The sequence below is a fragment of the Bacillus cereus group sp. N24 genome (genome assembly GCF_016483345.1).
GTDB classification, from domain to species: Bacteria; Bacillota; Bacilli; order Bacillales; family Bacillaceae_G; genus Bacillus_A; species Bacillus_A toyonensis.
Genome location: NZ_JAEHCA010000015.1, coordinates 57672 through 115342, shown reverse-complemented (window position 1 = coordinate 115342; position 57671 = coordinate 57672). Strand labels below are relative to the sequence as shown.

Here is a 57671-nt window from a genome sequence, read left to right as displayed (position 1 = left end):
GATGCCGAACAAAAGGAACTAGAGAGCAAATTAAAAAAAGATGCAGTTAAATTTCCGAATATAGGGCTCAATCCAGCGTTAGGCGAAGGATCAGAATCACTAGAAGTGAAAAATAAAAAAAATCCAATATATATTTCAAATATTTTAGAGCATAATTATTATGTGAAAAAAGGCGATAAAGATGTTGAACTTGGTGGTATTGTAGTTGGTTTAGCAATGAATTCTGTTCAATATTTTAATGAAGAGCATGGTTATCCGCGTGAGGCTAAAATCGAGGACGAAAAAATGTTAGCTGAAGGGAAAAAAATGGCGCAAGAAATCTTGAAAGTTATGCACCAAAAAAAGCCCGACATAAAAAACGTTCCGATTACATTTGCGATTTATCGTCAATCTCCAAAGTCTGCACTTGTGCCAGGAAACTTTGTTTCTTATGCTAATGTGGAAAAAGGTAGTGAAACGGTTGAAGATTGGAAACAAATTAACGAGAAATACTATTTGTTCCCGTCTGAACAAGCAAAAACAGACAATAAGCGTGAAGATCTTGCAAGGGTATCTAACTTCAAAGCAAAACTAAGCGATTATTTCCAAGGCGATTATTCCGCTGTTATCGGTACTGGTATGTATAGAGACGAGGAATTAAAAGAAATGAAGCTGGATATTCCTGTCCAGTTTAATGGAAAAGCGGAAATAATTGGTTTTACACAATATGTAGCAGGGCTTGTTATGGAATACTTCCCAAATTATATGAGAGTACAAGTAACGATTAAATCTGTAGAACGTCCAGAAGCGATTATTATACGTGAAGCGAAGCAAGATGAGCCACTCGTAAAAATTTTAGATTAAAGATAAAAGCTGTTCCACAAAGGAACAGCTTTTTTTCTTGAGGAATTTTGTTATAATTTTAAATGTTATAAATAAGGGGATAAGGGGTAAAGGTCATGGACGAACTAAGTCTTCAAGTCATTATTTTATTAATTGCATTCGGATTTTTAGCAGCTTTTATTGATTCAGTTGTTGGAGGTGGAGGATTAATTTCGCTTCCTGCACTAATGTTTGTCGGTTTGTCACCAGCTTCGGCAATTGCAACGAATAAATTAGCTGCAACGATGGGGACGTTTACGAGTGCAATTTATTTTATTCGATCAGGAAAAGTCGATTTTAAAATTGTAGGAAAGTTAATCCCGTTAACTATTATTGGAGCGGTCGCAGGTGCTTTAGTGGTAAAATTTATTCCACCGGATATTTTACGTCCATTAGTACTTGTAATGTTGGTGTTTATTGCCATTTATATTATTGCAAAAAAGGATTGGGGAAGCGTATCTACCTATAAGAAGATGACGAAAAGGAAAACATTAATATTTTTCTTTGTTATTTTAATGATAGGGTTTTATGATGGTTTTTTTGGACCAGGGACAGGATCATTTTTAATTTTTGCATTTTTATTAATAGGTTTGGATTTTATTCAAGCAGCGGCATCTGGAAAACTTTTGAACTTTGTTAGTAATATCGTATCTTTAATTACTTTTTTATTTTTAGATATAATTCATTTTGAATACGGTATTATTATGGGATTATCAATGATTTTAGGTGCTTATTTTGGATCGAAGTTTGCAGTTCAAAAAGGCGTTGGATATGTAAGGACTTTATTTTTATTAGTTACTATATTATTGATCGGAAAAAATGTTTTGGAATATACTCATATTTTGTAGATTCATACGCATGTATGAATCTCTTTTTTTATTATATTTTAAAAATTTATTAATTTTTAAAATATAAGTCTAGGAATATTTGAATAAATCTAAATTATCGTGTAGAATAATGTTGTAAAATGTAAACGTTTTTCTAAGGGGAGGCTAAAAAGAATGGTAGTAGCATACAAACATGAGCCATTTACAGATTTTTCAGTAGAGGCTAACAAATTAGCGTTTGAAGAAGGTTTAAAGAAAGTAGAATCTTATCTTGGACAAGACTATCCATTAATTATTGGGGGAGAAAAAATCACTACAGAAGATAAAATTGTTTCTGTAAACCCTGCAAATAAAGAGGAACTTGTTGGTCGTGTTTCAAAAGCAAGCCGTGAATTAGCTGAAAAAGCAATGCAAGTAGCGGATGCAACATTCCAAACTTGGAGAAAGTCAAAACCAGAAATGCGTGCAGACATTTTATTCCGTGCTGCAGCAATTGTTCGTCGTAGAAAACATGAGTTCTCTGCTATCCTTGTAAAAGAAGCAGGTAAACCATGGAATGAGGCAGATGCTGATACAGCGGAAGCAATCGACTTTATGGAATATTATGCTCGTCAAATGTTGAAATTGAAAGACGGTATTCCAGTAGAAAGCCGTCCAATTGAATATAATCGTTTCTCTTACATTCCATTAGGAGTAGGTGTTATCATTTCTCCTTGGAACTTCCCATTCGCAATTATGGCAGGTATGACAACAGCTGCTTTAGTTTCTGGTAACACAGTATTACTAAAACCAGCTAGTACAACTCCTGTAGTAGCTGCGAAATTCATGGAAGTATTAGAAGAAGCTGGCTTACCAGCTGGCGTAGTAAACTTCGTGCCAGGTAATGGTTCTGAAGTTGGTGACTACTTAGTAGATCATCCTCGTACACGTTTCGTAAGCTTCACTGGATCTCGTGATGTAGGTATCCGCATTTATGAGCGTGCAGCGAAAGTAAATCCAGGTCAAATCTGGTTAAAACGTGTTATCGCTGAAATGGGCGGTAAAGATACAATCGTTGTTGATAAAGAAGCAGATCTTGAATTAGCAGCTAAATCTATCGTTGCATCAGCATTCGGATTCTCAGGACAAAAATGTTCTGCATGTTCTCGTGCTGTAATCCACGAAGATGTATATGATCACGTATTAAATCGTGCTGTTGAATTAACAAAAGAATTAACAGTTGATAACCCAGCTGTATTAGGTACAAATATGGGTCCTGTTAATGACCAAGCTGCATTCGATAAAGTAATGAGCTATGTTGCAATTGGTAAAGAAGAAGGTAGAATCCTAGCAGGTGGCGAAGGAGACGATTCTAAAGGCTGGTTCATCCAACCAACAATCGTTGCTGATGTTGCAGAAGATGCTCGCTTAATGAAAGAAGAAATCTTCGGACCAGTAGTAGCATTCTGTAAAGCAAAAGACTTCGATCATGCACTTGCAATTGCAAACAATACAGAATACGGTTTAACAGGAGCAGTTGTTTCTAATAACCGCGACCATATTGAAAAAGCACGTGAAGACTTCCACGTAGGTAACTTATACTTCAACCGTGGATGTACTGGTGCAATCGTAGGTTACCAACCATTCGGTGGCTTTAACATGTCTGGTACAGACTCTAAAGCTGGTGGCCCAGATTACTTAGCACTTCACATGCAAGCAAAAACTACTTCTGAAACTTTATAAGAAATAGTAGAGGAGCTTTTCACAGAATGTGAAGAGCTCCTTTTAAATTAGAATCCCATATATTACTATTATTCGAAGAGGACGAGCTAAACCCTATTAATAGCGGGATAAACATGTAAATAGAAATAAAGTGACGGGAAAAGTTGATTTATTAGTCACATTTTTTAGTATTCATTTTAAGAATTTCCTGTATAATACAATTTGAAAGAAAATCTATGGTTTGACAAGAAACACTCTTTTCGGTTTTGCTCACTGAATGGAGTGTTTTTTTGTAACCAAAAATTCCTCTGTACTCATTGCATTTGCATATACTCCATTTAAACTGGCCAAAATTGTATTGTGAATATAAACAGCTGGTATAGTAGCATTCTTAAAAGAAAGATCTTTTGTAGCACAAGCATCGTGTATAACGGTACAATGAAAGCCGAAATCAAAAGCAGCTCTTACGGTAGCATCAATACACATATGAGTCATCATCCCGCATATGACGATGTGTTCAATGTCTAAACGTTGTAATTGTTCTAAAAGATTAGTTTCTCGGAAGCTATTTGGATAATGTTTGAGTATAACAGTTTCTTCTCTAAGCGGACGGACATTCTCGTGAATATGGACACCTTCTGTATTAGGTAGGAAAAAAGTAGCATCATTTTTTATTGCTACATGCTGGATATGAAAAATAGGTCCGCCGTTCATTCTAAAGTGTTTTAGTAGCTCACTGGCATACTCACTTGCTTCTACCGGATTGCGCAATTCCATCTTTCCATTTGGAAAATAATCATTTTGGATATCAACGAGTAATAGAGCTGTTTTCATATATTCACCTTCCTCTGATTTCATATTCAAATAATAGTATTCAATTCATAGAAAAAATAATCCTTTTAAAAAATATGAGGGAGAAGAATTTTACATAACCTTCAAGATTACTATTTTATTATGAATTTTTATTTGAAAATTTTAATAAAGAAATAATTAATATTTTTCTAAAAAATGTATTGACTCTCACTATTCTGAGTTCTATAATGAGAATTAATTAAACGACAATTAAATCGATACATTCTTATCCAGAGAGGTGGAGGGACTGGCCCTACGATACCTCAGCAACGGGTTTTTTAATACCGTGCTAACTCCAGCAAGTCTTTATAGGCTTGGAAGATGAGAAGATGTGAACGAGTACATATAAGTGCTCTCCTTCTTATCTTTTATTACTGATAAGAAGGAGAGCACTTTTTATTTTACCTCGAAAGCTCTACTTCTAGTTTTTACAGCATATAGGAGGGAAGAAAATGATTTCTTTTAATAACGTAAGTAAAGTATATGAATCAGGTGGGCAATCTGTTCACGCTGTGGAGGATGTAACATTATCAGTTGAGAAGGGCGAAATTTTTGGCATTATCGGATTTAGTGGTGCTGGAAAGAGTACGTTATTACGCCTAGTAAACATGTTAGAGAGACCGACTGCAGGAACGATCTCAATAGATGATAAAGATATTACATCCTTATCAACGAAAGAATTACGGAAACTTAGACAAAGAATTGGGATGATTTTTCAAAGTTTTAATTTATTTAATTCAAGAACAGTGTTTGGGAATATTGCTTATCCATTAAAGTTAGCGAAAGTACCAAAGAATGAAATAAAAGAAAGAGTCAATGAACTGCTGAAGTTTGTAGGGCTAGAAGATAAAGCAAACTATTATCCGGAGCAGTTATCAGGCGGACAAAAGCAACGTGTTGGGATTGCTAGGGCACTTGCAACATCACCAGATATACTTATATGTGATGAGGCAACATCAGCCTTAGATCCAGAAACAACGACAGAGATTTTAAACTTATTAAAGAAAATCAATCGTGAATATAATTTAACAATTCTTCTTATTACACACGAAATGCATGTTGTGAAAGAAATTTGTCACCGTGTAGCTGTAATGGAGAAGGGAAAAGTTATTGAAGAAGGAAAACTGTTTGATGTTTTCACACAACCAAAAACAAAGACAACTCAAAACTTTGTACGTTCTGTTATTAATGACCACTTGCCAGAAAGTGTTCTAGCGAAAATTCAAAATGGTGGTCAGATTTATCGCTTAACTTTTACTGGTGAGGAGACAGGACAGCCGGTACTATCATATATCGCAAAAAACTATAACGTCGATGTAAATGTACTGTACGGAAATATTATTGAACTTCAAAATGTACTATTTGGAAATCTTCTTGTAGAATTGCAAGGTGAACAGAAGGAAATTCAAAAAGCATTACAACATCTAAGACTGCAAGTGAAGCTGAAGGAGGTAGAAGCTCATGCGAGTTGATTGGAGTATATTTTGGCCTCGCATATTAGATGCGACGGGGGACACCCTCTTAATGGTAATTGTAACCCTTATATTCGCTATAATTCTTGGTATACCTCTAGGTTTACTTTTATATGTAACGAGAAAAGGTAATTTTTTAGAAAATAAATGGGTTTTTTCTATTCTTAACGTCATCATTAATACAATTCGTCCAGTTCCATTCATTATCTTTTTAGTAGCTTTAAGCCCACTAACAAGAAGCGTGATCGGAACGACGATTGGAACAGCGGCAGCAATCTTCCCAATGACGTTAGTGGCATCTATTGGTATTGCTAGAATGGTTGAAACAAATCTTGTCTCAGTTCCGAAAGGAGTAATTGAAGCTGCACAAGCGATGGGCGCTTCACCACTTAGAATTGTTTTTGAAATTCTCGTGCCAGAAGCGTTAGCACCATTGATCTTAGGTGTTACGTTTATGACAGTTGGTTTAATTGAATTTTCTGCAGTTGCTGGGCTTGTCGGTGGTGGTGGTCTTGGTGACTTAGCAATGACATATGGTTATCAACGTTTTGATACATCAGTTATGTTCGTAACGGTCGTTTTACTTATTATTCTCGTACAGATAGCTCAAAATTTAGGAAACTACTTTGCGAAAGTGTTTTTACGCAGATCATAAAAAGGAAGAGGGGAAAAGAAAATGAAGAAAATTTTAGCATTTGCATTATCAGCGATTGTAGGAATTTCAGCACTAAGCGGCTGCTCGGGTGGAGACACAGGTGCAGGAGCAAAAGAGAAAGTAGTTCGCGTCGGTGTAACTGGAACGGATGGAGACGTTTGGGAAATTTTGAAGAAAAAAGCTGAAAAAGAAGGAATTAAAATTAAACTGGTTGAGTTCTCTGATTATACAACGCCAAATAAAGCGTTAGCTGATGGAGATATTGAATTAAACTCATTCCAGCATATTGCTTTCTTAGAGCAATTTAAAAAGGAGCATAAGTTAGATATTACAGCTGTCGGTACAACACAAATTGCACCAATGGGCTTATTCTCTGAAAAATATAAGAAAGCAAATGAAATCCCAGATGGTTCAGAAATTGCTATTCCAAATGATCCAACGAACCAAGCACGTGCATTAAAACTTCTTGATGCAGCGGGGTTATTGAAACTTAAAAAAGATTTTGGTCTATTTGGGGATCCAAGTGGTATCGCTGAAAATCCGAAGAAGTTAAAAATTACACCGGTTATTGCACAGCAAACACCTCGTGTATTAAAAGATGTAGCTGCTTCAGTTATTAATAACGGTGTGGCTGGTCAAGCTGGATTAGATCCAGCGAAGGATCCTATTTTCTTAGAAGATCCAAAGAATGAAAATGCGAAGCCTTATATTAATATTTTCGCAGCTCGTACGAAAGATAAAGACGATCCAACACTGAAAAAAGTAATTGAATTATATCATTCAAAAGAAGTAACAGATGCAGTTAAGAAAGAAACAAAGGATGGTTCAATTTCAGTAGATCTTTCATTTGAGGAGCTTGAAAAAATCGTAAAATAATCATTGGGTTTAATGAACTAATAGAAGGAACCCCTCCGCTGTTAGTTCGTTCAACATATAATCTACTTAACAAACAAAACCCTAATTTTGTACCTTCCAATTTTGTATAACGTAGAATCCAATGTTTGTTAAGTAGAGTGATGGACCGGGAGTTTTCCTGGTCTTTTTTTATTACTGAAAGCAGCTAGCGAATAGTAAGGTAATCCAAATTATAATGGGATAAGAAAGTAAGCTGAAAATGAGTGTAATTACGAATTGCTTTTTATGAATTAATTGTTTTTTGGATGAAAAAAAGAAAATAGAAAAGATAACAATGAAAACTGAGGATATTACGCCAGGATTATAGGAGCGATAAATCAAAAACAAAATAATATGTTGCACTGCGTTAAAGAAAATGGCCCCTTGTATAAAAATAATCCAGTATATAGAAGACAAGAAGTTTAGTTGATATAGAAAGACGATAAGTACGACGAAGATTGTTAATATGGAAATGGCAATGAAAAATTGTTGGCTAGTTATAAGATGAATTGAAAATTGATTAGCAAGATATTGTCGCATTTGGAAAGCTTCTTCAAGGTTATGAATGAAAAATAATAAAGGAATGATCCAAAGCGTAATAGTGGAATGTTTTTTTATCAACTTATATCACTCCAATAAAGTATAGAAAGCCTAAAAAGGCCCTCTATACAGAGATGATTATTCAATTATGATACTTTTTAAATTATCTTCATGATGCTCTCGTTCTTTCGGATAAGCAGCTAGCTCCTCTTGCAAAATACTTAGCATTTGCTTAGCTGATTGCTGGATTGGAGTAGGTAGCTCTTCTAATATACGCATACCGACTCTTACTTTTGTCCGAATTACTTTTCGTAGTAATTCCTCATGCATGCACCACACCTCCAAATCGAATGTTTAGTACATCCTCTTCAAACTTGGCTCCTTGAATAGAAAGGTGTGTTAATGTTTTTGGTAATGTGATGTTACGTTTAACAGAGCCGGCTCGAATAATAAGCTCATCACCTTTTTGATTTAATGAAAGTTCACTTTTGTTTGAGAAGGGGATGGACAGAACGAAAATATATTCATCGCCATCTTTTTTCACATATTGTGTGCGACCATTGAATTTCACTTCAGTAGGAGAGGGATCGGATTTAAATAAAGCATTGCCTATACGCTCTAACATAGGTAAACCAACAACTTCTTGTTCAAACATGGGAGCTTCGTAAATAGGAAGCGGCTGAAAACTATCTTGAATTAATGTTTTATATTTCTTTTGCGTATCTTTCCATGCTTGAAAATAAGGATCGGTGACAGTGTTAGGGATGACACGGTTAATCATGATGGCATCTACGTTATAATCGTATAAATTTAAATAAGTAAAACTACGCTGAGCTTCTTTAATGACCATTTTTTCGGGATTTACAACGATGCGGATACTTGTTATTTCTCGGTTCGATAAAATATCTCTCATTTCTCCAAGCTGTTCAAGTGTATTTGTTAATTCGTCCATAATATCATCGGTTGGAAGGGGGACACCAAGAAGTGGTTGAGCTACAGGACGAACGACTTTTAAAACTTTTCTTTTAATAGGAAATAATTTTTCCATCCACCAGCCGAGCATGTCTGGAAAACTAAGCATTGCTAATGTTTCTCCTGTTGGAGCGCAATCAATGATGATAACGTCGTATGTGTTTTTTTTATAATAATCGAGCACGCGAAGTAAGCTAATTAAATCTTCCATACCAGGAAACATCGTTAATTCTTCTGTTGTAATATCATCAGCTGCTTTGGAAGTGAATAACAAGGTAATGTATTTCTGTAACTTTCCCCAGCCTTTTTCCATTTCATAAATCGTATTAATCTCTTGTGCCCACAAGTTTTCGCGAATTTCTAATGGCTCAGAAGATAGCTTTATACCAAATGAATCTCCTAAACTATGAGCAGGATCTGTACTCATTACTAATGTTTTTAATCCTTGTTTTGCGCTTTGAAGTGCTGTTGCTGCTGAAATGCTAGTTTTTCCTACGCCGCCTTTACCTGTATACAAAATAATTCTCATCATTCTATCCCCTTTGTTTCGGTTATCGAATATTACGAACATCGAAGTATTTAAGTGAATAAAAACCCAGTTAGGGCTTTATCCCGCATTAACGGGCAGTAAGACTTCCGTCCAAAAATTCGGCTGGAGCAAAGAAATTAGGTGGGGGGTCAACTGTCCGTAAATGCCCGATTGGTTCAACTAATAATCAGTGAGGGATGAGAAAACCCCTCACTGATTAAAGTTTCACTTTATTCAATCGGAATGTTTTTCATTCTAGGTGTAGAAACCTTTTCTTCTATTTTTTGCTGTGACGTAGCAATGTGATTCATAATTTTTTGGAAGATTTGTAGTAAGAATGCTTTTTCTTCTTCTGACAATGCTTCTGTCACTAGGCTAAAGTAATGGGCTGCATTTTGTTTTACTTCTTGAACGAGCATTACGCCGTTTTCTGTTAAACGAATTAATACAATGCGTCGATCGTTTTCATCACGGTACCGTTCAATATACCCCTTTTTTACAAGGCGATTTACAACACCTGTCGTTGTACTCATCGGTATATCAAGAAGGTCAGCAATTTTTGTCATTGTAATATCTGTATTTCGCTCCATCCAAAGTAAACAAAATACTTCTGTCTTGGAAAGTGTTAAATCAAGGCTTACCCATTCTTCAGGATAGAAAAGTTTCTTGGCGTTATCTAGCAGTAAGTCTAAAAAGTGTTCATATTGCAACAATTAATTCCACTCCCGTATATTTCGAGGTTCGTAATATTTGTTTTTATTTTATGTAGAATAGAAATAAATGTCAATATTTTTAATTTATTTTTCAGATTAGACAGAAAACAATCTTTAAAATGGCATTTTTTTATGATAGATTAATAAATAGAAAAAGAATTTTACATAAAAATCCATAACGGTAAATATATTTATCTATAATGGATGTGCATCTAACAAGGGGGATAATGATGAGAAGAAGAAATACGCAAGCGTTCACGTTTTTAGCATGGACTTCATTTGTTTGTGCGCTTTCAGGGATGCTAATTGGGATTTACACGTTAGATGAAACGCTTAGTGTAAAAGGGTACTATTTAATTGGAACGTTATTTTTAACGATGTCTTGTTTTGTATTACAAAAAACAATTCGTGATAATGAAGAAGATAACGAGAGATTTCCAAAAAATAAACCGTTAGATAAAGAGTAAATTGTAAAGAAAGGCGTTTGCCTTTCTTTTTTTATGTAAAAATGCCGTAAGTGCCATGTGTTGACTTGCTTGAAGTACTGAAAATTTGGTATCATCAATAGTATTGTAGATTGAACGATATATTATGGAGGTGGCCTAGCCGTGTCAAGAATTTCCGTTGAGAATGTAAAGCACGTAGCACATTTAGCACGTCTTGCAATTACTGATCAAGAAGCAGAAAAATTTCAAAAACAACTAGATGCAATAGTTACATTTGCAGAACAGTTAAATGAATTAGATACAACAGATGTAAAACCAACAACTCATGTATTAACTATGAAAAATGTTATGCGTGAAGATGTGCCAGAAAAAGGTTTACCAGTAGAAGAAGTATTAAAAAATGCACCGGATCACAAAGATAATCAAATCCGTGTTCCAGCAGTATTAGAATAGAGGAGGGGAATTTCGATGTCATTATTTGATCATTCTGTATCAGAGTTACATAAGAAGTTAAACAACAAAGAAATTTCCGTTACGGATTTAGTAGAAGAATCTTACAAACGTATTGCGGATGTTGAAGATAACGTAAAAGCTTTTCTTACATTAGATGAAGAAAATGCACGCGCGAAAGCGAAAGAATTAGATGCTAAGATCGGCGCTGAAGATAATGGTTTATTATTCGGTATGCCAATCGGTGTAAAAGATAACATTGTAACTAACGGTCTTCGTACTACTTGTGCGAGCAAAATGTTAGCAAACTTTGATCCAATTTACGATGCGACAGTTGTGCAAAAGTTAAAAGCTGCTGACACAGTTACAATCGGTAAATTAAATATGGACGAGTTCGCAATGGGTTCTTCAAATGAAAACTCAGGTTTCTACGCTACAAAAAATCCATGGAACTTAGATTACGTTCCAGGCGGATCTAGTGGTGGTTCTGCAGCAGCTGTAGCAGCAGGAGAAGTATTATTCTCTCTAGGTTCTGATACGGGTGGTTCTATTCGTCAGCCAGCTGCATATTGCGGTGTTGTAGGTTTAAAACCAACTTACGGACGCGTATCTCGTTACGGATTAGTAGCATTCGCATCTTCACTTGACCAAATCGGACCGATTACACGTACAGTAGAAGACAATGCATACTTATTACAAGCTATTTCAGGTATTGACCGCATGGATGCAACTTCTGCAAATGTTGAAGTTGGAAACTACTTAGCTGGTTTAACAGGCGATGTTAAAGGTTTACGCATTGCTGTACCGAAAGAATACTTAGGCGAAGGTGTTGGCGAAGAAGCTCGTGAGTCAGTACTAGCTGCTTTAAAAGTATTAGAAGGTATGGGCGCAACTTGGGAGGAAGTATCTCTTCCACACTCTAAATACGCTCTAGCAACGTATTACTTATTATCTTCTTCTGAAGCATCTGCTAACCTTTCACGCTTTGATGGCGTACGTTACGGTGTTCGTTCTGATAATGTAAATAACTTATTAGATCTTTACAAAAACACACGTAGCGAAGGTTTCGGTGACGAAGTAAAACGCCGTATTATGCTTGGTACATTTGCACTTAGCTCTGGTTACTATGATGCATATTACAAAAAAGCACAACAAGTACGTACATTAATTAAAAACGACTTTGAAAATGTATTTGCTAACTACGATGTTATTATTGGACCAACAACGCCAACTCCAGCATTTAAAGTGGGCGAAAAAGTGGATGATCCAATGACAATGTATGCAAACGACATTTTAACAATCCCAGTAAACTTAGCAGGTGTTCCAGCGATTTCTGTTCCATGTGGATTCGGTGCTAATAGTATGCCACTTGGATTACAAATCATTGGTAAACACTTCGATGAAGCGACAATTTACCGCGTTGCACATGCGTTTGAGCAAGCAACAGACTATCATACAAAAAAAGCAAGTCTGTAAGGAGGCGAGCATAGATGAATTTAGAAACAATTATTGGTTTAGAGGTTCACGTTGAGTTAAAAACAAATTCGAAAATTTTCTCTGCGAGTCCAACAGAATTCGGAGCAGAGCCAAATACACAAACGAGTGTAATTGACTTAGGATACCCAGGGGTACTTCCAACTTTAAATAAAGAAGCAGTTAACTTTGCAATGAAAGCTGCAATGGCATTAAACTGTGAAATCGCAACGGAAACGAAGTTCGACCGTAAAAACTATTTCTATCCAGATAATCCGAAAGCTTACCAAATCTCTCAGTTTGATAAGCCAATTGGAGAAAATGGTTGGATTGAAATCGAAGTAGATGGCAAAAAGAAACGTATCGGTATTACACGTCTTCATTTAGAAGAAGATGCTGGTAAATCAACGCATACAGCTGACGGGTCATTAGTAGACTATAACCGTCAAGGTATGCCTTTAATCGAAATCGTGTCTGAGCCAGATATGCGTACGCCAGAAGAAGCATACGCATACTTAGAGAAGTTAAAATCAATCATTCAATACACTGGCGTATCTGATTGTAAGATGGAAGAAGGTTCTCTACGTTGTGATGCGAATATTTCCCTTCGTCCAGTTGGACAAGAGAAATTCGGTACAAAAGCAGAACTGAAAAACTTAAACTCATTCACTTACGTACAAAAAGGTCTTGAGCACGAACAAGTGCGTCAAGAAAAAGAATTGTTATCTGGTGGTATCATCCAACAAGAAACACGTCGTTATGATGAAGCAACGAAGAAAACAATCTTAATGCGTATAAAAGAAGGATCTGACGATTACCGTTACTTCCCAGAGCCAGATTTAGTTGAACTTTATATCGATGATGCGTGGAAAGAAGAAGTGCGTGCTTCTATTCCAGAACTTCCAGATGCACGTAAAGCTCGCTATGTTGCTGAAATTGGATTACCAGCTTATGATGCACACGTATTAACATTAACGAAAGAGATGTCTGATTTCTTTGAAGCAACAATTACAGATGGAGCAGATGCGAAATTAACATCAAACTGGTTAATGGGTGAAGTACTTGCATACTTAAACAAACAACAAAAAGAATTAAAAGATGTTGCATTAACGCCTGCTGGTTTATCTAAAATGGTTCAATTAATTGAAAAAGGTACAATTTCTTCTAAAATCGCGAAGAAAGTATTTAACGAGTTAATTGAAAAAGGTGGAGATCCAGAAGAAATCGTTAAAGCGAAAGGTCTTGTTCAAATTTCTGACGAAGGTACACTTCGTAAAGTCGTAACAGAAATCCTTGATAATAATGAACAATCTATTGAAGACTTCAAAAACGGTAAAGACCGTGCAATTGGCTTCTTAGTTGGTCAAATTATGAAAGCGACAAAAGGACAAGCAAACCCACCGCTTGTTAACAAAATCTTACTTGAAGAGATTAATAAGCGATAAAATAAGAGAGAGATTCTTATTTTTGAATGCTAAAATAGTATAGATTCTTAAAGATTAAACAGAAAAAACACCCTTATTTGGGTGTTTTTTCTGAGTTAATCAAACGTTTGTTTAAATGGTGAAAAATAATTTAAATAAACGTTTGATTAACTGTCAAAAGTGAAAAAATGTTTGTATAGCAACTATGGTATGATAGTTGCAAAAAGGTGGGAATAATGATAAATCTAGACATAGAGGTTTTTTTTCATCTCATGAAATAATAGATAATTATTATTCGTTATATGTAAATTTTTATGGAATAATGGATAGACATAAAGTGAAACTTTAATCAGTAGTGGGGGTGTTCATCCCCCGTTGATTATTAGCCTTCACCAATCGGGTTCTTACTGCCTGTTTGAGCGGGATAAAAGAAGGATAGGAAGATGAGAGGAGGTAGGCATAGGGATACTGAATAAGAATTCGGTGTATTCTTTTTTTCAATGAATAAGGAATTTCCTGTGCTAATAAATGATGAAACGAGCAAGGATTATTTATAACCCTACTTCTGGGCGTGAGCTATTTAAGAAGAGCTTACCAGAAGTATTACAAAAATTAGAACAAGCTGGATATGAAGCGTCTTGTCATGCGACGACTGGTCCTGGAGATGCAACTGTAGCGGCGAGACAAGCTGCGGATCGTAAGTTTGATGTTGTTATCGCCGCTGGTGGTGACGGTACGTTAAACGAAGTGGTAAATGGTTTAGTAGGACATGAGCATCGTCCGAAGTTTGGAATTATTCCAGTTGGAACGACAAATGACTTCGCACGTGCGATCGGTGTACCTCGCGCTATAGAAGAGGCAGCCGATATTATTTGTGAAGGGAAAACAGTTCCTTTAGATCTTGGTAGAGCGAATGATACATATTTCATTAATATTGCTGGTGGCGGCCGTATTACAGAATTAACATATGAAGTACCAAGCAAGCTAAAGACAGTATTAGGCCAACTTGCTTACTATTTAAAAGGAATAGAAATGTTACCATCATTACATCCAACATATGTTGAAATCGAGTATGATGGGAAGTTATTACAAGAAGAAATTACGATGTTTTTAATTACAAATACTCGTTCAGTTGGTGGATTTGAAAAAGTAGCACCGTATGCATCGATTAACGATGGATTATTTGACTTATTAGTGCTGAAAAAAGGTTCTATCGCTGATTTAATTAAAGCAGCAACACAAGCGCAGCGTGGGGAACATATTAACAATCCGAAAGTACTATACACACAAGCAAATCGAATTAAAGTGCATTCACCAGATAAACTAATGATTAATTTAGATGGTGAGTACGGTGGGGATGCCCCGATGGAATTCGAAAACATATATCATTGTCTGGAATTATTTGTTCCTGAACATCAAGAGGATGCCCTGTAAGGGCATCTTTTTTTATTAGAATTGTAAATTGGAAGTTAGTTTGATTTTTATGGTATTTTTACAATTCATTTATTTTATATCCATATTTTATTGATACACTGAAGAGGATAAGAAATGAGAGGTAGGGTGCTATGGAGAAGGTAAAAGCAATACTATTTGATAAAGATGGGACATTAATGGATTTTCACTCAATTTGGATAAAAGTAGCGGAAGAGCTTGTAGCGGAATGTATAAATTTATATCAATTACCAGAGTCAATGCAGCAAGCTTTATTAAAAGAGATTGGTGTGGATGGGGTATTTGTTCATCCAAGTAGCGCACTAGCGGCTGGAACAAGCCTCGATGTAGCAAAGGGGCTTTGTAAGTATATTAAGTCATCTAAGGAAGAGGAGATGCATGAATGGGTAAGTGAAAAATTATTTTCGCTTATGTACGAGCATCGTTCCTATATGAAAATGACGGCAGATCTACCAAGAATTTTACAAAGTTTAAAAGATAAAGGATTTATTTTAGGTGTTGTTACAGCTGATGATTTTGCGCCGACAGAATTATTTTTAAAACAATATCAATTAGAATCCTTTTTTGATTATATTGTAGCTTCTGATACGTTTCCGGCACAGAAACCTGATAAAAGAATTATAGAATCCTTTTGTGAAAGGTTTCATTTAGAGGCATGTGAGGTGGCAGTCGTTGGAGATACGCCAACCGATCTATATTTAGCTAAAAACGGTGGTGATTGTTATGCTATTGGAGTACTATCTGGTACGGGGGACCGTAAAACTTTAGAACCACTTGCGGACTTAGTCGTAGAATCTGTTGGTGAGTTTATTTCTCATTCAGGTGAGTTTATTTGGGAACAAGGAAAGTCTAGTATGCAAGGGAAATAAGTCTATAAAGACTCTTGATGAGTCTTTATAGACTTATTTTTTATGCCTGGATACAAAGAGTATAGGATGAATACTAGAACGGAAAGTTGGCATGTATTTTGCAATAAAAAGAGAAAACAATGTAAAGAAAAGGATGGGGTACGCAATGAACACAAAAAAATTTGCTAAAGTAAATGAACAAATTCCAGGACCAAAAGCAGCAACTTTATTAGAGCGCCGCCAAAATATAGTACCAAAAGGAGTAAGTAACGGCATATCAACGTTTGTACAATCTGCAAATGGAGCTCTTGTAACAGATGTTGATGGTAATCAGTATATTGATTTTGCTGGGGCAATAGGGACAATTAATGTAGGGCATTGTCATCCGGCTGTTAAAGAAGCACTTCATAAACAAGTAGATCAATACATTCATACGGGATTTAATGTCATGATGTATGAGCCATATATTGAATTAGCGGAAAAGCTTGCTGCATTAGCGCCAGGAAGTTTTGATAAACAAGTACTATTTTTAAACAGTGGTGCTGAAGCGGTAGAGAATGCAGTGAAAATCGCCCGTAAATATACGAAAAGATCAGGTATTATTGCGTTTTCTAAAGGTTTCCACGGGCGTACATTGATGACAATGACGATGACAAGTAAAGTAAAGCCATATAAATTTGGATTCGGTCCATTTGCTCCAGAAGTATATAAAGCGCCATTCCCATATGAATACCGTCGTCCAGAGGGGTTAACGGAAGAGCAGTACGATGATTTTATCATTGAAGAGTTTAAGAACTTCTTTATATCAGAAGTAGCACCAGAAACAATTGCAGCTGTTGTTATGGAGCCGGTTCAAGGGGAAGGCGGATTTATCGTCCCAAGTAAGAAATTTGTTCAAGAAGTACGCAATATTTGTTCAGAACATGGCATCTTATTTGTAGCGGATGAAATTCAAACTGGATTTAGCCGTACAGGAAAATACTTTGCAATTGATCATTATGATGTCGTTCCAGATTTAATTACAGTGTCTAAGTCATTAGGAGCTGGTGTACCGATAAGCGGTGTTATTGGACGTAAAGAAATTATGAATGAGTCTGCACCTGGAGAGCTTGGTGGAACGTATGCAGGAAGTCCATTAGGATGTGCGGCTGCATTAGCGGTTCTGGATGTAATAGAAAAAGAAAAATTAAATGATAGAGCGATAGAATTAGGAAAAGTCGTAATGGACCGATTCCAAGAGATGAAAAATAAATATAATTGCATCGGTGATGTGCGCGGATTAGGGGCAATGTGTGCATTTGAGATCGTTCAAGATCGTAAGACGAAAGTGCCTGACAAAATATTAACAGCTAATTTGTGTGCGGAAGCAAATAAACGAGGATTACTTTTGTTATCTGCGGGGACATATGGAAATGTTGTCCGTGTATTAATGCCATTGGTTATTACAGGTGAGCAACTTGAGGAAGGTTTAACGATTATTGAAGAATCATTACAAGCTTGTTATGAGCAAGCAAATATCGCCCGTGTATAAAAACTGAATGATAAATCGCAAACATTCTAGCTGACTCTATATAAAATGCAGAAAATTCACTTTATAATAAAGGTAGTGAAGTGAATCGATGGATTTGAAGTTAGGGGTGGCTAGGATGGTTGCAGAAAAGGAACGAGTGTTAATGGATTTAAAAGATGTATTTGAATATGCGTTTGACGAAATTTTTGTTACAGATGAGCAGGGAATCGTTGTACGTGTAAATAGTACATGCGAAAGGCACTATCAACTAGCTGCTGAAGAGTTAGTAGGTAAACATGTAAAGGAACTACAAAAGGATGGAATCTTTTATCCATCTGCAACATTAGAAGTAATTGAAAAAAAGAGACCGATTGAACTCGTTCAAACGACGAAATCGGGAGAGTATTTACATGTTCGGACGAGGCCAGTTTTTGATGATGAGGGAAATTTAAGAAGAGTGATTAGTTATTCTCGAGATCTTACTGAACTCTATCAATTACGACAAAAGGTAGAGGAAATGGATAATCAGTTAAAAACATACAAAAAAGAATTAAGAGAAACATATGAACATGAAGGACTTATTTTTAAAAGCATTGCTATGCAAAAAATAATAGAAACGATTAAAAAAGTATCTGTGGTAGATAGTACTGTTCTCGTTTTAGGTGAGACAGGCGTGGGAAAAAGCCGCTTAGTACGTCATCTACATGAAGTAAGTCACCGGAAGAATGAAAGTTTCTATGAAATTAATTGTGCGGCTTTGCCAACAAATTTAATTGAATCGGAGCTTTTTGGATATTCAGGTGGGTCTTTTACAGGTGCAAATCGTGAAGGGAAAAAGGGATTATTAGAGTCAGCACATAAAGGGACTCTTTTCTTAGATGAAATTGGTGAAATGCCGCTTGAAATTCAAGCGAAGCTTCTGCAAGTATTGCAAGAAAAAACATTTCGTCCTATAGGCGGAAGAGAATTAAAAAAGGTGGACGTTCGAATTGTAGCGGCAACAAATAGAGATTTAAGTGAGATGGTGAAACGAGGAACATTTCGGAAAGATTTATATTATCGTCTGAATGTCATTCCGATTTCAATTCCGCCACTTCGGGAAAGAACAGAAGACATTTTACCACTCGTTTATCATTATTTACAGCACTTTAATAAAAAGTACGGACGTGATGTAAAGTTAGCACCTAGTACGTTACAAATGTTTGTTGGATACCCGTGGGAAGGAAACAATAGAGAAATAGAGAATGTAATTGAAAGAATTGTTATTACTGCTGACGATATCGTTACGATAGAGGATTTACCAATAGCAATGCAGGAATCAACAGTTGAACAGTCAGGTCAAAGTCTCTATAAAATGTTGGAAGAAGTGGAACGAAATATTATTTTAAAAGCGTATAAAACATGTGGATCAAGCTATAAAGTAGCAGAGTTTTTAAAAATAAGTCAATCTGCTGCCACTAGGAAGATTAAGAAGTTCATAGAGGAGGAAGAAAATATTGGATAAAAAATCGACGTTTGTAAATGTAGAGAAAAAAGCGATGTATATAAATGGTGAGTGGATTACACTGCAAGAGCAAATCGAAGTAAACAATCCAGCAACGAAAGAAATATTTGCAACTGTACCAAAGGGCGGGATAACAGAGGCAAAGCAAGCCGTTGATGCGGCGCATGAGGCTTTTAAAACATGGTCAAAATTAACAGCCGCGGATCGTGCAACGAAATTAAAAAAGTGGTTCACACTTATTGATGAAAATAAAGAAGAAATCGCAGCGATTATGACGAAGGAGCAAGGAAAGCCGTTTGCAGAAGCGCTTGGTGAAGTGAATTATGCAAATAGCTTTGTTGAATGGTATGCAGAAGAAGGGAAGCGCGTATACGGTGAAATGATTCCTGCTTCTCATCCGAACAAACGTATTTTAGTTATGAAGCAACCAGTTGGGGTTATGGCAGCTATTACACCGTGGAACTTCCCAGCGGCTATGATTACGAGAAAGGTAGCTCCAGCGCTTGCAGCAGGTTGTACAGCAGTTGTAAAGCCTGCAAGTCAAACACCGTTAACTGCATTGAAGTTAGCTGAATTAGCACACGAAGCGGAAATTCCAAAAGGTGTAATAAACATTGTAACAGGTAGTGCAAAAGCAATTGCTGATACGTGGATGGAAGATGAGCGCGTTCGAAAAGTGTCCTTTACAGGATCAACGGAAATTGGGAAAGAGTTAATGGCTAGCGCTGCGCAAACGATGAAAAAAGTTTCATTAGAATTAGGTGGTCACGCTCCATTTATCGTAATGAATGATGCAGATTTAGATAAAGCGGTAGAAGCCGTTATTGGTTCGAAATTCCGTAATGCAGGACAAACGTGTATATGTACAAACCGAGTATTCGTTCAAGAAGAAGTATACGAAGTATTTGTAGAGAAGTTCCAAAAGGCAGTAGGGCAACTTAAAGTCGGAGAAGGATTCGGTGCGGGAACTACTGTAGGACCACTTATTGATGAGAATGCAGTTTCAAAAGTACAAGAACATATTGAAGATGCAGTTCAAAAAGGTGGAGAACTTTTATATGGAGGCCAACAGGTTACAGAGCTAGATGGACATTTCATTCAGCCGACTGTAATTGGATTGGCAAATGATACAATGCTTTGTATGACTGAAGAAACATTTGGACCAGTTGCACCAGTTGCGAAATTTAAAACAGTTGAAGAAGTAATTGAACGTGCAAATAATACACCATACGGTTTAGCTGCGTATATTTTTACGAAGGATATTAGCCAAGCGTTCCAAATTAGTGAAGCGCTAGAGTACGGTATTATCGGTTTAAATGATGGTCTTCCGTCAGTTGCACAAGCGCCGTTCGGTGGATTTAAAGAAAGTGGTATCGGGCGTGAAGGCGGTCATTTCGGCATCGAGGAATATTTAGAAATCAAATACATTTCATTAGGATTATAAGTAGTACACTAGAATCTCTATAAGGTAACAGAGAAGGAGATTCCAGTATGATATATTGGCTATTATTACTTGTTACAATTATTTTTGAAGTAGCTGGAACGATTGCGATGAAATTATCGAATGGCTTAACAAAGCTTGTTCCAAGTGTACTTATTTTCGTTTGTTATGGTATTTGTTTCAGTATCTTTGCTATCGTTGTAAAAAAGATTCACTTAAGTATTGCTTATGCGATCTGGTCTGGCCTAGGGACACTACTTATTACGATTATTAGTATATACTTCTTTAAAGAGCATATTAACTTATTCCAAGCGTGTTGTATTTTATTTATCGTTTTAGGTGTAATTGGACTTAAAGTATCATCGGCATCATGAGAGCTATCTTGTGTAGAAGATAGCTTTTTTCTATTTATGAAGTTAGCAATTAATACGACAAAATATGACAAGAAAGTGTAAAGGGTTTTGTTATGATACATATGAAATGTTGTCTTATGTGGAGGAAAAAGTATGTTAAAAAAGGTGAGTCAAATTGTTTTAATTTGTGGCATAGTTTTTAGTTTAAGTGCTTGTACCGAGACTGAAAATAGTAATGAAAGTAAACAAGAGAACGTTCAAGAAAAAATTTATAAAATAGGTGAGACAGTAGATGTAGATGGTTTGCAAGTAACTCTCGATTCAGTCCAATTAGGGTATCCAGATTACACCATAGATAAAAAGAAAGATGATATTTTAGGGATTGTTTTCACGGTGAAAAATAATAGTAAAAAAGAAATACCTTTTGCATTTTACGAATTTGAGATTACAAATAAGAAAGGTACAAAGTTTAAAGAATATAAATATGATAGCTTCATTAGTAAAAAGGTAGCACCAGATGAAAAAATCCAAGACATCATGCGATTTGATGTAGATAAAGAAAATACATATATCGCCACATACAGGCCGGAGTTTACACGTGAGAATAGAACGATAAAATTTGAATTGAAGCCGAACAAATAAAAACACATTGGATCATCCAATGTGTTTTTATTTTGGTTAATTTAAAATGCCCAGTTACCTTTACGGAAAATCGGCTCATGTCTTCCATCAGCTGTAATACCGTCGATATCAAGCTCAGCTGATCCGATCATGAAGTCGTTGTGTGTGATACTAGCGTTTGCGCCGTTTTCAGCAAGTTCTTCTTTAGACATTGTTTTTCCACCAACTAAGTTAAATGCGTAAGCATTTCCAATCGCAAGGTGGCAAGATGCATTTTCGTCAAATAGTGTATTGTAGAATAAAATATTTGTGTTTGAAATTGGTGAGTCATGAGGCACTAAAGCGACTTCTCCTAAGAAGTGAGAACCTTCATCTGTTTCTACTAAATGTTTTAAAGCTTCCTCACCAGATTCAGCTTTATAGTCTACGATACGCCCGTTTTCAAATGTTAACGTGAAATTATCGATAATGTTACCTGCAAATACTAACGGTTTTGTGCTAGAAACTTGGCCGTTTACACCCGTTTTAAGTGGCATTGTAAATACTTCTTCAGTTGGAATATTAGCCATAAATGGTACGTTCTTTTCATTTAAGCTACCGGCACCAGCCCATACATGTTTCTCCGGAAGTTCAATTGTTAAATCTGTTCCAGGACCTGTATAGTGAAGAGCTTTATAATGCTTTTCGTTTAAGTAATCTACTTTTGTATGTAATGTTTCATCATGTTCTTTCCATGCTTCTACAGGGTTTTCTAAATCAGCGCGAGTAGCTTTGAAAATAGCATCCCATAGTTTTGCTTCTTGTTCTTCTGGTGCTACGTTAGGGAATACTTTCGCAGCCCATTCTTTCGTAGGAACAGAAATTACACACCAACTTACTTTATCGGCTTGTACGTAATCACGGTATACTTTCATCGCTTCTCCAGCCACTTTATGAGCTGTTGCGATACGTGTTGCTTCTACCCCTTTTAATAAATCAGGGTTTTCTGCATAAATAGACATAAATGCAGCGCCTTCTTTTGCTAATTCTTCACGAGCATGTGCTTTCCAAGAAGGGAATTCAGCAAATGCTTCTTCAGGAGCTAGATCGAACTTTAAGCGTGTTAACGTCTCATCATTCCAATCAACATATACGTGTTTTGCACCAGATTTATATGCTTTTTCTGTAACGAGGCGTACGAATTGTACAGCTTCAAGAGGTGCGCTAATTGATAAAGTTTGTCCGGGTTGAATATTAACACCAACATTAACTGCAAGGGCAGCATACTTCTCTAACGTTTGTTCAAATGACATATGTATAATCTCCTTTAGTTTGAAAGATTTCTTACTATATATAATACAAGAAAATTCTAAAAATATATATAAATATAAAGTAAAAAGAGAGCTCAAAATGTATTGAGCTCTCACATTTATTTAATGGAAGAAGCGAACTGTTCAACTGTAGTTGTATGGTGTATACGAACACGTTTCATTTTTAGCAACTCATCCGGTTCACCTTTCGTAATGAACTTTCCAGGCTTTGTTGTCGTCGCAAATTGATAATATTTCTTCGTTTCTGTAATGACTTTATCATCTACATGGCCGAATGGATAAGCAATTGCGATAACGGGCTTACCTGTTATTTTTTCTAGCTTTTCTTTCGATCCTTTTAATTCTTCTTCGTAGTTTGTAATCTTCGGTAAATCAGCATGTGTTGCTGTATGAGACTGCACTGAGAAAATACCGGAATCAACCATTTCCTTTATTTCATTTGTAGAGAGAGAACTTTCAACATCGACATTATCAACAATCATATATTCTGTTGCTGTCGGCTTGAAAGTATCGTCTTTTAGTTTTTGCAAAATATGAAATGCAGTCATATTATTTTTCATACCATCGTCAAATGTAACAAAAATTGGCTTGTTGACTTTATTAATATCGCCCCAGCGTTCAAACGTTAATAATGTATAACCGTTATCTTTTAAATATTTCATTTGGCCTTCAAAGTTAGCAGGTGATACGAATAAGTCTTTAATGCCTTGTCCATGATAATCATCGATTGCATGGTACATAAGAACGGGAACCTTTTGCTCGAAAGTAATAGCAGATTTTGTGAGTGAGATGATTTTTCCATCTTCCTTGACTCCTGTTGCTTCAATTTGGAACTCACCGCGTTTTCCTTCAAATTCTTTTATGTCAAATGGAAGTGTAAATTGTTTCTCCTTTTCTTTAGAAGAAAAAGATTTAGCATGTTCCTTTCCATCCGCAGTGCGCCAAATTTTATATTGTACTTCGGTTAGAGAATCTTTTATTTCTGTAATATGGATACTTGTGTTTGTAGAATCGTGTGTAATCGGATTATAAGAAATTTTACCTTGTTCTTGCACAGTCTCCTCTTGTTTTTTAACTTCTTGAACCTTTTTCTCTTTTTTAGGTTCTGGACTTATAGTGCTAGTATTACATCCTGCTAGAATAGCAGACGTACATAAAGCAATTGTTGCGTATTTTCTCATAAAATCACCTTCTATTGTGTAGTATGTTGCATACTTATATTTAAAATCCCCACCGCTGTAAGAGCGGTGGGGACTTACCCTTGTTTATCGTATCATTTTTAGATGGGGGATAGGTTAGTGACTGTAAACAGATCTCTTCTTTCATTTTTTAGTAAGATTTAAAATATCTTATGGTTTACTTTATAAGAGATGCGAATTTCTCCATTGACATATCAGGTCCTACAAAATGGCGTTTAATTAAGAGTTGCTCGTTTGGGGTGCCTTTTGTAATATGATTGCCGTGATCGGTAGTTACTGCGAACTCATAATGTTTTTTTGTTTCTTCGACAGCTGGGTCATTATAAGAGCCGACTGGGTAGGCGAGAGCGATGACCTTTTTACCGGTAAGAGTTTCAATTTTTTCTTTAGAACCGCGTAATTCCTCATCATAATTACCTGAATGAGCCATCATTGTATGATTTGCAGTATGAGATTGAATAGAAAAAATACCTGAATCTCTCATTTGTTTTATATCATCTGTTGATAGACGGTTCGGTTTGTCTATCTCATTTGAAGTAAGAAATTCAGTTGCTGCAGGTTGGAATGTATCATCTTTTAATTTTTGTAAAACATGAAGAGCATTCATATTATTTTTTCGACCATCATCCATTGTTATAAAAATAGGTTTATTAACACGGTTTATATCATTCCAACGTTCAAATGTGAGCATCGTATAACCGTTATCTTTTAAATACTGCATATGTTTTTCGAATTGTTCAGGCGGTACGTATAAGCCGTAATCACCATCACCTGGTCCAGGGTATTTTTCAATCGCATGATACATCAAAAATGGTACATGTTGCTGGAATGTAATTTTAGATGTTACTAGATTTGTTTCCGTATTATCTTCTTTAATCCCTACTGTTTCAATTTGAAATTCTCCACGTTTTAAATGAAATGTTTTTAAATGAAGTGGGAGGGCAAAATCACGATCTTTTTCTTGTGAAGTAAAAGTTTGTTTGCTTTCAGGTCCATCGGCAGTACGCCAAATATTGTAACGTACTTGTTTAAATGAATCTCTTAAGTTTTTTGTATAAAGCGTGGTGTTTTGTGCGTTATATTCATACGAATCCCATGTGATAGCCCCTTGCGTTAAAGGGATTTCTACTGTTTTTGCTTGTGCTTTTTTTGGTTCAACTGCTTGTTCCGCTGTTGTTTCTTTTATTTGTTTATCACTAGCATTACTAGTGTTACAACCTACGAGAATAGCAGAGGAAAGTAAAGCGATATATGTATATTTCTTCATTCTATCATCCTTCTATTGTGTTTTAATTATAGTCACTTATACCCTTGTCCATCATATCATCATAGAATATATAGGGGAATACATTTTTGGAATAATTCGGAAAGAGGTCTTACGTTTTTTTTGAGTAGTTTATATAGAAGATAGTAAAAAACTCCACTCAAACTTCATTTAGAAAAATAGAAGTAAGGTGGAGTTTTTTATTAGATAAATAATCCAGCGATTGTCGCAGATAAAATAGAAGCAAGTGTTGACGCGAATAGCATTTTCCAACCAAATTTAGATACGACGCTTCCTTGTTTTTCAGAAAGGGCACGGATTGTACCAACAATCGCACCAATTTGGCTAATACTTGCGAAGCTAATTAAGAATACTGTAACGATTCCAACTGTACGTGGAGCTAATGTTGTAACTGTTTCTTTTAAATCAAGGATTGCTACAAACTCGTTTAATACAATCTTCGTACCCATAATACCACCAGCTGGGATAATATCTTGAGTTGGAATACCCATTAAGAATGCGAATGGAGCAAGTATATAACCGAAGATTTGTTGTAACGTAATAGCATGTCCCATTGCACCTGAAGCTGCGCTAATTACGTAGTTTACAACTTCCATAACACCGATGAAAGCAATCATTAATGCAGCAACGATCCCAGCTACTTTTAACCCGTCAAGCGCACCGTTAATCATTGCGCCAATAAAACTGTCTCCAAATAGAGTTCTATCAAATTTTTGAATCACTTCGTCTTCTTTTTTCGTATCAACTGGTGTTAATAACGAACAAACGATTAAGCTTGAGAATAAGTTTAGCGGAAGAGCAGCTAGTACATATTTCGCATCTAACATCATTACGTATGATGCTGTAACAGAAGCAGAAACGGAGCTCATCGCAGAACAACAAATAATAAACATACGGTTTTTGTTAAAATGCTGTAAATCATTTTTAATAACGATTAACGCTTCACTTGAACCGAAGAATACAGAGTTTACTGCGTGGAATGATTCAACGCGTGGTAAACCAGTAATTTTTGAAATTGCACCGCCGACAACGCGAACAATAAATGGTAAAACACCTAAATAACTAAAGATCGAAAGTAGTGCTGAGAAAAATACGATAATTAATAATACATTTAAGAAAAAGACAAAATCTCTTTGAATCCCATTAAAGAGAAAATCGACACCTGTCGTACCAAGTTTAATTAGTTTGTTGAAAACTTTACTAATGAAAATAATGATTTGTTGACCAACCTTTGTAGCAAACATAAACCAACCGATTAAAATTTGGAAACCAATCATAATTGCAATTGCGCGGAAGTTGATTTTACTTTTGTTGTTTGACAAAGCAAAACATAAACCTAAAACGACAAGAATACCGATAATGCTCATTACATATTGCATGTAGTTGCCCCTTTCAGAAGTTCGTATAAAGTTTGTACATAAAACGCTCGTTATATTACTAAAAATAAAACAAAGAGGTTTTATGTCATACGTAAGATGTCTGACCTTTTAGAAAAGTAAAAATAAAAAAAGACCCATATGGATTCACTTTCATCTATGAGAGAAAGCTAATCAATATGAGTCCTTTTTTGCGCATAGGCTAATATTCATTAGTTTTCCCCATAGTCCAGCAATTTAAGGTTGCCGGGTAGAAACTCTCGATCCATATTATCGAGTATATATGAGGTAACATCGTCCGTATTAAATTAGTAGTAGCGTAACATTACTAGAGAACTATCGTCAATAGCTTTTTTTCTTCCAATAGAAATAGACCATATAAGTATGATAAAATGTAACGCAGTGTTATGAAAAAGAGAGGTCGGAAAATGAGTACAAAAATGACGCCACCAGTTGAAAAAAACGAGTTTATAGATGTAGTATTTGAAGATTTAACACACGATGGTGCCGGTGTTGCGAAAATAAAGGGTTATCCTATTTTCGTTAAAAACGGACTACCAGGTGAAGAAGCACAAATTAAAATTATTAAAGTGAAGAAAAACTTCGCGTTTGGTCGTTTGATAAAACTTCATACAGAGAGCCCGTATCGTAAAGATGCAGAATGCCCAGTATACAACCAGTGCGGCGGTTGTCAGCTTCAGCACTTAACATATGAAGGACAATTACAAGCGAAAGAAAAACAAGTACGTGACGTTATGCAGCGTATCGGCGGGTTAAGCGATGTCCCTGTTCATCCTGTACTAGGCATGAAGAACCCATGGGTATACCGTAATAAAGCACAAGTACCGATTGGGGAACGTGAAGGCGGACTTGTAGCTGGCTTCTATCGTCAAGGAACGCATGACATCATTAATATGGAATCATGCTTAATTCAGGCAGAAGAAAACGATGCATTAATTCAAGAAGTGAAACGTATTTGTGAGAAACATGGTATCTCGGCATACAATGAAGAGCGTAACAAAGGAACACTACGCCACGTAATGGCTCGCTACGGACAAGTAACAGGGGAAATTATGCTTGTCTTCATTACACGTACAGCAGAATTACCAAACAAAAAAGCAATCATTGAAGAAATTGCAGCGAAATTCCCAGAAGTAAAATCAATCGTTCAAAACGTAAATACGAAACGTACAAACGTTATTTTCGGTGATACAACGACAGTACTGTACGGATCAGAATATATTTATGACTTTATCGGTGACATTAAATTCGCGATTTCAGCACGTTCATTCTATCAAGTAAACCCAGAACAAACGAAAGTGCTATACGATAAAACGCTAGAATACGCAAAGTTAGATGGTAACGAAACAGTAATTGATGCATATTGCGGAATCGGATCAATCTCTTTATTCCTAGCGCAAAAAGCGAAAAAAGTGTACGGCGTTGAAATCGTCCCAGAAGCAATCGAAGACGCAAACCGTAACGCAGCACTAAACAACATGACAAACGCTGAATTTGGCGTAGGAGAAGCAGAAGTAGTCATTCCAAAATGGTACAAAGAAGGCGTAATCGCCGACACAATGGTCGTAGACCCACCGCGTAAAGGTTGTGACGAAGCGCTATTAAATACAATCATCGACATGAAACCAAAGCGCGTCGTATACGTATCATGTAACCCAGCAACATTAGCACGCGACTTAAAAGTACTAGAAGAAGGCGGATATAAAACACAGGAAGTACAGCCTGTTGATATGTTCCCGCATACGACTCATGTGGAGTGTGTGGCTTGGCTTAAGTTGGTATAATAGAAAAGCAGTTGATATAGGAAAAATCTATACCATCTGCTTTTTGGTTTACAAAAATACCATTCATAAGCGATTTTAGTTAAAATAAATATTGCTGATTTTCACAAATTATAAATTGAGAGTTTGAAATTGCATTCATAATGAGAGGATTTGAATTTGAAATGATAGATAATTTTTGGCGTGAATTACCACGACCATTTTTCGTACTTGCACCAATGGAAGATGTGACAGACGTCGTTTTCCGTCACGTAGTAAGTGAAGCTGGCCGACCGGATGTATTCTTCACAGAGTTTACAAACTCGGATAGCTATTGCCATCCAGAAGGTATGAAAAGTGTACGTGGCCGTTTAATTTTTACAGAAGATGAACAACCAATGGTAGCGCATATTTGGGGAGATAATCCTGAATATTTTCGTCAAATGAGTATAGGTATGGCAGAGTTAGGATTTAAAGGTATCGATATTAATATGGGATGCCCAGTACCGAATGTAGCATCGAGAGGAAAAGGTAGCGGCCTTATTCTACGTCCAGACGTTGCAGCAGAATTAATTCAAGCAGCAAAAGCGGGCGGATTACCTGTCAGCGTAAAAACGCGACTTGGCTTTAAAGAGTTAAGTGAGTGGGAAGATTGGTTAACGCATATTTTTAAACAAGATATTGCAAACCTTTCTATTCATTTACGTACAAGAGAAGAAATGAGCCAAGTAGATGCGCACTGGGAACTAATTCCGGAAATTAAAAAATTACGTGATCGTATTGCACCAAATACGTTAATAACAATAAACGGAGACATCCTTGATCGTAAAATGGGGCTAGAACTTGCTGAAAAATACGGCATTGATGGTGTAATGATCGGACGAGGTATCTTTAAAAATCCATTTGCTTTCGAAAAAGAGCCAAGAGAGCATAGCAGTAAAGAACATTTAGATCTTTTAAGACTACAACTCGATCTTCAAGATCAATATGCAGAAGTATTACCACGCTCCATCACAGGGCTTCACCGCTTCTTCAAAATTTATGTAAAAGGCTTCCCTGGAGCTGCTGAACTAAGAAATCAATTGATGAGTACGAAATCGACGGATGAAGTACGCGCATTACTTGATAAGTTTGAGGCGAGTGTTAACGTGGTAGAAAGTAGTGAAACAGTGTAACTTTTGAAAGTTACACTGTTTCATTTTAATTAAGGTGAACCGTATCATAAGTAAGTGAGGTATTCTATGTAAAACAGGGGGAAGAAAAGAATACAGGAGAAAATCGGAAATGGCCGGTTGATCTTGATTTTCACTGATATTATCATGTTTATTTTATTATGCCTATAATTGGAGGCCATATGAATGTTAAGTGATCAGGCGAGATATTCTAGGCTCGCGAATATAACAAAAATAATAAATACAAAATTAGAACTACGTGAAGTATTGCAGCGTGTAACAATGGCGATATCAGAGGAGATTGTTAGGTGCAATGCTGTTGGAATTTATTTACCCCAGGAAGATGGAACATTTAGAGGGTTTGCAGGAAAACCAGAGACCATAAATGGTGTAACGCTCGATACGCAAGTAATTGATCCTGAAATAGACTTACTGGCAAAAGAAGTTATTGAAACCAAAAAAACGATCTATATCCCTGATACCTCAAAGGATCATCGGCCGGATCCGAGACCAGTTGATGCGTTCAAAATTAAGTCCTTATTAGCCTTGCCTATCTCATTTGGGCAAGAGTTATTTGGTCTGGTTTTTTTATTTGATTATGGAACTCCAATGAACTTAACAGATTCAGAAATTCAAAGTGTTGAAGCTTATGTAAATATGGCTGCGGTCGCAATTCAAAACGCAAATAATTTAACACAAAAGGAAAACCTTATTGCCGAGAAGCAGTTGTTACTAAATGTTACCCGTGATTTATCAATGTGTTCCTCGATACAGGAGAGTTTTGATAAATGTTTTTTTTACTTAGGACAGATTTTAGAGAGTAAAAACGTGGTTGCCCACCTTTTAGACCCGTTAGACAAAACAATGATTAAAACAACGAAGTTAAGTAAGGACTGTAATTGGACAGAAGCGGATTTGATGGAAAAAAGCTATGACGCCAAGATCCAAGAGGTTATTCAAACAAAAAATATAGATAGTAAGGGTCTTTTGATGATCCCATTGGTTTCAATGGGAGAAGTATTAGGGGTAATCGTCGTTGGTAAAGAGGGAAAATCTTATAATTACGATAATTCCCAAATTCAATTGGCAAAATCTATCGTTGATGCCACAGCTCCTACGTTTTCAAACTTGTTATATATGGATCAACTTGAAAGCATGGTGGAAGAGCGAACGAGAGAACTAGCTACTGCTAATGAAAAAGTTACAAGTGTGATCGAAAGTATTACGGATGGATTCTTTACTTTGAATAATAAATGGGAATTTACGTACGTAAATAAGCATCAATATTTTCCACAAAGAAAAACAGCAAAAGATGTATTAGGCAAGAATATACGGGAGGTTTTCCCGAGTAGCGTCGACACAGTTATGTATAAGGAATTTCATCGTGCAATGTCAGAGCGAACTACAGTTCATTTCGAATTTCTTTCTATATCTGATGAATATTGGTACGAAGTTAGTGCATACCCGTATGATGATGGTATTTGTTGTATTTTTAAAAACATAACGGAAAAAAAGCAATATGAGCAGGAATTGAAAAGGTTATCAAACATAGATTTAATAGGGCAAATGGCAGCAGGTATTAGCCATGAGATTAGAAATCCAATGACAACAGTACGAGGATTTTTGCAGTTATTAAAAGAAGAGAACATCTATGAGAAACATAATAAATACTTTAATTTAATGATAGAAGAACTTGACCGCTCCAATTCTATTATTACTGAATTTCTCTCAATGGGTAATACAAAGAAATCGGATTTGCAGATGTTAGATTTAAATTTAATTATCCATGATACGATTCCTTTAATAAAGATTGATACGCATAATCAAAATAAATATATTCAAGTCGATACAAATGACATTCCGGAATTACTTTTAAATCGTAACGAGATACGGCAATTATTAATAAACCTATACCGTAATGGCTTAGAAGCGATGAGTACAGGGAAAACTCTAACTATTAGCACCTATAAGGAAGGTCAAAATTGTGTGGTGCTTGCAGTGCGGGATCAAGGAAAAGGTATCAGACCTGAAGTATTAGAGAAACTGGGTACTCCATTTTACACGACCAAAGATAATGGAACTGGATTGGGGCTAGGTATATGTTATGCCATTGCTGCCCGTCATAATGCAAAAATAGAAATTCAAACAGGATCGGAAGGCACGACTTTTTTTGTTAAATTTAATTATACAAATAATAAACAATAACCTCGTTTAGATTAGTTACGGTGAACCGTAACGCAAATAAAAAGTAAAACCTAAGTAAACATAATCAATATATTTCACCTGAATTTTGCGTAACATTCATGTTTGAGTTGCCCACTAAATTAGAGTTGCATAAAAAGAAATGGACTAACCTATATTAGGTTAGTCCATTTTCAAGTGTGTTAATTAATAGTGAATCTCCCTTCTGTACTTTTAGGAGCTTTTCGGTATTAGCTCCTGACTCTCCATATGTATATTCTGTTAGCATTGGGTCCTCATGTCCGAAATTTCGTTCAGCATTTTTATACCCAATTAAATAATTTAATTGGGTATAAATGGATAATGCCAAGTACCTAAACAACATATGTTGCTGTTTTAAAATCATCCCCAAAAGCATTAATCCACCTAAGACTACAAAACCTCCCCCTAAAATGTTAAAGTAGTAACTTGACGACATTAATTTATACATGCTAAAAGCATTACTATAATCAATATTTCAGGAGGCAAAACAATGGCAATGAGCAACAACGATATATTAAAGAGAGTAAGATATGCTTTAGATATAAGAGATATAGATATGGTGGAAATCTTTAAACTTGGCGGGATGGAAGTAACGAAAGAAGACGTAGTTGATATGCTTACAAAAATAAAAAGAGCTCCTCAGCATGAACCTGAAGATGCTGATATAATCGAAGATGAGTACGTAAAAACATGCGATATGATGATGTTAGAAGCATTTTTAAATGGATTTATTACTTTAAAAAGAGGAAAGCAAGATCCGAAACCAGGACAACCGGCACCTGTACAGAGCAAGGAGAGTGCCAATAACCTTCTTCTAAAGAAAATGAAAATTGCACTATCGTTAACGACTGAGGATGTGCTTGATATATTAGATAGCGTAGGAGTTACGGTGACAAAAGGAGAATTAGGCGCCTTATTAAGAAAGAAAGGCCATAAGAATTACAAAGAGTGCGGCGATAGATACGCAAGGAATTTCATTAAAGGATTAGCTGTAAAGTATAGAGGATAATGAGTTTGTTAAAGCAGTAAATGATATAATAAGTAGAGTAGGACGTTTGTATCCTACTCTTTTTTATTTGTAAAATAATACGCTAGGTGATGAAATGATACATACATATTTAGGTGAGACAATTAATTTTCATATAACTTATAAGAAGAAAAAGTCCGTGCGTCTTTTTGTAGATTCGTACGGAAATGTGGAAGTGCAAGCTCCAAAAGGGACACCTGTTGAATACTTAGTCCAGTTGCTAGAGGAGAAGTGGGATTGGATTCAGAGAACCCGTAAGGAAATGCAGGAGCGAGTGCTTGGACCACAGGAAAAAGATTATGATCAAGGAGAGGAATTTCTGTATTTAGGAAGTACGTATCCGATACAGATTTCTCAAGATACAAGTATGGAGCAAGACAATGCAGTGTTTGAAGGGGATAAGCTACATATTTATGTGAAAGAGCTTAAGGATGAGAAAATACAACAAGCTTTAAAACGATTTTATTATAAGCAGTGTAAAGCGCTAGTAGAGAAGAGTATTAAAGCGCATCAAAGTAATTTTAAAACAAAACCGCGATCTATTCGTATTACAGATAGTAGTCGTACGTGGGGAACTTGTGATTCTAATTTACAATTAACATTTAATTGGAAGCTAGCGATGGCACCACAGCGAGTGATTGACTATGTAGTTGTTCATGAAATGTGCCATATGGTTCATTTAAATCATGATCGTTCTTTTTGGCGCCTTGTCGGAAAGATAATGCCTGATTATAAGGAAATGGAGAATTGGTTAGCGTTATCTAGTTGGAAGATGACGATTTAGGAATATCGATTTTTGTCGGTAAATCGATATTCCTTGTCGAATCGTTGATATATTGTGAGTTTTGATAGATATATTTGAAAAACCGTTGATATATTGTAAGTTATGATAGATATATTCGAAAAATCGTTGATATAATTTCATTTACCATAAAATTGTTCAAAGGATCGAAAAAAGGAGATGTCACAAGGGACATCCCCTTTTTTCGAGCATATAGATTATCGCCCAAACTTCACAATGAAAGTATCTGCTGTTTTCTCCATCTCATACCCACGATACCCCTCCGAAAGCAAAGCCTGCTGTTCACCAGCGTCACTCATCGGAACGCCTTTAATCTCCGTCCAATCTCTCTCCTTGTCCCCGCGCAATTCCTTCACAAAAACATACCGCATACTACCACCATACTTCTCTTTCAGCGCAGCAATCTCCATCCCTTGCGCAAACTTATCCTTCAAACTTGGAATGTTAAAAGGAGCAACGGTGCAACATACATAATCATATTTGCTATCTTCTTTTTGCAATTCTTCCATAATGACTTTTGCTAATATTTTTTGCATCCCATTTCCTCGGCAGTTCGGATGAACGTTTGAGATTTCTTGATAGATAACGCTTTGTAATTCGCTTTCGTGTAATCCGATATCGAGTCCTAAATGTTCATCGTCGATAGGAGGGACGAGTAGAGCACGAAATGCGATGAGTTCATTTTCGATAAAAGCGCCAATCATCATGCCGTTTCCTTCTAGAATATATTGAAATTCTTCTTGTGAGAGTGGTTGTAAACGACTTTTATCTTCCAACGCTTCAACTATAATGTTTTGTAATGATAAAATTTGTTCGATGTGCTTTCTTGATAGTAATGTAACGTGAAATGGTTGTTCGTTTTGTTTTAATGTTCCTTCATATAGAACAGTCATGCGTTAGTCCTCCTTTAGCGTACAACGTCTTGAAAGACGGTTAGTTCTTGTAATGTATCTTCGTTTATTTCAATGCCTAGTCCCGGCTTTTCTTTTAAGCGAATGAATGGTACGTCGTAATGTAGGTTTCCGATATCTTTCGTGAATTTTAACGGACCTGTAAGTTCAACACTTGTAATGATTTTTTTTGAGAAAGCGACGTGGAATCCTGCGGAAGAGGCAACGGATGATTCGACCATTGATCCCACTTGGCATTCAATGCCGGCCATTTCTGCTTGATGAGCGAGCTTTACTGCGGGATATATGCCGCCGCATTTCATTAGTTTTATATTTACTTTATCAGCTGCGTCTAATTTAATAATTTGGCGCATTTCACGAGAACTTTTTAATCCCTCATCAATCATAAGCGGAAGGTCTGTTTTCGAACGAATATGAGCCATTGCGTCAATATCATCCGCTACAACAGGTTGTTCAATCCAGTCGATGTTTAAATGTCCTAATGAACGAAGTGCAGTTAATGTATTTGCGCTATTTTTCCAGCCTTGGTTCACATCAACACGAATGGCGATGTCATTTCCTACACGTTCACGCACAGCTTCAATTCTTTTTACATCTTCTTTTACATTCGTACCGACTTTCATTTTGAAAGATTGATAACCTTTCTGAATCATGGAAGCAGCTTCTTCCGCCATATCTTCTGGAGGAGCAATGCTTAAAACGTGAGTGATAGGAAATTCTTCATGGTAGCGCCCGCCAATTAATTGATATACAGGTTGTTTTAGTTTTTTGCCCATTATATCAAAGCAAGCAATATCAATCGCAGCTTTTGCTGTAGGCACACCGTAAATGGTATTGTCCATTATGTCGTGTATTTTTTCGATATTCATTGGATTTTTCCCGATTAGAACAGGAGCTAGCGTATGTTTTAAAGTATGGAAAGTACTTTCCCATGATTCACCTGTGACGTGATCATCAGCAACGCCTTCACCGTAACCGATAATGTCTTCGTCTGTTTCCATTTTGACGATAATAGAAGGCATATCAGAATAAGAACCATAACTAATAACAAACGGATTGCGAAGTGGTAAACGAATTGCGTAAAGATGAATAGCTGTAATTTTCATTGAATAGAAACCCCTTCCTGTTTACAATAGTTTTATACATTTGATATAGTTGACGTTAAATGGTCGTTAATTAATAATAAGGAGTTAGAGAAAATGATAATAAAAATTGCAGTTGTCGGTTCAAAGGAGTTTATGGAGAATCTTTTCCCTATTGCTCATAAATTAGAAGAAATAGAAATTGATCCATATGTTTACCTTCATCCGGCAGAATCTTCTGAACTATTGAAGCGTTTAAAGCCTTGTGATGTTATCTTTTTCTCAGGTGCCTTACCTTATTATATGGCAAAAGAAATAAGAGAACAATTACGAATTCCAAGTACGTACTTACAGCAAGATGAGACAACGGTTGCATCTTCACTTCTTTCTGTCATGTATCATCAAGGTATTCAACCGCATAAAATTTCAATCGATTTAGTAGACCGTTCGTTTATTACAAATGTATGCCGCGATATCGGTATAAAAGAAAAGCCACAAGTGTTGGATTATGAAAATATGTTGTGGAGTAAAGAGGAAATAAATAGAGTCATTGATTTTCATGTAGCTAAATATCAATCCGGAGAGGCTCATTTAGCTTTAACTAGTATTCACGCTGTTTACGATGAGCTTCAAAAAATAGGTGTTCCTTCAGAGCGTATGATTGATCCAACACAGTCCATTATACATGGGCTAAAAGATGCAAAAATAAAAGCTGAGTTAGCAAAAAGCTATTCAGCTACTGTTGGTGCTTGTATTATTTCTTCCTTAGAATTACGAACGAGTGTGCTTGAAAAACTAGATGTCATTTCAAAAGAACTACGTGGTTCATTTAAACAAGTGGATGAAATGACATGCATTTTGTATACAACTCGTGGTGATATCGAATCGATTATTAAAACAAATGCGATACATAACTTGTTTGCGAGCGTAGAAGGAACGATAGCTATTGGATTTGGTTATGGAAAAACCGTGAAAGAGGCGGAGCAAAATGCAAAAATTGCTCAAAGTTTTGCAAAGAATAATCCAATAGATCGTTGTTTTTATATACTAACAAGTGATAAAGATTTATTTGGTCCGTTCCCGAAAGAACAGAGAGTACAAAGTTTGAAAAATGATAATCCGGAACTAATGAAAATAGCGAAGGAAACGAAGCTTAGTCCGGCCAACTTGTCAAAAATCATTCAATTTAGTCAATCGCATCCGTCATTGAAGTTTACAGCAGCTGACCTTTCTGAGTACTTACAAGTGACCCGGCGATCGACAGAAAGATTGTTAAAAAAATTAGTTGATTACGGGTATGCTCATATTTGCGGCGAGGAAATGCCCTATCAACAAGGGCGACCTCGCGCACTATATGAACTGAATTTACCGCTATTTTTAAGCTTCTAGTTGCGCTTTTTGTTTCTTTAGTAGTTCTGCTTTTTCAATGTCTGATAGTTTTACAATTGTGAAGCCTGTTATACCATAAATGATTGAGATAATAGGTACGATGAAATTCAAAATAGCATAAGGGGCATATTCAAATGCACCTACGCCAAGTGTAGCGAGAATAAATACACCGCACGTATTCCAAGGAACGAAGACAGAAGTTAATGTTCCGCCATCTTCTAATGCTCTGGATAAATTTTTTGAATGTAGTCCTTTTTCTGTGTATGCATTTGCGTACATTCTTGAAGGAACAACAATTGAAATATATTGTTCAGAGCAAGTAAGGTTTGTTGCAAAACAAGATGCGATAGTAGAAGCGATAAGCCCTTTTGCTGATTTTGCTAACTTTAAAATTTGATTTACAATTGAGCGAAGAATACCTGTATGTTCTAATACTCCTCCGAAAGTCATAGCGACAATTGTCATAGAGACTGTATTCATCATCGAATCTAAGCCACCGCGGTTAAATAGTTCGTCTACTAGCTTGTTTCCAGTGTCTATAACAAATCCAGCTTGGAGTGCACCGACAGATGCTGAGACAGAACCACCTTGAATAAAGACTTGTGATAAGAATCCTAAAATAATACCGACGAGAATGGCTGGTATGGCAGGAACCTTTTTAGCGACCAATACCATAACGGCTACGGGTATGATTAATAGGAAAGGTGAAATAACAAAGTTTTGTTGTAAGACTTGTAATGTTTGATCGATGCTTTGCGCATCAATATTGTTATCACCGAAGCTTCTTCCTAAGAAAGCATAGACGATAAGAGTAATAATTAAACCTGGAATTGTAGTAAATAACATATGACGAATATGTGCGAATAAATCTGTATTTGTTAATCCTGCGGCTAAGTTTGTTGTGTCTGAAAGCGGTGACATTTTATCGCCAAAATAAGAGCCTGAAATAATGGCACCAGCAACCATTGGGGCTGGAATACCCATACTTAGACCAATGCCCATTCCGGCAACACCAATTGTTCCCATTGTAGACCAAGAGCTACCAATCGCTAATGCAACGATAGAACAGATAATGGTAATGGATACTAAAAATAGTGATGGAGTTAAAAGTTTTAAACCGTAATAAATCATTGTTGCGACGATTCCACCGCCAATCCAAGCACCGATTGTTAATCCAACAAGAATAATAATGACGATAGCGGGTAATGCAAGACGAATCCCTTTATACATTGCTTCTTCAAGATCATTCCATTTGTAACCGTAACGCCAAGCGACGATAGAAGCAACGGTCGTACCGATAATAAGTGGAACGTGAGGGCTTTGTTTTAATACAACAATTGTAACCATCATAACTGCAACGGTAATGATAATAGGGATAATCGCTATTCCAAAAGGTATTTCTTTTTTCATAAATTTCCTCCTTGTTACGTATGTTTGTTTGTATTTTTTAGAATTGTCGTAAAATAGACGGTTATTAGGTTATGATAACTAAAAATATATGTAAGCGTCAATAAAAAACAGAAAATAAGGAATCTTCTAGTTATTTATTCAGTTTGTAATATAGATACAGAGTAAGCTTTTAAAAAGTTTAAAAATAAACAATTGACTTTTTTCTTGAAATTCAATATGTTCATAAAAACATCTGTTTTTCATAAGTATAATTAACCTGAATGGTTTGTAATTTGGGAAGGAGAATGGAGCTTTGAAAACATTAGAACTACAAGAGCGTTTAACGGAAATTTTTCAGCATTTACATGAAAACCCTGAAGTAAGTTGGAAAGAGTATGAAACGACAGCTTATATTACTAACTTTTTAAAAGAAGAAGGAATTTCATATAAAACATTTGATGATTGCCCAGGCGTAATCGCTGAAATTGGAAATGGGAACCCGGTTATTGCGATTCGTGCTGATATGGATGCACTTTGGCAAGAAGTAGATGGAGAATTTAAAGCGAATCATTCGTGTGGTCATGATGCTCATATGACGATTGTAATGGGGCTTATTTTACAATTGAAAAATATGAGATGGGATAGTGGAACGGTTAGATTTATTTTTCAACCGGCAGAAGAGAAGGGAAATGGTGCTTTAAAGATGGTAGAGAAAGGTGCTGTAGATGATGCTGATTTCTTATTCGGTGTCCATTTACGACCAATCGAAGAATTATCTTTGAAACAAGCAGCCCCATCTATTCGTCACGGAGCAGCAAGATTTCTAGAGGGTATGATTCATGGGGAGGATGCACATGGGGCAAGACCACACCAAGGTGTGAATGCAATTGATGTCATTTCCATGATTAATATCGGTTTGAAAAATATATGGTTGCCGCCACAAAGTTCATATTCAGTGAAGATGACGCGGTGCCAAGCTGGTGGAGATAATTTAAATATCATTCCAGGTAACGGCCATTTTAGCTTAGATGTAAGAGCGGAGAATAATACATTATTAGAAGAATTAAAGAAAAAGATAGAGCATGTAATAGAATCAGCCGCATCAATGGGATCGAAAACTTCATACGAATGGATTGATCTTGCTCCAGGAGCAGAGGTGTCAGAAGAAGCGGAGCGTTACATGCGTAAAGGCATTCTCGAAGTGTATGGAGAAGAGCAATGCACAGGGCCGCTTTATACGACAGGAAGCGATGACTTCCATTACTACACAGTGAAGAGACCACATTTAAAAGCTGTCATGCTTGGACTAGGAGCAGATCTACAACCTGGATTACACCATCCGCATATGAGGTTTGATCATAGTTGTATTATGGATGGGGTAGAAATATTGAAGCAAACTGTATTGAAAGTGTTAGAAGACAGGGGCTAGAGAGCTCCTGTTTTTTTATCGTGAATTGTCGGTAAATCGATATATTTGAAAAACCGTTGATATATTTTGAGTTATGATAGATATATTGAGAAAATCGTTGATATATTTGAAGTTACGATAGATATATTAAGAAAATCGTTGGTATAATTTCACGTACCTATTAATTTGATGAAAAATGAGCCTCCAGTACATGGTGTATAATAATAAGTACCATTTTTTAATAGGAGAAAACGAATGAACGAACAATATTACGATGCAGTTTTACATATAAAAACAGTCGGTGAGCAAAAAGGGTTTAACAAGTCTATGCATTATCACCGCTATGAACCGACGCCGTATAGCGGGTTAGATGAGTTATTGAATCAATATGAAATACGAAGTAGCGACCGAATTGTAGACTTTGGGTGCGGAAAAGGGCGATTAAACTTTTATATGCATCATAAATGTGGTGCTTCAGCAGTTGGAATTGAAATGAATGAAGAGTTTTATAAAGAAGCGATGGATAATAGAGAGCGTTATGCACGAAAGGCACGAAACAGTAAGGGGAAAATTCAATTCCAATGTTGTTTAGCGCAGGAATATGAGATTGATCCACATGATAATAGGTTTTATTTCTTTAATCCGTTTTCTGTGCAAGTGTTTATGAATGTAGTCAATAACATTTTGCTTTCGGTAGAAGAAACGGGGAGAGAAGTGGATATTATTTTATATTATCCTTCTGAGGACTATATTTTCTTCTTAGAAAATCAGACTGCGTTTGAGCTGAAGAAAGAAGTTAGATTGCCAGGTGCTTATGAGAAGAATGGGAATGAGAGGTTTTTAGTGTATACGTTAGGATAATAAAAAAGCAGATGCTAAGGCACCTGCTTTTTTATTAGTTACGGATTAAGTAATCAAATGCGCCTAAAGCAGCGTTTGCACCTGAACCCATAGAGATGATGATTTGTTTGTACGGATTATTTGTACAGTCACCTGCAGCAAACACTCCTGGTACGTTTGTAGCGCCGTGCTTGTCTGTTACGATTTCACCGCGAGCGCGTTCAACTGTTTCGCCTAACCAGTCTGTGTTTGGCACAAGACCGATTTGAACGAATACACCTTGTAATTCAACGTGATGAACTTCTTCAGTTTCACGATCGATGTAAGAAATACCGTTTACTTTGTCAGTACCAGTGATTTCTCTCGTTTGAACGTTTTTCAGAACAGTTACGTTTGGTAAGCTGTTAAGACGCTCTTGTAATACAGCATCGGCTTTTAATTCTGGCATGAATTCAAGAACAGTTACGTGCTTAACAATACCTGCTAAGTCGATAGCTGCTTCAATACCAGAGTTACCTCCGCCAATAACTGCTACATCTTTTCCGATGAATAATGGGCCGTCACAGTGTGGGCAGTATGCTACACCTTTATTTTTGAACTCAGCTTCACCTGGTACGCCAACATTACGCCAGCGAGCACCTGTAGAAACGATTACGCTCTTACTTTTCAGAATAGCGCCGTTTTCAAGTTCCACTTCAATAAGTTCTTTTTTCTCTAAACGTTTCGCACGTTGTAGATTCATTACATCGATGTCGTATTCTTTTACGTGCTCTTCAAGGCTTGCTACTAGCTTAGGACCTTCAGTGCGTTTTACGCTGATGAAGTTCTCAATACCCATAGTATCCATTACTTGACCACCGAAGCGCTCAGCAACGATACCAGTGCGGATGCCTTTACGTGCTGCATAAATTGCTGCACTTGCACCAGCTGGGCCGCCACCAACAACAAGAACATCGTATGGATCTTTATCAGAAAGCTCTGATGCATCTGGACCGTTACCCATTTTAGCTAAAATTTCTTCAAGTGTCATACGACCGCTTCCGAAAGATTCGCCATTTAGGAAAACTGTTGGTACTGCCATGATGTCTTTGCTTTCTACTTCCTCTTTGAATGCAGCGCCATCAATCATAGTATGTGTAATACCAGAGTTAAGAACGCTCATTACGTTAAGAGCTTGTACAACATCAGGACAGTTATGACAACTTAGGCTGATATAAGATTCAAAATGATATTCGCCTTGAATGTTTTTAATTTGATCGATTAATTTTTTTTCAACTTTTGGAGCACGTCCACTAACTTGTAGTAAAGCTAACACTAATGAAGTAAATTCGTGTCCTAATGGAATACCAGCGAATACTACACCAGTGTCTTCATCAGGGCGATTTACACTAAAGCTTGGTGTTCTCTCTAGTTCAACTTTTTCTACTGTAATCTTTGATGACATAGTAGCTAATTCATCTACTAGAGATAACATATCTTTAGATACATTATCGTCTCCTGAGCTAACTTTAAGTAAAATATCGTTCTCCATTAACTGAAGGTATTGGGATAGTTGTGTTTTTATATCTGCATCTAGTATCATTTTGATCGAACTCCTTAGATTTTGCCTACAAGGTCAAGGCTTGGTTTAAGTGTTGCAGAACCCTCTTGCCATTTAGCTGGGCAAACTTCACCTGGGTTGTTACGTACGTATTGAGCTGCTTTAATTTTGTTAACAAGAATGCTTGCATCACGGCCGATACCGTCAGCGTTGATTTCCATAGATTGGATAACGCCGTCTGGATCGATGATGAATGTACCACGAGCAGCAAGACCTTCTTCTTCCATTAAAACGTTGAAGTTTGTAGTGATTGTGCGAGTTGGGTCACCAATCATAATGTATTCGATTTTACCGATAGTTTCTGAGCTATCATGCCATGCTTTGTGAGTGAAGTGAGTGTCTGTAGATACAGAGTATACTTCAACGCCTAAGTCTTTTAGAGTTGCATATTGGTTTTGTAAGTCTTCAAGTTCAGTTGGGCAAACGAATGTGAAGTCAGCTGGGTAGAAACAAACTACACTCCATTTTCCTTTTAAACTTTCGTCAGTAACTTGGATAAATTCTCCATTATGGTAAGCATTAGCTTTAAACGGTTTTACTTCTGTGCCGATTAATAACATATTAAATTTCCTCCTAAATGTTGGTTTTGAGCATCAAAAAATAGTTTGCTCATAAAATATATTTTTTAATTAACTATAATAATTCTAATTCGATATTAATTATCATATAGAAGTGGTTATTTTGTCAAGAGAATAAACCAACTTTATACCAATTTAATTAATATTTATTCTCAATTAAGGTTGTTAGGGAATGAAAAGGTAATTTTCATGTCATAAATTTTCAATGAGTGTTTGAAAGAGTAGTGTGTATGTTAGAGACATGGTGTAAGTATAAATTCTTAGGAAGGAGATATTTCTTAGAAGTTGTAGATTTGAAAAGGAACTGCTTATTTCTATTTTACAAAGAATTGTGCGATAAATAAAATAAAATGAATCGGAATCTTTTTGAACAATTTTTGTCCGCTCAAATATATAATTAGGAAGTATATTGCAATGATAATTAGAAACATTGACTCAAAGTGCTAACAAGATATAATAAAATCTAGATATATCTTTCAAAAAGAAGAATATATAATATAGGATGAAAAACATTCAACCTATTATTTTTTTATAGCCTTTAGAAAACGCTTACAATTAGTGTGGGAGGGGAAACCATGTCTAAGTTCACGAAGTATTTTTTAATGGAAGATAAAGATGTGATTGCATATGTGAAAGAGAAATTATCTAAGTTTGAACATGCAAAGGGGTTACAGTGTAAAGAAATAGGTGATGGTAATTTAAATTATGTGTTCCGCGTTTGGGATGAAAAAGAGACCATGTCTGTCATCGTAAAGCAGGCCGGGAATACAGCACGTATTTCAGATGAGTTTAAGTTGTCGACGAATCGTATTCGTATAGAATCAGATGTTTTGCAGTTAGAGGAGGAGTTAGCACCTGGGCTTGTTCCAAAAGTATATTTGTTTGATAGTGTGATGAATTGTTGCGTGATGGAAGACTTATCAGATCACACAATATTACGTACAGCACTTATAAATCATCAAATATTTCCGAGGCTTGCTGAAGATTTAACTACTTTTATGGTAAATACTCTTCTATTAACATCAGATGTTGTAATGAATCATAAAGAGAAGAAGGAACTTGTGAAGAATTATATAAATCCAGAGTTATGTGAGATTACAGAGGACCTCGTATACTCTGAACCATTTACAAATCATAATAAACGTAATGAGTTATTTCAATTAAATGAAGGATGGATTAGAGAGCATATTTATAGTGATAAAGAGCTTCGTATGGAAGTAGCGAAACTTAAGTTTTCTTTTATGACGAATGCGCAGGCGTTGCTTCACGGTGATTTACATACTGGTTCTGTTTTCGTAAAAAGTGATTCTACAAAAGTTATTGATCCTGAGTTTGCTTTTTATGGACCTATGGGATATGACATTGGGAACGTAATGGCGAATTTAATATTTGCTTGGGTGAATGCAGATGCAACGATGCTACCTGGAGCTGAGAAAGATACGTATATGGATTGGCTAAAAACGACGATGGTAGAGGTAATTGATTTATTTAAGAAGAAGTTTTTAGTTGCTTGGGATATTCATGTGACAGAAATTATGGCGAAGGAAGAAGGCTTTAATGGCGTATATTTACAATCTGTGTTAGAGGATACAGCTGCAGTGACGGGTCTTGAGTTAATTCGTCGTATTGTTGGATTAGCAAAAGTAAAGGATATTACTTGTATTGAGAATGATGAAGCACGTGCTAGAGCGGAGCGAATTTGTCTTCAAGTAGCGAAGAAGTTTATTTTACGAGCGAATCAATATAAAACAGGTACGAGTTTTGTAGAAATGTTAAAAAAACAGTCCATTCATAGCGCGAAGTAAGGAGAGAAAATGATGAAAGAGCAATTAATACCAATTCAATGGAAAGATGAGGCTTTAGTTTTATTAGATCAAACGTTATTACCGAACGAAGTTGTCTATGAATCTTTCAAAACAGCTGAAAGTGTGTGGGATGCAATTCAAGTCATGAAAGTGCGAGGTGCACCAGCGATTGGGGTTTCAGCAGCGTATGGTGTGTATTTAGGGGTAAAGGAATTTGCTGAAAGTACGGTAGAAGGATGTATTGAAGAAGTAAAAAAGGTATGTGCATATTTAGCAACATCAAGACCGACGGCAGTAAATTTATTTTGGGCGCTGGAAAGAATGGAAAGTGTAGCGATAGATAATGTTCACTTATCGATTGCACGGTTGAAAGATAGATTGTTAGAAGAGGCAAAAGAGATTCATAGAGAAGATGAAGAAATTAACCGTCAAATTGGAGAACATGCATTAATATTATTCCATGATGGCATGGGATTATTAACTCATTGTAATGCAGGTGCGTTAGCAACGACTAAGTATGGTACTGCGACAGCTCCAATGTATTTAGCGAAAGAAAAAGGATGGGACCTTAAAATCTACTCTGATGAAACACGACCTAGATTACAAGGTTCAACGTTAACAGCATTAGAACTACAGCGAGCGGGAATTGATGTAACAGTCATTACCGATAATATGGCAGCTATGGTCATGTCACAAGGGAAGATTGATGCGGTAATCGTCGGCTGTGACCGAGTAGCAGCAAATGGTGATGTAGCAAATAAAATTGGAACATTAGGCGTATCTATTTTAGCTAAATACTATAACATTCCGTTTTATGTAGCAGCACCAACACCGACAATTGATTTAAACACACCGACAGGAAACGAAATTCCGATCGAAGAAAGAGATGCTTCTGAAGTAATCAATCGTTTCGGACAATATTCAGCTCCGAAAGGAAGTAAAGTATACAATCCAGCATTTGATGTTACGCCACATGCAAATATAACAGCAATTATTACGGAAAAAGGGATTGTAAAGGCACCGTTTACGGAGAATTTAAAAAATCTATTTTAGTAAATAGGTATATAGTCAGTCATCATAAGCTTCATACTTAGGGGGATGTATATGTTATTACAAAAAGAAAGAGAAGAAATTGTAGCGTACGGAAGGAAAATGATTTCTAGCGGTTTAACAAAGGGGACCGGCGGAAATATTAGTATTTTCAATCGTGAACAAGGCCTAGTTGCAATTAGCCCAAGTGGTTTAGATTATTATGAAACAACGCCCGTGGATGTAGTTATATTAAACTTAGATGGTGAAGTAGTAGAAGGTGAGAGAAAACCGTCAAGTGAACTAGATATGCATCTTATTTATTATAGGAATCGTGAAGATATAAATGCGCTCGTGCATACACATTCACCTTATGCGAAGACGATTGCATCATTAGGGTGGGAGCTTCCTGCTGTTTCATATTTAATTGCTTTCGCAGGCCCGAATGTACGCTGTGCACCGTATGAAACATTTGGTACGAAGCAATTAGCAGAGGCTGCTTTTGAAGGCATGATTAATCGCCGTGCAGTATTACTTGCGAACCACGGTTTAATTGCAGGTGCAAATAATATAAAAATGGCATTTACTGTTGCGGAAGAAATTGAGTTTTGTGCGCAAATTTATTATCAAACGAAAAGCGTCGGAGAACCGAAGTTATTGCCAGAAGATGAGATGGAGAATTTAGCGAAGAAGTTTGAAGGATATGGGCAGCAGTAGAATGAAACGAAAACACCCTCAAGATTGCACTCTTGAGGGTGTTTTTTATGCTTTCTTAAGCAATAAATACATAAAGTAAGGAGCACCAATTAAAGCAACGACAATACCTGCCGGAATACCGTTAGGCTCAACGATGTTTCGTCCGATTGTGTCTGCTAATAGTAATAGCCATCCGCCGATTAAAAGGGCGATAGGCATGAAGATTTGATGTCTTGGGCCTACTAAAGATTTTGCGATATGAGGAGCCATCAGCCCGATAAAGCTAATTCCTCCTGTTACGGAAACTGCTGCAGCTGCAAGTGCAACGGCTGCAATTAATAAGTATCTGCGTTCTTTTTCAATTTCAATTCCAACGCCGATTGCGACTGGTTCGTTTAATGCTAAAATGTTTAATCGATTTGCTTTATAGAAAACAAATGGAATTAATACGATTAACCATGGGAGCATTGCGAAAATGAAGATCCAATCATCTCCCCAAATGTTTCCGGCAATCCATTTGGCGATAAAGTCGACTTTCATACGATCAGCAGATGAAATAAGGACAATCATTGCTCCAGATAGTGCAAATGAAAAACCGATACCGGTTAATGTTAATCGTATTGGCTGAAGCCCTGTTGATTGACTATATGAAAATACGTAAATTAAAACAGCTGTAAGAAAAGCCCCGATAAATCCAACGACTGGTAGTAAATAAAGAAATGAACCTACATCTATTGGAAAGTATAAAAAGAAAATAGAAACAGCAACACCAGCACCAGAGTTAATCCCGAGAATACCAGGTTCAGCTAAATCGTTACGTGTAATGCCTTGAAGGATAGCACCTGATAAAGCGAGTGCCATACCAGCTAATACTGTAATGATAATTCTAGGTAGTCTTAAAGAATATAAAACGAATTCTTCTTTAAATGAACCTTGTCCCATTAGCGTTGGGAGTAGTCGATCATAAGATAAAGATGCTGAACCGAGCCCCATTCCAATTACAATGGTTGTAATAGTTAGTATAAGTAATGCGAGTATAATAAGACGTTGTTTTCTTAAAATAGATGGCATCATGAGAATGTTTTTCCTCCTTTACGAACAATGAATAGGAAGAATGGTAATCCTACAATTGCGACAATAGCAGCAACGGGTGTTTCATACGGAGCATTAATTGTACGTCCGATTGTGTCTGCAAGTAACATAAAGGAAGCACCAGCAATTGCTGACATCGGAATAATAAATCGGTAATCTGGACCAACAATAGGACGCACCATATGAGGTATCATTAAACCGATAAATGCCATATTTCCGACAAGCGCCACAGAAGCACCAGCAAGTAAGATAATAATGATAAACAAAATTGTTTTAATAACAATGATTTTTTGACCGAGTCCAACAGCAACTTCTTCACTGAAACTAAGGACTGTCAATTTTCTTGCAAATAAGATAGCGATAAAGATACTTATTGAAATGACTGGAATAATAATTTTCAATTGACTCCAAGTAGTTCCAATCACCCCTCCAGCAGTCCAAAGTGATACATCTTGTGAAATTTTGAAGTAAATGCCGACTCCTTCCGAAATTGCGAGTAGAAATGCTGAAACTGCAGCACCTGCTAATACAATTCGAAGAGGAGAAAGTCCGCCTTTTTTCACCATACCAATTCCAAATACCATAATTGCCCCTACCGCAGCGCCGATAAAGCAAGCTAATGTTAAGTACAGGTAGCTTATGGAAGGGTTGAAAGCAAGTGTTAGTGCAAGTGCAGCATTTGCGCCACCCGTTAGCCCAAGTAAGCCAGGGTCTGCAAGGGGATTTCGTGTTAATCCTTGCATAATTGCCCCAGAAACGGCTAGTCCAGCCCCTACAAAAATAGCAGCAACTTCACGTGGTAAACGTATTTCACGAATAATAGATATTTTGTCTCCTTTAGCGGAGGAAGTAAGTGCTAACCATACATCCTTTATTGAAGTATCTGCAGCCCCTAATACCATTGCAACCATAAAAATAAGAAAGAATGCAATTATGCTCAAAATTAGTTTGTATGTAAAAGCTATAGAACGTGGATTGTCATGATCTTTTGTCATTCGTTTCACATCTTTTCTGTTCATAGAATAAAGGAAGAGGAATTCTTAAATTAAGAATTCCTCATGTTTGTATTATTTACCAAGAAAGCTTTTCTTGAAGAAGTCTAGTTGGAAATCTAATGTAAGTGGATCATTGAAATAGAATTCCATCATGTTTGCTTCGTATACGCGATTATTTTTTACTGCTGGAATGTTTTTATATGATTCTGTCTCTTGGAATGAGTTATCAGTATCTTTGTTTTTACTTACGATTAAGTAATCACCAGCAAACTCAGGCAATACCTCAGTAGATAATGCGTAGTAACCTTCTTTTAAAGCTTTTTCTTTTACTTTTTCAGGCATTTTTAATTTCATTTCTTGGTACAGAATTTCTGTTCCGCGGCCCCAGTTCTCGCCGTATACATAAAGCTGTTTATTGAAGTTTTCAACAACAGATACTGTTGCATCTTCACCAATTTTTGCTTTAATTTCTTTACCAGCTTCTTGTGCACGTTTCTTGAAATCATCAATCCAAGTTTTTGCTTCTTTTTCTTTGTTTAATAACTTACCGATTTCTAAATGTTGTGTTAAGTAATCAACTTTTCCGTAAGTGTATGTTACAGTAGGAGCGATTTTCTTTAACTTATCAACATTTTTAATATTTGATAAACCAATGATTAAATCTGGATTTAGTTCAGCGATTTTTTCAACATTTTCATCTGATACTTCAGCAACATCTTTAAGTTTACTATCAAAACGTGGGTTTTGTTTAGACCATGAATCTACCCCAACAACATTTACGCCTAATGACATTACGTTACCAGCGAATGATGATAAAACAACAACGCGTTTTGGATTTGCAGGAACTTCTACTTTACCATTTTCAGATTGGTATGTAATTGTTTCTGATTTACTACCTTTTGCATCATTCTTTTTGTCTGTAGAGCCGTTGCTACAAGCACTCATAACAAGAACGAAAAGAACTGTTAGTGAAATAAATAACTTTTTCATCGTCTTTCTCCTTTAACATAGATGTATGTGTATACAATAATTTGTTTAACTGCAATCTTTTTGAAAGAGTAGTGGTAATGCAAAATGTTTATTAAAAATCTTGAATTTGAGATTTCACAATATAGTATTAACCATATTAATGAAAGAAGATGTAATCCCAAATTTGCTAATTATTAACAAGTTGATAATGATTATCACTATTGATTCTTTAAATAATATAATTTTATATGGGTGTATTGTCAATAGTAATTTTGATTGTAAATTTTGCGGAAACAGGTTATATTTTATTGAGAATGATAATCAATGATTAGTAGCTGAGGAGTGAGCACGAATGAATCGAGAAGAATTGTTTGATGTAACTGTAATAGGCGGAGGACCTGCAGGGCTTTATTCAGCTTTTTATAGTGGACTTAGAGAGATGAAAACGAAAATAATAGAATTTCAACCACAGTTAGGTGGAAAAATACATGTTTATCCGGAGAAGATGATTTGGGATGTAGGAGGGCTATTGCCAGTTACAGGTGATAAATTAATTGAACAACTTGTACAGCAAGGGCTAACATTTAAGCCGGAAGTTGTATTAAATACAAAAGTAGAATCAATTATTCGTAATGAAGATGGAACTTTTACGTTAAAAACAAGTACTGGCGAAGAACATTTTTCAAAAACAATTATCGTCGCAACTGGAAGCGGTATATTGAAACCGCAAAAGTTATCGATTGAAGGTGCGGAGCGATTTGAAGTATCGAATTTAAATTATACAGTTAAATCTTTAATGCGTTTCAAAGATAAAACGATCATTATTTCTGGTGGAGGAAATTCTGCCGTTGATTGGGCGAACGAATTAGAACCAATCGCGAAAAAAGTGTATGTAACATATAGAAAAGAAGAATTATCTGGTCATGAAGCACAAGTAAAACAACTAATGAACAGCTCAGCGGAGTGTTTTCTGAATACATCGATTACAAAATTAGTTGCTGGTGATAATCATGAAGCGATTGAATATATAGAATTAACGAATCATGAGACAGGTGAAGTTTCTCATTTACCTATTGATGAAGTTATTATTAATCATGGATATGAACGTGACATTACATTATTAGAAAATAGTGAGTTGGACGTTGCGATTATAGATAATTTTTATATTGCAGGTAATGCAAATAGTGAGTCTTCTGTAGATGGATTATATGCTGCGGGAGATATTTTGAAACATGATGGGAAATTGCATTTAATTGCGGGAGCATTCCAAGATGCTGGAAATGCTGTGAATAAAGCGAAACAATTTATTCAGCCAGATGCAAGTGAGTACGGAATGGTTTCTTCGCATAATGAAGTATTTAAAAAACGAAATCGAGAATTGATAAAGCAAATGATGAAATAATAAAGTGAAACTTTAATCAGTGGGGGCTATCCTGCACTGATTATTAACCTTCACTAATCGGGCTTTTACTGTCCACAAATAGCGGGATAAAGGTACAAGTATACCCCCATTTACTTCTCTATTCAAATAGACGAGAGATGTAGATGGGGGTTTTCCTGTTTACTATATTTTCAATCATTATTATGACACCGGTTTCATCAGTTCATATGACATGAACATTTTATTTGTAAATCAGTCTAGAAAACAATGAATCTATGTTTTGTTTACGCTGTTCCTTTTGCTCGTTCGTTAGGAAATGGCATATTTAGTATAGAAGCAATGTATTGTTTTCCATGTTTTCGAGCCAATGACTCTAATATTTGACGAACGCGTTTTGTAAGATGCCCTTGTTTTTTTATCGCTTCACAATATGCGTCGTAGAAAGCATATTTAGCCCATAGAAAATCATCTTGTTGGAATAAGAAATGATTTTTGTACCATTCACCAATTGTATGATAACAATTGATTTCGTGTATTGCTACGCCTTGAGAAAGAATACGATCAGATAAAGATGTAGTTAAATGAGAAGTTGTGTTTTCTGTTTCAACTTGTAATGTTTTTTCTAACATTGTAATGATGTGACGAGTAGCCATATGTTAACTCTCCTTTGTGTAAATGGGTGATACCATTCTATATTTAAAAAAATACTTACTATATTATTATACAATATATGGAATGGTTCTACCTGCTTTTTAAACTGCATTTACAAAATCTTTTTTATTTGTTTACAAAAATAAAGTAAGATACAGTATATATGAAAAAACAATAAAGGAATGAACGCATTGTATATAACAATAGAAGAAGCTGCGGAGTATTTGAATTTACCAAAATCGTATATTGAAGAGCTAATTCAGCAAAAGAAAGTTCGTGCGCTATTCGATGGAGAGCAATATTTATTAAATAAAGAACAATTCAACACGCATTTAGAACAAATGGAGAAATATAAACATTTAGTGGAAGAAATATTAAACGAACCAATTCCGGAAGATATGGATGTTAAAGACGAAGACTAAACTTTAGGAAATCCCGTATGAAGATATGCAGAAATGTATCTTCATACGGGATTTTTTTATCTAAAGACATCAAAATCCTAAGGAGCCCTCAGGATTTCTTAGAATTTTGATAGGTAGTAGTCTACCATGTTAAAAGCATATTTTTTCCGAGCTAGGACAAACATAGAGAACGTAACCTGTACAGATACATATACTATCAGTGCAAAAGCTTATAAATTAATGGAAGGGGTTTTCTCGTGAGTTTATTTCATTGGGATTTTTTGAAAGACTTAATTGGATCTTATGTAAGAGTGAACAGAGGTGGACCAGAATCTCAAAAAGGAACAATAGTATCATTAGGTGCGGACTACTTCGGATTAGAGAATGAAAAAGGAGAGAACCATTACTACCAGCTTCGCCATCTGAAAAGCATTACCCAAAATACGAAAGATGGTGGAGTAGGTGATTTAGAATGGGTGGAAGAAGACATTGCAGAAGACTTTGAAACGCTACTTCAAAGCTTCAAATACCGCTGGGTGAAAATTAACCGTGGTGGACCAGAGAAAATTGAAGGTATTTTACAAGATGCTTCTAGTGATTATGTAACATTAATCATTAAAGAAGAAGTTGTATTAATTGCACTATCTCATATTAAGAGTGTTAATTATAATGCACCAGTAAGTGGAGAGAGTAGTGATGAGAGTAGCGATGAGAAAAGTAATGAAAACAGCAATAATTCAGGTCGCGCTCGTGCACAAAGACAATCAAGTAGAGGAAGATAATAAGAAAGGAGGGTACAAAATTGGAGAGTGTATTATGCTGTGATCAAATTAAAGGTTTAGTCGGTGAAAATGTAAAAGTAAATCTTCGCGGACCAGAAAGTAGAGTAGGTGTACTCGTATCATTAGGAAAAGATTACCTTACACTACAATTGCCTCTTGGAGAATTAGTATATTACCAGTTGAAACATGTGAAGAGTCTAGTCAGGAAAGTGAAAGAAGCACCGGGAGAATATGGTTCATGTTTCTATGCTGATGAAGATACTTTTTTAGATGTATTAAATGACTTGAAGTATAAATGGATAAAGATTAATCGTGGTGGACCAGAGTGTGTGGAAGGTTTATTAAGTGATATACATGATGGAAGTATTACACTAGTAAACGGTGATGAGGTCATTTATATAATTAATTCTCATATTAAGAGTGTGAATCAAATAGTTAAAAACAAAAAGAATGAAGAAGAATAATGTTTAATAAATAAAAGGGGCATTATGATTGAAAGTGAAGAATGATTTCATATTTCGCTGTAATTATTTTTGGATATATGAAAACGGATTTTTTACTATTAAAAAACAGAACATTGCCCCTGATTATTTTTTAGAAATGGAAAATAGGAGAGTAGAAATTCATAGGAAGGAGGATATAGATGAATGAGTTACACAAAAGTATTGGAGAAAACATATATGTTAAATTAATTGGTGAAAAAAGATTTAAAGGCGTATTAATCGATGTAGGAAATGATATTGTTGTTCTTTACAATGGACAAGACTACGTATATATATCTTTATATCATATCCAATATTATAAGTTTTTAAGACCATATGATGAAGAAATATTAAAACCTGATGTAGATTCTGTAATTAAAAGGGAATCTCCTTCAATTTCTTTGAGGAAAGTATTAAGCACATCTAAAGGGATTTTTACAGAAATTTATGTAGCAGGTAATGCTCCAATACATGGATATGTTACAAGTGTAATGAACGATTATATTGTTTTTTATAGTCCAGTCTATAAAACTGTATATATATCTTTAAAGCACTTAAAATGGTTAATTCCGTATAAAGAAAACCAAGTGCCTTATTCCCTCAATAAAAATGAACTCCCCGTAAATCCATTAAATATTACGTTAGCTCGAACGTTTGAGGAGCAACTTATTAAAATGTATGGAAAAATTATGGTGTTCGATTTAGGTGAGGAATCCAATAAAATTGGAAAAATGGCGAAGATCGAGGAAGGACATATTGAAATATTAAAAGCGCGTGATGCAAAAATGTATGTGAATATTCAACATGTAAAATCTGTCCATTGTCCGTAGGCTAGTTGAAAGGGCTGGCTTTTTCTTTTATATGCAGAAGGAAAGGTCGGGCCTGTTTGTTTAGTTCGATTTGGATATGAGGGAAAAAATGAATTGAATATAAATTATGTTAGTGTGATTTTTGAAGAGGCAATCTTGTGCTAAATTATAAAAAATATGTACGAGCCACTTTTTGATGTATTCAATTTGTTTTTTGAGGAAGACCTGCTCAACTAATTTACTAAAGGGGTTTTATTTGTGGAGCAGTTTTCAAATTCGTTATCGATTACATTACTTGGTAGTGCTGGTGGAGCAGCGAAGGCAGTTTTAGCAATTTTAAATCAAGCGATAGCAAATGAAAAAGATCCAATTTATGAAGTGATAAAGAATGTTACATTTCATTTGGTTGATATAAAACAAAAAGATAGGGCTTATTATGATGAGTTGTTTCCAAATCTGAAAGGTCATTTGTCATTATATGAAATAGACCTTCAAGATGTAGTGAAATTTAAACAGCATTTAACAGAAAAAAGTACGAGTGTTGTTATTGATGTTTCGGGTGCAGATACGATCAGGGTACTGAGCTGTTGTAATGAACTTGGAATCTTTTATATTAATTCAGCTTTGGAAAATGAGGCGGTAGATCAGGACGATAGTTTACTTGGATTTCAGCTTACGGAACGATATACGAGGTTTGAGAAAGAGAAAGAAAAATTTACAAATACAAAAGCGATTATAGGTTCAGGTATGAATCCAGGTGTTGTTCAATGGATGGTTGTTGAACTTATGAAAGAACGGCCGAATGAACAGCCACAAGCATGCTATATTGTAGAACATGATACGTCGTTTTTGAATGATACGGCACTTATAAAGCCGGATACACTTTATACGTCATGGGCAGTAGAGCGATTTCTAGACGAAGCGATATGGAGTTATCCGATGTATATGAGTCATCATCGTCCTCTTTATTTTTATGAGGATGTATATGCTTCAGAGTATAAAGTGAAGTTAGGAGAAAGAGAGTTTTATGGTTGCTTAATGCCACATGAGGAAGTTTTAATTTTAGGGAAAAATTTCAACATGGAAGTTGGTTTTCTTTACCGAATTAATGAGTATACAACAAATGTAATTAGACAGAACTTAGATAAGGTAGAAGATTTATGGAACTGGAATCGTAAAGTATTCAATCCAGCGGAAGAAGAGGTTGCAGGAGAGGATCTAGTAGGTGTATTACTCGTTTATGAAAATGGCGAGACGTATATGTATAACGTAATGAATAGTAGCCAAGTTTTTCATAAATATAAAACGAATGCAACTTACTTCCAAGTAGGGTGCGGAATTTATGCAGGTTTGTGTAGTTTACTTTTAGATCACTTTGGACAAGGTGCTTATTATGTCGAGGAATTATTATTAAATACAGAAAGTAAGTACGGTGAATATTTAAATTTATATATGAAAGATTTTGTAATAGGGCATAATGATTTTACGGATGGACTGCTACATGATAGGGTCAGATGGATATAAGTTGTGACTAGAAAGGAAGGAGAAGTCTCCTTCCTTTTTAGTATTATAAGGTTACGTATTGCCCTGAAAGCAATTTCATACTTATAATTTAAGGAGATAACGGCGGGGATTTTTTTTCGTATCGATCAAGGGGAGTTTTTATATGAACAAATACAAGAGCTTGATTTATGAAGAAAGAAAAGCTTTAAAGGTATTTATATTATTATTTTATATTATATTCTTTTCATATGACGCTATATATTATTTTGTATATCCTGCTATGAATATTAATGGAACAACGGTAGGGTGGCCAGAAGGAAGCCTTGGGATAGGCGTATATATATTTGTAATAGCATTATTCCCTATTTCAATGTATCTTCAAAAAAGAGGTTATGTATATTCTATAAAATATTTATTTTTATTTGGGTACATGTTTATCAATCTTATAAATAATTTAATGATTTATTTGCGAACGGATAGAGCTTTTGAACATGGTAGTATGGTAGAAATGTTATTAATTTTATTTGCACCGGTTTTCGTGAACAGAAAATATTTTTATTTAGTTTCCTTTAGTGTAATTGGAAAGTACGTACTTTTTACATTGATACTACAAGATCTAAAAGTTGTGATTCCGCTTGTCTTATGTGTATTCTATTTCATTATTTCACATTCTTTGTTGAAACGATTTCAATCTTATGTAAGAACGGTTGTTGAAATGATGAACAATATGAAAGAGACGGAAAATTTAGCTGTAATTGGGACTATGTCTACAACAATTGCGCATGAAATCCGAAATCCATTAACGGCTTTGAAGGGGTTTACGCAAATGCAAAAAGAAAGAAACCCTGAAGATATGATGAGCTATGAAATAATGTTACAAGAAATTGAGAGAATTAACGGATTTGTTAGCGAATTGATGTTATTAGGAAAACCGAAACCAACAAATTATGAATGGTGTAACATACGGGAAATCCTTTTATATGTTGTGCAGTTAATGGAAAGTTATGCGAGTCAATATAAAGTGAAAGTTTATTTGCAAATAGATGGAAACTTACCCGTTATAAACGGTGATGATAAACAATTAAAACAAGTGTTGTTAAATATTATTAAAAACGGAATAGAATCAATGCCAGAAGGTGGGGATATTCATATTCGGGCATATGAAAAAACTAAGGGGTATTTGTGTATTGCTGTCGAGGATCAAGGATTTGGTATAGAGGCAGGAAAATTAGAGAAGATTGGAAAGGCTTTTTACACAACGAAGGAGAATGGTACAGGGCTTGGTTTAATGATTACATATAAAATTATTAAAGAACATCAAGGGAGTATCACGATTCAAAGTAGTATGGGTGTGGGAACGAAAGTGGAAATTTATTTACCGACGATGTAGCGCAGTAGAAGAAAATATTTTTCAGAAAAGTGTTCTTCTTGAAACATTTAATAAAATGTTTCAAGAAGGGTTTTTTTTATAAAATACTTCGTTTATAATGGAGGAAAATATCGACATGAGATTGGTTACTCATGTAACGGTTCGGTAGTGTTATGAAAAGAAAAGAAGGGGTGCCCGCGCATCCTTTTTTCTATGCAGATATGATGAAAGAGGTGGTATTGATGGAATTAACATTAAATTCGACTGTATGCTTACACACGATTCAATTTCGAAAAGAGCAAAAGAATTATATTGTAAAAGATACAATTACAGGAGAAAAATATGAAATGCCGCCACTTTGGATTGATGCATTGGCAATGATGCGTGACGGTTTTTTATTGGGAGAAATTGAGGAGAAATTAAAAGAAGAGTATCCAGCAGAAGAAGTAAATATACTAGCATTCACGAGGCAACTGTTAGAGCTAGAACTTGTTGGAATGGTAGATGGGGAAGAGATAGCTTGTACAAAGAAGAAAGAGAAAGATTATTTAGCTTGGGTACGTCCCCGGTTGGAACAATTTTTCCTTAATGTAAATAAAAAATATAGAAGCAAAGGTCAGTGATGATCTTTGCTTTTTTGTAGTCCATATTTTAAAAAATAACAGCGAATGCCCTTGCGAAAGCACCGTCACTATTTTTAATTTTTAAAGGTGCTGCTGAGAAAAAGAAACGTTTCGCTTTAATAGCATCTAGATTTGTTAAGTTTTCAATTAAGAAAATATTATTGCCTAACAGTA

56 protein-coding genes and 2 riboswitches (2 of these 58 cut by a window edge) are annotated in these 57671 nt (G+C 35.8%); of the genes, 36 read left to right on the top strand and 20 right to left on the bottom strand.

Going from position 1 to position 57671, the window contains the following annotated elements; genetic code table 11:
• The 3 genes from JDS95_RS20325 to pruA form a co-directional block, all read left to right on the top strand.
• Nucleotides 1–843, top strand: the 3' portion of a protein-coding gene (locus JDS95_RS20325) for a CamS family sex pheromone protein (RefSeq protein WP_000717024.1). The gene continues 354 nt to the left of window position 1, outside the view; 843 of the gene's 1197 nt are visible here — the last part of the coding sequence; its start codon lies off the left edge, out of view; its stop codon occupies nt 841–843.
• Nucleotides 844–938: 95 nt separating this feature from the next.
• On the top strand, nt 939–1709 hold the full coding sequence (locus JDS95_RS20320) for a TSUP family transporter (protein WP_000343983.1): 771 nt from the start codon (nt 939–941) through the stop codon (nt 1707–1709).
• A gap of 153 nt (nt 1710–1862) precedes the next feature.
• On the top strand, nt 1863–3410 hold the full coding sequence (pruA, locus tag JDS95_RS20315; protein WP_000259542.1) for an L-glutamate gamma-semialdehyde dehydrogenase: 1548 nt from the start codon (nt 1863–1865) through the stop codon (nt 3408–3410).
• Nucleotides 3411–3659: 249 nt separating this feature from the next.
• On the opposite strand, the gene JDS95_RS20310 is transcribed toward pruA, so the two are convergent.
• Nucleotides 3660–4223: a cysteine hydrolase family protein gene (locus JDS95_RS20310; RefSeq protein WP_000844920.1), complete on the bottom strand. Its 564-nt coding sequence runs from the start codon at nt 4221–4223 to the stop codon at nt 3660–3662.
• A gap of 241 nt (nt 4224–4464) precedes the next feature.
• Nucleotides 4465–4569: riboswitch (SAM riboswitch) on the top strand.
• A gap of 124 nt (nt 4570–4693) precedes the next feature.
• Between JDS95_RS20310 and JDS95_RS20305 the strand changes: the two genes are divergently transcribed.
• Genes JDS95_RS20305 through JDS95_RS20295 form a run of 3 tightly spaced genes read left to right on the top strand, consistent with a single transcriptional unit; the run spans nt 4694 to nt 7244 of the window.
• On the top strand, nt 4694–5713 hold the full coding sequence (locus JDS95_RS20305) for a methionine ABC transporter ATP-binding protein (protein ID WP_000622985.1): 1020 nt from the start codon (nt 4694–4696) through the stop codon (nt 5711–5713).
• The gene (locus JDS95_RS20300) at nt 5703–6368 is read left to right on the top strand and encodes a methionine ABC transporter permease (RefSeq protein ID WP_001261855.1); all 666 of its coding nucleotides are present in this window, start codon (nt 5703–5705) and stop codon (nt 6366–6368) included. The genes JDS95_RS20305 and JDS95_RS20300 overlap by 11 nt, the downstream gene beginning before the upstream one ends.
• Before the next feature lie 21 nt (nt 6369–6389).
• Nucleotides 6390–7244 (top strand): MetQ/NlpA family ABC transporter substrate-binding protein, encoded by an 855-nt coding sequence (locus JDS95_RS20295; protein ID WP_000721581.1) that lies wholly within the window; start codon nt 6390–6392, stop codon nt 7242–7244.
• Nucleotides 7245–7415: 171 nt separating this feature from the next.
• On the opposite strand, the gene JDS95_RS20290 is transcribed toward JDS95_RS20295, so the two are convergent.
• The 4 genes from JDS95_RS20290 to JDS95_RS20275 form a co-directional block, all read right to left on the bottom strand.
• A complete protein-coding gene (locus tag JDS95_RS20290; RefSeq protein WP_002037859.1) occupies nt 7416–7883 on the bottom strand; it encodes an HXXEE domain-containing protein in 468 nt (155 codons plus the stop codon).
• Between the two features lie 57 nt (nt 7884–7940).
• Nucleotides 7941–8132 carry a DUF3926 domain-containing protein gene (locus JDS95_RS20285; RefSeq protein ID WP_000544097.1) on the bottom strand — a complete coding sequence of 64 codons (192 nt, stop codon included), beginning with the start codon at nt 8130–8132 and terminating at the stop codon, nt 7941–7943.
• Nucleotides 8125–9306 carry an ArsA family ATPase gene (locus tag JDS95_RS20280; protein ID WP_002042561.1) on the bottom strand — a complete coding sequence of 394 codons (1182 nt, stop codon included), beginning with the start codon at nt 9304–9306 and terminating at the stop codon, nt 8125–8127. The genes JDS95_RS20285 and JDS95_RS20280 overlap by 8 nt, the downstream gene beginning before the upstream one ends.
• Before the next feature lie 227 nt (nt 9307–9533).
• Nucleotides 9534–10016, bottom strand: a complete 483-nt coding sequence (locus JDS95_RS20275) for a MarR family winged helix-turn-helix transcriptional regulator (protein ID WP_000942480.1) — start codon at nt 10014–10016, stop codon at nt 9534–9536.
• 230 nt (nt 10017–10246) lie between these two features.
• Between JDS95_RS20275 and JDS95_RS20270 the strand changes: the two genes are divergently transcribed.
• The 11 genes from JDS95_RS20270 to JDS95_RS20220 all read left to right on the top strand — a co-directional run bounded on the left by JDS95_RS20270 (nt 10247) and on the right by JDS95_RS20220 (nt 21559).
• Nucleotides 10247–10483, top strand: a complete 237-nt coding sequence (locus tag JDS95_RS20270) for a YiaA/YiaB family inner membrane protein (RefSeq protein WP_001254393.1) — start codon at nt 10247–10249, stop codon at nt 10481–10483.
• Nucleotides 10484–10624: 141 nt separating this feature from the next.
• Complete coding sequence (gene gatC / locus JDS95_RS20265) at nt 10625–10915, top strand: Asp-tRNA(Asn)/Glu-tRNA(Gln) amidotransferase subunit GatC (protein ID WP_000086999.1); 291 nt, start codon at nt 10625–10627, stop codon at nt 10913–10915.
• A 15-nt stretch (nt 10916–10930) separates the two neighbouring features.
• Nucleotides 10931–12388, top strand: coding sequence for an Asp-tRNA(Asn)/Glu-tRNA(Gln) amidotransferase subunit GatA (gene gatA, locus JDS95_RS20260; RefSeq protein WP_000051450.1), 1458 nt, complete (start codon nt 10931–10933; stop codon nt 12386–12388).
• A gap of 14 nt (nt 12389–12402) precedes the next feature.
• The gene (gene gatB / locus JDS95_RS20255) at nt 12403–13830 is read left to right on the top strand and encodes an Asp-tRNA(Asn)/Glu-tRNA(Gln) amidotransferase subunit GatB (protein ID WP_001047676.1); all 1428 of its coding nucleotides are present in this window, start codon (nt 12403–12405) and stop codon (nt 13828–13830) included.
• Between the two features lie 507 nt (nt 13831–14337).
• Entirely contained in the window at nt 14338–15243 is a 906-nt protein-coding gene (locus JDS95_RS20250; protein ID WP_000977668.1) for a diacylglycerol kinase, read from the top strand.
• Between the two features lie 131 nt (nt 15244–15374).
• Nucleotides 15375–16130, top strand: coding sequence for an HAD family hydrolase (locus JDS95_RS20245; protein WP_000416652.1), 756 nt, complete (start codon nt 15375–15377; stop codon nt 16128–16130).
• A gap of 145 nt (nt 16131–16275) precedes the next feature.
• Nucleotides 16276–17640, top strand: coding sequence for a 4-aminobutyrate--2-oxoglutarate transaminase (gene gabT / locus JDS95_RS20240; RefSeq protein ID WP_001093028.1), 1365 nt, complete (start codon nt 16276–16278; stop codon nt 17638–17640).
• A 115-nt stretch (nt 17641–17755) separates the two neighbouring features.
• A complete protein-coding gene (locus tag JDS95_RS20235) occupies nt 17756–19123 on the top strand; it encodes a sigma-54 interaction domain-containing protein (RefSeq protein WP_000225129.1) in 1368 nt (455 codons plus the stop codon).
• Entirely contained in the window at nt 19116–20567 is a 1452-nt protein-coding gene (gabD, locus tag JDS95_RS20230; RefSeq protein ID WP_000358974.1) for an NADP-dependent succinate-semialdehyde dehydrogenase, read from the top strand. Before JDS95_RS20235 ends, gabD begins: the two co-directional genes overlap by 8 nt.
• A gap of 47 nt (nt 20568–20614) precedes the next feature.
• Complete coding sequence (locus JDS95_RS20225) at nt 20615–20938, top strand: DMT family transporter (protein ID WP_000641000.1); 324 nt, start codon at nt 20615–20617, stop codon at nt 20936–20938.
• Between the two features lie 132 nt (nt 20939–21070).
• The gene (locus JDS95_RS20220; protein WP_000915101.1) at nt 21071–21559 is read left to right on the top strand and encodes a DUF4352 domain-containing protein; all 489 of its coding nucleotides are present in this window, start codon (nt 21071–21073) and stop codon (nt 21557–21559) included.
• A gap of 41 nt (nt 21560–21600) precedes the next feature.
• On the opposite strand, the gene JDS95_RS20215 is transcribed toward JDS95_RS20220, so the two are convergent.
• From JDS95_RS20215 to JDS95_RS20200, 4 genes are all read right to left on the bottom strand, one after another.
• Nucleotides 21601–22830, bottom strand: a complete 1230-nt coding sequence (locus tag JDS95_RS20215; protein WP_000007354.1) for an aminopeptidase — start codon at nt 22828–22830, stop codon at nt 21601–21603.
• 116 nt (nt 22831–22946) lie between these two features.
• Nucleotides 22947–24029: a polysaccharide deacetylase family protein gene (locus JDS95_RS20210; RefSeq protein WP_001233762.1), complete on the bottom strand. Its 1083-nt coding sequence runs from the start codon at nt 24027–24029 to the stop codon at nt 22947–22949.
• A gap of 175 nt (nt 24030–24204) precedes the next feature.
• Nucleotides 24205–25314: a polysaccharide deacetylase family protein gene (locus JDS95_RS20205; RefSeq protein WP_000760987.1), complete on the bottom strand. Its 1110-nt coding sequence runs from the start codon at nt 25312–25314 to the stop codon at nt 24205–24207.
• Nucleotides 25315–25514: 200 nt separating this feature from the next.
• On the bottom strand, nt 25515–26711 hold the full coding sequence (locus tag JDS95_RS20200; protein WP_001200495.1) for a NupC/NupG family nucleoside CNT transporter: 1197 nt from the start codon (nt 26709–26711) through the stop codon (nt 25515–25517).
• A gap of 202 nt (nt 26712–26913) precedes the next feature.
• Nucleotides 26914–27015: riboswitch (purine riboswitch) on the bottom strand.
• 121 nt (nt 27016–27136) lie between these two features.
• On the opposite strand from JDS95_RS20200, the gene rlmD reads away from it, so the two are divergent.
• From rlmD to JDS95_RS20185, 3 genes are all read left to right on the top strand, one after another.
• Nucleotides 27137–28513: a 23S rRNA (uracil(1939)-C(5))-methyltransferase RlmD gene (gene rlmD / locus JDS95_RS20195; protein ID WP_000105007.1), complete on the top strand. Its 1377-nt coding sequence runs from the start codon at nt 27137–27139 to the stop codon at nt 28511–28513.
• Nucleotides 28514–28674: 161 nt separating this feature from the next.
• Complete coding sequence (locus JDS95_RS20190) at nt 28675–29664, top strand: tRNA dihydrouridine synthase (RefSeq protein ID WP_199690751.1); 990 nt, start codon at nt 28675–28677, stop codon at nt 29662–29664.
• 183 nt (nt 29665–29847) lie between these two features.
• On the top strand, nt 29848–31866 hold the full coding sequence (locus tag JDS95_RS20185; protein WP_199690750.1) for a GAF domain-containing sensor histidine kinase: 2019 nt from the start codon (nt 29848–29850) through the stop codon (nt 31864–31866).
• A 154-nt stretch (nt 31867–32020) separates the two neighbouring features.
• Here JDS95_RS20185 and JDS95_RS20180 read toward each other — a convergent pair whose 3' ends face one another.
• Nucleotides 32021–32248, bottom strand: coding sequence for a hypothetical protein (locus JDS95_RS20180; protein WP_241033890.1), 228 nt, complete (start codon nt 32246–32248; stop codon nt 32021–32023).
• 126 nt (nt 32249–32374) lie between these two features.
• Here JDS95_RS20180 and JDS95_RS20175 point away from each other — a divergent pair, with 126 nt between their 5' ends.
• Entirely contained in the window at nt 32375–32893 is a 519-nt protein-coding gene (locus JDS95_RS20175) for a YehS family protein (protein ID WP_001251732.1), read from the top strand.
• 94 nt (nt 32894–32987) lie between these two features.
• Nucleotides 32988–33695: a M48 family metallopeptidase gene (locus tag JDS95_RS20170; protein WP_000582098.1), complete on the top strand. Its 708-nt coding sequence runs from the start codon at nt 32988–32990 to the stop codon at nt 33693–33695.
• A gap of 215 nt (nt 33696–33910) precedes the next feature.
• Here JDS95_RS20170 and JDS95_RS20165 read toward each other — a convergent pair whose 3' ends face one another.
• Both JDS95_RS20165 and JDS95_RS20160 read right to left on the bottom strand, forming a co-directional pair.
• The gene (locus JDS95_RS20165; RefSeq protein ID WP_000217532.1) at nt 33911–34606 is read right to left on the bottom strand and encodes a hypothetical protein; all 696 of its coding nucleotides are present in this window, start codon (nt 34604–34606) and stop codon (nt 33911–33913) included.
• 14 nt (nt 34607–34620) lie between these two features.
• Entirely contained in the window at nt 34621–35730 is a 1110-nt protein-coding gene (locus JDS95_RS20160) for a mandelate racemase/muconate lactonizing enzyme family protein (RefSeq protein WP_000704472.1), read from the bottom strand.
• A gap of 93 nt (nt 35731–35823) precedes the next feature.
• On the opposite strand from JDS95_RS20160, the gene JDS95_RS20155 reads away from it, so the two are divergent.
• Nucleotides 35824–37095 carry a hypothetical protein gene (locus JDS95_RS20155; RefSeq protein WP_000584379.1) on the top strand — a complete coding sequence of 424 codons (1272 nt, stop codon included), beginning with the start codon at nt 35824–35826 and terminating at the stop codon, nt 37093–37095.
• Here the strand turns inward: JDS95_RS20155 and nhaC are convergent.
• Nucleotides 37084–38505, bottom strand: coding sequence for a Na+/H+ antiporter NhaC (gene nhaC / locus JDS95_RS20150; RefSeq protein WP_000711508.1), 1422 nt, complete (start codon nt 38503–38505; stop codon nt 37084–37086). The genes JDS95_RS20155 and nhaC overlap by 12 nt on opposite strands.
• 292 nt (nt 38506–38797) lie before the next feature.
• On the opposite strand from nhaC, the gene JDS95_RS20145 reads away from it, so the two are divergent.
• Complete coding sequence (locus JDS95_RS20145) at nt 38798–39913, top strand: M20 peptidase aminoacylase family protein (protein WP_000853538.1); 1116 nt, start codon at nt 38798–38800, stop codon at nt 39911–39913.
• Nucleotides 39914–40147: 234 nt separating this feature from the next.
• Nucleotides 40148–40753, top strand: a complete 606-nt coding sequence (locus JDS95_RS20140; protein ID WP_001005639.1) for an SAM-dependent methyltransferase — start codon at nt 40148–40150, stop codon at nt 40751–40753.
• Between the two features lie 34 nt (nt 40754–40787).
• Here the strand turns inward: JDS95_RS20140 and ahpF are convergent, their stop codons facing one another.
• Complete coding sequence (gene ahpF, locus JDS95_RS20135; RefSeq protein ID WP_199690749.1) at nt 40788–42314, bottom strand: alkyl hydroperoxide reductase subunit F; 1527 nt, start codon at nt 42312–42314, stop codon at nt 40788–40790.
• Between the two features lie 14 nt (nt 42315–42328).
• Nucleotides 42329–42892 carry an alkyl hydroperoxide reductase subunit C gene (gene ahpC, locus JDS95_RS20130; protein ID WP_000924420.1) on the bottom strand — a complete coding sequence of 188 codons (564 nt, stop codon included), beginning with the start codon at nt 42890–42892 and terminating at the stop codon, nt 42329–42331.
• Nucleotides 42893–43485: 593 nt separating this feature from the next.
• On the opposite strand from ahpC, the gene mtnK reads away from it, so the two are divergent.
• The 3 genes from mtnK to JDS95_RS20115 are packed head-to-tail and all read left to right on the top strand — an operon-like array spanning nt 43486 to nt 46461.
• Nucleotides 43486–44715 carry an S-methyl-5-thioribose kinase gene (gene mtnK, locus JDS95_RS20125; protein WP_144467476.1) on the top strand — a complete coding sequence of 410 codons (1230 nt, stop codon included), beginning with the start codon at nt 43486–43488 and terminating at the stop codon, nt 44713–44715.
• Between the two features lie 9 nt (nt 44716–44724).
• The gene (gene mtnA, locus JDS95_RS20120) at nt 44725–45768 is read left to right on the top strand and encodes an S-methyl-5-thioribose-1-phosphate isomerase (protein WP_199690748.1); all 1044 of its coding nucleotides are present in this window, start codon (nt 44725–44727) and stop codon (nt 45766–45768) included.
• Nucleotides 45769–45819: 51 nt separating this feature from the next.
• Entirely contained in the window at nt 45820–46461 is a 642-nt protein-coding gene (locus tag JDS95_RS20115) for an L-fuculose-phosphate aldolase (protein WP_000926572.1), read from the top strand.
• 45 nt (nt 46462–46506) lie between these two features.
• Here the strand turns inward: JDS95_RS20115 and JDS95_RS20110 are convergent, their stop codons facing one another.
• From JDS95_RS20110 to JDS95_RS20100, 3 genes are read right to left on the bottom strand one after another with little or no spacing between them, the layout of a single operon-like run.
• Nucleotides 46507–47514: a FecCD family ABC transporter permease gene (locus tag JDS95_RS20110; protein WP_000982878.1), complete on the bottom strand. Its 1008-nt coding sequence runs from the start codon at nt 47512–47514 to the stop codon at nt 46507–46509.
• The gene (locus JDS95_RS20105; RefSeq protein ID WP_002037873.1) at nt 47511–48551 is read right to left on the bottom strand and encodes a FecCD family ABC transporter permease; all 1041 of its coding nucleotides are present in this window, start codon (nt 48549–48551) and stop codon (nt 47511–47513) included. Before JDS95_RS20105 ends, JDS95_RS20110 begins: the two co-directional genes overlap by 4 nt.
• 48 nt (nt 48552–48599) lie before the next feature.
• Complete coding sequence (locus tag JDS95_RS20100; RefSeq protein ID WP_000732581.1) at nt 48600–49517, bottom strand: iron-hydroxamate ABC transporter substrate-binding protein; 918 nt, start codon at nt 49515–49517, stop codon at nt 48600–48602.
• Between the two features lie 331 nt (nt 49518–49848).
• On the opposite strand from JDS95_RS20100, the gene JDS95_RS20095 reads away from it, so the two are divergent.
• Nucleotides 49849–50898: an NAD(P)/FAD-dependent oxidoreductase gene (locus JDS95_RS20095; protein ID WP_001078286.1), complete on the top strand. Its 1050-nt coding sequence runs from the start codon at nt 49849–49851 to the stop codon at nt 50896–50898.
• 263 nt (nt 50899–51161) lie between these two features.
• Here JDS95_RS20095 and JDS95_RS20090 read toward each other — a convergent pair whose 3' ends face one another.
• A complete protein-coding gene (locus JDS95_RS20090; RefSeq protein WP_000235485.1) occupies nt 51162–51530 on the bottom strand; it encodes a hypothetical protein in 369 nt (122 codons plus the stop codon).
• Nucleotides 51531–51710: 180 nt separating this feature from the next.
• Here JDS95_RS20090 and JDS95_RS20085 point away from each other — a divergent pair, with 180 nt between their 5' ends.
• The 7 genes from JDS95_RS20085 (at nt 51711) to JDS95_RS20055 (ending at nt 57497) form a co-directional block, all read left to right on the top strand.
• Nucleotides 51711–51950, top strand: a complete 240-nt coding sequence (locus JDS95_RS20085; RefSeq protein ID WP_002042548.1) for a helix-turn-helix domain-containing protein — start codon at nt 51711–51713, stop codon at nt 51948–51950.
• 236 nt (nt 51951–52186) lie between these two features.
• Entirely contained in the window at nt 52187–52711 is a 525-nt protein-coding gene (locus JDS95_RS20080) for a hypothetical protein (RefSeq protein ID WP_000051641.1), read from the top strand.
• A gap of 20 nt (nt 52712–52731) precedes the next feature.
• Nucleotides 52732–53175 carry a hypothetical protein gene (locus JDS95_RS20075; protein ID WP_000446701.1) on the top strand — a complete coding sequence of 148 codons (444 nt, stop codon included), beginning with the start codon at nt 52732–52734 and terminating at the stop codon, nt 53173–53175.
• A 179-nt stretch (nt 53176–53354) separates the two neighbouring features.
• Entirely contained in the window at nt 53355–54023 is a 669-nt protein-coding gene (locus JDS95_RS20070) for an LSm family protein (RefSeq protein WP_001003900.1), read from the top strand.
• A gap of 237 nt (nt 54024–54260) precedes the next feature.
• A complete protein-coding gene (locus JDS95_RS20065; RefSeq protein ID WP_199690747.1) occupies nt 54261–55526 on the top strand; it encodes an S-adenosylmethionine decarboxylase related protein in 1266 nt (421 codons plus the stop codon).
• 142 nt (nt 55527–55668) lie between these two features.
• A complete protein-coding gene (locus JDS95_RS20060) occupies nt 55669–56895 on the top strand; it encodes an ATP-binding protein (protein ID WP_001046090.1) in 1227 nt (408 codons plus the stop codon).
• Nucleotides 56896–57116: 221 nt separating this feature from the next.
• Complete coding sequence (locus JDS95_RS20055; RefSeq protein ID WP_000424106.1) at nt 57117–57497, top strand: hypothetical protein; 381 nt, start codon at nt 57117–57119, stop codon at nt 57495–57497.
• Between the two features lie 28 nt (nt 57498–57525).
• On the opposite strand, the gene JDS95_RS20050 is transcribed toward JDS95_RS20055, so the two are convergent.
• Nucleotides 57526–57671 carry the final stretch of a cyclase family protein gene (locus tag JDS95_RS20050; RefSeq protein ID WP_000862992.1) on the bottom strand. 487 nt of this gene lie beyond the right edge of the window, so 146 of the gene's 633 nt are visible here — the last part of the coding sequence; its start codon lies beyond the right edge, outside the window; it ends in the stop codon at nt 57526–57528.

Excerpts from the sequence above, each read along its gene's own strand:
- rlmD (WP_000105007.1), top strand. The coding sequence starts at position 27,137 with ATGAGTACAAAAATGACGCCACCAGTTGAAAAAAACGAGTTTATAGAT.
- JDS95_RS20085 (WP_002042548.1), top strand. The coding sequence starts at position 51,711 with ATGAACGCATTGTATATAACAATAGAAGAAGCTGCGGAGTATTTGAAT.
- JDS95_RS20225 (WP_000641000.1), top strand. The coding sequence starts at position 20,615 with ATGATATATTGGCTATTATTACTTGTTACAATTATTTTTGAAGTAGCT.
- JDS95_RS20210 (WP_001233762.1), bottom strand. The coding sequence starts at position 24,029 with ATGAGAAAATACGCAACAATTGCTTTATGTACGTCTGCTATTCTAGCA.
- JDS95_RS20305 (WP_000622985.1), top strand. The coding sequence starts at position 4,694 with ATGATTTCTTTTAATAACGTAAGTAAAGTATATGAATCAGGTGGGCAA.
- JDS95_RS20285 (WP_000544097.1), bottom strand. The coding sequence starts at position 8,132 with ATGCATGAGGAATTACTACGAAAAGTAATTCGGACAAAAGTAAGAGTC.
- mtnA (WP_199690748.1), top strand. The coding sequence starts at position 44,725 with ATGATGAAAGAGCAATTAATACCAATTCAATGGAAAGATGAGGCTTTA.
- JDS95_RS20235 (WP_000225129.1), top strand. The coding sequence starts at position 17,756 with ATGGTTGCAGAAAAGGAACGAGTGTTAATGGATTTAAAAGATGTATTT.
- JDS95_RS20205 (WP_000760987.1), bottom strand. The coding sequence starts at position 25,314 with ATGAAGAAATATACATATATCGCTTTACTTTCCTCTGCTATTCTCGTA.
- JDS95_RS20095 (WP_001078286.1), top strand. The coding sequence starts at position 49,849 with ATGAATCGAGAAGAATTGTTTGATGTAACTGTAATAGGCGGAGGACCT.
- JDS95_RS20200 (WP_001200495.1), bottom strand. The coding sequence starts at position 26,711 with ATGCAATATGTAATGAGCATTATCGGTATTCTTGTCGTTTTAGGTTTA.
- JDS95_RS20155 (WP_000584379.1), top strand. The coding sequence starts at position 35,824 with ATGATAATAAAAATTGCAGTTGTCGGTTCAAAGGAGTTTATGGAGAAT.
- JDS95_RS20100 (WP_000732581.1), bottom strand. The coding sequence starts at position 49,517 with ATGAAAAAGTTATTTATTTCACTAACAGTTCTTTTCGTTCTTGTTATG.
- JDS95_RS20105 (WP_002037873.1), bottom strand. The coding sequence starts at position 48,551 with ATGAACAGAAAAGATGTGAAACGAATGACAAAAGATCATGACAATCCA.
- JDS95_RS20180 (WP_241033890.1), bottom strand. The coding sequence starts at position 32,248 with ATGATTTTAAAACAGCAACATATGTTGTTTAGGTACTTGGCATTATCC.
- JDS95_RS20250 (WP_000977668.1), top strand. The coding sequence starts at position 14,338 with ATGATGAAACGAGCAAGGATTATTTATAACCCTACTTCTGGGCGTGAG.
- JDS95_RS20320 (WP_000343983.1), top strand. The coding sequence starts at position 939 with ATGGACGAACTAAGTCTTCAAGTCATTATTTTATTAATTGCATTCGGA.
- JDS95_RS20055 (WP_000424106.1), top strand. The coding sequence starts at position 57,117 with ATGGAATTAACATTAAATTCGACTGTATGCTTACACACGATTCAATTT.
- JDS95_RS20270 (WP_001254393.1), top strand. The coding sequence starts at position 10,247 with ATGAGAAGAAGAAATACGCAAGCGTTCACGTTTTTAGCATGGACTTCA.
- JDS95_RS20070 (WP_001003900.1), top strand. The coding sequence starts at position 53,355 with ATGAATGAGTTACACAAAAGTATTGGAGAAAACATATATGTTAAATTA.
- JDS95_RS20175 (WP_001251732.1), top strand. The coding sequence starts at position 32,375 with ATGGCAATGAGCAACAACGATATATTAAAGAGAGTAAGATATGCTTTA.
- JDS95_RS20160 (WP_000704472.1), bottom strand. The coding sequence starts at position 35,730 with ATGAAAATTACAGCTATTCATCTTTACGCAATTCGTTTACCACTTCGC.
- JDS95_RS20310 (WP_000844920.1), bottom strand. The coding sequence starts at position 4,223 with ATGAAAACAGCTCTATTACTCGTTGATATCCAAAATGATTATTTTCCA.
- JDS95_RS20140 (WP_001005639.1), top strand. The coding sequence starts at position 40,148 with ATGAACGAACAATATTACGATGCAGTTTTACATATAAAAACAGTCGGT.
- JDS95_RS20220 (WP_000915101.1), top strand. The coding sequence starts at position 21,071 with ATGTTAAAAAAGGTGAGTCAAATTGTTTTAATTTGTGGCATAGTTTTT.
- gatA (WP_000051450.1), top strand. The coding sequence starts at position 10,931 with ATGTCATTATTTGATCATTCTGTATCAGAGTTACATAAGAAGTTAAAC.
- JDS95_RS20280 (WP_002042561.1), bottom strand. The coding sequence starts at position 9,306 with ATGATGAGAATTATTTTGTATACAGGTAAAGGCGGCGTAGGAAAAACT.
- ahpF (WP_199690749.1), bottom strand. The coding sequence starts at position 42,314 with ATGATACTAGATGCAGATATAAAAACACAACTATCCCAATACCTTCAG.
- pruA (WP_000259542.1), top strand. The coding sequence starts at position 1,863 with ATGGTAGTAGCATACAAACATGAGCCATTTACAGATTTTTCAGTAGAG.
- nhaC (WP_000711508.1), bottom strand. The coding sequence starts at position 38,505 with ATGAAAAAAGAAATACCTTTTGGAATAGCGATTATCCCTATTATCATT.
- JDS95_RS20295 (WP_000721581.1), top strand. The coding sequence starts at position 6,390 with ATGAAGAAAATTTTAGCATTTGCATTATCAGCGATTGTAGGAATTTCA.
- JDS95_RS20190 (WP_199690751.1), top strand. The coding sequence starts at position 28,675 with ATGATAGATAATTTTTGGCGTGAATTACCACGACCATTTTTCGTACTT.
- gabT (WP_001093028.1), top strand. The coding sequence starts at position 16,276 with ATGAACACAAAAAAATTTGCTAAAGTAAATGAACAAATTCCAGGACCA.
- JDS95_RS20245 (WP_000416652.1), top strand. The coding sequence starts at position 15,375 with ATGGAGAAGGTAAAAGCAATACTATTTGATAAAGATGGGACATTAATG.
- JDS95_RS20300 (WP_001261855.1), top strand. The coding sequence starts at position 5,703 with ATGCGAGTTGATTGGAGTATATTTTGGCCTCGCATATTAGATGCGACG.
- mtnK (WP_144467476.1), top strand. The coding sequence starts at position 43,486 with ATGTCTAAGTTCACGAAGTATTTTTTAATGGAAGATAAAGATGTGATT.
- ahpC (WP_000924420.1), bottom strand. The coding sequence starts at position 42,892 with ATGTTATTAATCGGCACAGAAGTAAAACCGTTTAAAGCTAATGCTTAC.
- JDS95_RS20115 (WP_000926572.1), top strand. The coding sequence starts at position 45,820 with ATGTTATTACAAAAAGAAAGAGAAGAAATTGTAGCGTACGGAAGGAAA.
- JDS95_RS20215 (WP_000007354.1), bottom strand. The coding sequence starts at position 22,830 with ATGTCATTTGAACAAACGTTAGAGAAGTATGCTGCCCTTGCAGTTAAT.
- JDS95_RS20165 (WP_000217532.1), bottom strand. The coding sequence starts at position 34,606 with ATGACTGTTCTATATGAAGGAACATTAAAACAAAACGAACAACCATTT.
- JDS95_RS20060 (WP_001046090.1), top strand. The coding sequence starts at position 55,669 with ATGAACAAATACAAGAGCTTGATTTATGAAGAAAGAAAAGCTTTAAAG.
- JDS95_RS20185 (WP_199690750.1), top strand. The coding sequence starts at position 29,848 with ATGTTAAGTGATCAGGCGAGATATTCTAGGCTCGCGAATATAACAAAA.
- JDS95_RS20090 (WP_000235485.1), bottom strand. The coding sequence starts at position 51,530 with ATGGCTACTCGTCACATCATTACAATGTTAGAAAAAACATTACAAGTT.
- JDS95_RS20170 (WP_000582098.1), top strand. The coding sequence starts at position 32,988 with ATGATACATACATATTTAGGTGAGACAATTAATTTTCATATAACTTAT.
- gatB (WP_001047676.1), top strand. The coding sequence starts at position 12,403 with ATGAATTTAGAAACAATTATTGGTTTAGAGGTTCACGTTGAGTTAAAA.
- JDS95_RS20110 (WP_000982878.1), bottom strand. The coding sequence starts at position 47,514 with ATGATGCCATCTATTTTAAGAAAACAACGTCTTATTATACTCGCATTA.